Annotated in this window: 51 protein-coding genes and 1 pseudogene (2 of these 52 running past the window's edge); 18 read left to right on the forward strand and 34 right to left on the reverse strand. The window is 56.1% G+C overall.

Going from position 1 to position 57,129, the window contains the following annotated elements; translation table 11 throughout:
- A protein-coding gene (locus ACQG22_RS10110) for an oxidoreductase (protein ID WP_048971248.1) crosses the window boundary here: on the forward strand, positions 1 to 433 show its 3' end. It extends 608 nt beyond the left edge of the window; 433 of the gene's 1,041 nt are visible here — the last part of the coding sequence; the start codon falls outside the window, past its left edge; the stop codon is at positions 431 to 433.
- Positions 434 to 477: 44 nt separating this feature from the next.
- On the opposite strand, the gene add is transcribed toward ACQG22_RS10110, so the two are convergent.
- The 3 genes from add to malX all read right to left on the reverse strand — a co-directional run bounded on the left by add (position 478) and on the right by malX (position 4,389).
- The gene (gene add / locus ACQG22_RS10115; RefSeq protein WP_013096893.1) at positions 478 to 1,479 is read right to left on the reverse strand and encodes an adenosine deaminase; all 1,002 of its coding nucleotides are present in this window, start codon (positions 1,477 to 1,479) and stop codon (positions 478 to 480) included.
- Between the two features lie 96 nt (positions 1,480 to 1,575).
- On the reverse strand, positions 1,576 to 2,748 hold the full coding sequence (locus ACQG22_RS10120; protein WP_038980399.1) for a MalY/PatB family protein: 1,173 nt from the start codon (positions 2,746 to 2,748) through the stop codon (positions 1,576 to 1,578).
- A gap of 48 nt (positions 2,749 to 2,796) precedes the next feature.
- Positions 2,797 to 4,389, reverse strand: a complete 1,593-nt coding sequence (gene malX, locus ACQG22_RS10125; RefSeq protein ID WP_020688287.1) for a maltose/glucose-specific PTS transporter subunit IIBC — start codon at positions 4,387 to 4,389, stop codon at positions 2,797 to 2,799.
- A 178-nt stretch (positions 4,390 to 4,567) separates the two neighbouring features.
- Here malX and ACQG22_RS10130 point away from each other — a divergent pair, with 178 nt between their 5' ends.
- Positions 4,568 to 5,596, forward strand: a complete 1,029-nt coding sequence (locus ACQG22_RS10130; protein WP_029882782.1) for a Mal regulon transcriptional regulator MalI — start codon at positions 4,568 to 4,570, stop codon at positions 5,594 to 5,596.
- Positions 5,597 to 5,682: 86 nt separating this feature from the next.
- On the opposite strand, the gene ACQG22_RS10135 is transcribed toward ACQG22_RS10130, so the two are convergent.
- Positions 5,683 to 7,215 (reverse strand): YdgA family protein, encoded by a 1,533-nt coding sequence (locus ACQG22_RS10135; protein ID WP_058661242.1) that lies wholly within the window; start codon positions 7,213 to 7,215, stop codon positions 5,683 to 5,685.
- Between the two features lie 98 nt (positions 7,216 to 7,313).
- Positions 7,314 to 8,489 carry a mannose-6-phosphate isomerase gene (gene manA, locus ACQG22_RS10140; protein WP_058661244.1) on the reverse strand — a complete coding sequence of 392 codons (1,176 nt, stop codon included), beginning with the start codon at positions 8,487 to 8,489 and terminating at the stop codon, positions 7,314 to 7,316.
- Between the two features lie 199 nt (positions 8,490 to 8,688).
- Between manA and fumA the strand changes: the two genes are divergently transcribed.
- Positions 8,689 to 10,335 (forward strand): class I fumarate hydratase FumA, encoded by a 1,647-nt coding sequence (gene fumA / locus ACQG22_RS10145; RefSeq protein WP_013096879.1) that lies wholly within the window; start codon positions 8,689 to 8,691, stop codon positions 10,333 to 10,335.
- Positions 10,336 to 10,472: 137 nt separating this feature from the next.
- A complete protein-coding gene (fumC, locus tag ACQG22_RS10150) occupies positions 10,473 to 11,867 on the forward strand; it encodes a class II fumarate hydratase (protein ID WP_148791133.1) in 1,395 nt (464 codons plus the stop codon).
- Here fumC and tus read toward each other — a convergent pair whose 3' ends face one another.
- The 4 genes from tus to rstA all read right to left on the reverse strand — a co-directional run bounded on the left by tus (position 11,868) and on the right by rstA (position 15,503).
- Entirely contained in the window at positions 11,868 to 12,797 is a 930-nt protein-coding gene (gene tus / locus ACQG22_RS10155; RefSeq protein ID WP_029882784.1) for a DNA replication terminus site-binding protein, read from the reverse strand.
- 73 nt (positions 12,798 to 12,870) lie between these two features.
- Positions 12,871 to 14,169, reverse strand: a complete 1,299-nt coding sequence (gene rstB, locus ACQG22_RS10160; RefSeq protein WP_013096876.1) for a two-component system sensor histidine kinase RstB — start codon at positions 14,167 to 14,169, stop codon at positions 12,871 to 12,873.
- A 109-nt stretch (positions 14,170 to 14,278) separates the two neighbouring features.
- Positions 14,279 to 14,539: a hypothetical protein gene (locus ACQG22_RS10165; RefSeq protein WP_048971255.1), complete on the reverse strand. Its 261-nt coding sequence runs from the start codon at positions 14,537 to 14,539 to the stop codon at positions 14,279 to 14,281.
- Between the two features lie 247 nt (positions 14,540 to 14,786).
- Positions 14,787 to 15,503 carry a two-component system response regulator RstA gene (rstA, locus tag ACQG22_RS10170; RefSeq protein ID WP_013096874.1) on the reverse strand — a complete coding sequence of 239 codons (717 nt, stop codon included), beginning with the start codon at positions 15,501 to 15,503 and terminating at the stop codon, positions 14,787 to 14,789.
- Positions 15,504 to 15,631: 128 nt separating this feature from the next.
- Here rstA and ACQG22_RS10175 point away from each other — a divergent pair, with 128 nt between their 5' ends.
- Positions 15,632 to 15,967, forward strand: a complete 336-nt coding sequence (locus ACQG22_RS10175) for a GlpM family protein (protein ID WP_013096873.1) — start codon at positions 15,632 to 15,634, stop codon at positions 15,965 to 15,967.
- Here ACQG22_RS10175 and folM read toward each other — a convergent pair.
- From folM to ydgH, 3 genes are all read right to left on the reverse strand, one after another.
- Positions 15,964 to 16,686 (reverse strand): dihydromonapterin reductase, encoded by a 723-nt coding sequence (gene folM / locus ACQG22_RS10180; RefSeq protein WP_038980413.1) that lies wholly within the window; start codon positions 16,684 to 16,686, stop codon positions 15,964 to 15,966. The genes ACQG22_RS10175 and folM overlap by 4 nt on opposite strands.
- 39 nt (positions 16,687 to 16,725) lie before the next feature.
- The gene (locus tag ACQG22_RS10185; protein WP_095439364.1) at positions 16,726 to 18,108 is read right to left on the reverse strand and encodes an amino acid permease; all 1,383 of its coding nucleotides are present in this window, start codon (positions 18,106 to 18,108) and stop codon (positions 16,726 to 16,728) included.
- Positions 18,109 to 18,293: 185 nt separating this feature from the next.
- A complete protein-coding gene (ydgH, locus tag ACQG22_RS10190; RefSeq protein ID WP_013096870.1) occupies positions 18,294 to 19,238 on the reverse strand; it encodes a DUF1471 family protein YdgH in 945 nt (314 codons plus the stop codon).
- A gap of 534 nt (positions 19,239 to 19,772) precedes the next feature.
- Between ydgH and pntA the strand changes: the two genes are divergently transcribed.
- The 3 genes from pntA (at position 19,773) to ACQG22_RS10205 (ending at position 23,917) form a co-directional block, all read left to right on the forward strand.
- Positions 19,773 to 21,302 carry a Re/Si-specific NAD(P)(+) transhydrogenase subunit alpha gene (gene pntA, locus ACQG22_RS10195; RefSeq protein WP_020688274.1) on the forward strand — a complete coding sequence of 510 codons (1,530 nt, stop codon included), beginning with the start codon at positions 19,773 to 19,775 and terminating at the stop codon, positions 21,300 to 21,302.
- Positions 21,303 to 21,312: 10 nt separating this feature from the next.
- Positions 21,313 to 22,701 carry a Re/Si-specific NAD(P)(+) transhydrogenase subunit beta gene (gene pntB / locus ACQG22_RS10200; protein ID WP_013096868.1) on the forward strand — a complete coding sequence of 463 codons (1,389 nt, stop codon included), beginning with the start codon at positions 21,313 to 21,315 and terminating at the stop codon, positions 22,699 to 22,701.
- Between the two features lie 106 nt (positions 22,702 to 22,807).
- Entirely contained in the window at positions 22,808 to 23,917 is a 1,110-nt protein-coding gene (locus tag ACQG22_RS10205; RefSeq protein WP_013096867.1) for a mechanosensitive ion channel family protein, read from the forward strand.
- 40 nt (positions 23,918 to 23,957) lie between these two features.
- Here the strand turns inward: ACQG22_RS10205 and uspE are convergent, their stop codons facing one another.
- From uspE to ACQG22_RS10240, 7 genes are all read right to left on the reverse strand, one after another.
- Positions 23,958 to 24,908, reverse strand: a complete 951-nt coding sequence (gene uspE, locus ACQG22_RS10210) for a universal stress protein UspE (RefSeq protein WP_013096866.1) — start codon at positions 24,906 to 24,908, stop codon at positions 23,958 to 23,960.
- Between the two features lie 109 nt (positions 24,909 to 25,017).
- Complete coding sequence (locus ACQG22_RS10215) at positions 25,018 to 25,170, reverse strand: hypothetical protein (RefSeq protein WP_023620353.1); 153 nt, start codon at positions 25,168 to 25,170, stop codon at positions 25,018 to 25,020.
- Between the two features lie 168 nt (positions 25,171 to 25,338).
- Positions 25,339 to 26,091 (reverse strand): fumarate/nitrate reduction transcriptional regulator Fnr, encoded by a 753-nt coding sequence (gene fnr / locus ACQG22_RS10220; RefSeq protein ID WP_006174991.1) that lies wholly within the window; start codon positions 26,089 to 26,091, stop codon positions 25,339 to 25,341.
- 183 nt (positions 26,092 to 26,274) lie between these two features.
- The gene (ogt, locus tag ACQG22_RS10225) at positions 26,275 to 26,790 is read right to left on the reverse strand and encodes a methylated-DNA--[protein]-cysteine S-methyltransferase (protein WP_128310810.1); all 516 of its coding nucleotides are present in this window, start codon (positions 26,788 to 26,790) and stop codon (positions 26,275 to 26,277) included.
- 10 nt (positions 26,791 to 26,800) lie between these two features.
- Complete coding sequence (abgT, locus tag ACQG22_RS10230) at positions 26,801 to 28,327, reverse strand: p-aminobenzoyl-glutamate transporter (RefSeq protein ID WP_020688271.1); 1,527 nt, start codon at positions 28,325 to 28,327, stop codon at positions 26,801 to 26,803.
- Positions 28,328 to 28,365: 38 nt separating this feature from the next.
- Positions 28,366 to 29,811, reverse strand: coding sequence for a M20 family metallopeptidase (locus ACQG22_RS10235; RefSeq protein ID WP_284952670.1), 1,446 nt, complete (start codon positions 29,809 to 29,811; stop codon positions 28,366 to 28,368).
- Positions 29,811 to 31,121, reverse strand: a complete 1,311-nt coding sequence (locus ACQG22_RS10240; protein WP_013096861.1) for a M20 family metallo-hydrolase — start codon at positions 31,119 to 31,121, stop codon at positions 29,811 to 29,813. The genes ACQG22_RS10235 and ACQG22_RS10240 overlap by 1 nt, the downstream gene beginning before the upstream one ends.
- A 175-nt stretch (positions 31,122 to 31,296) precedes the next feature.
- Here ACQG22_RS10240 and ACQG22_RS10245 point away from each other — a divergent pair, with 175 nt between their 5' ends.
- Positions 31,297 to 32,208: a LysR family transcriptional regulator gene (locus tag ACQG22_RS10245; protein WP_149896434.1), complete on the forward strand. Its 912-nt coding sequence runs from the start codon at positions 31,297 to 31,299 to the stop codon at positions 32,206 to 32,208.
- Positions 32,209 to 32,561: 353 nt separating this feature from the next.
- On the forward strand, positions 32,562 to 33,125 hold the full coding sequence (gene smrA / locus ACQG22_RS10250) for a DNA endonuclease SmrA (protein WP_013096859.1): 564 nt from the start codon (positions 32,562 to 32,564) through the stop codon (positions 33,123 to 33,125).
- Between the two features lie 38 nt (positions 33,126 to 33,163).
- On the opposite strand, the gene tcp is transcribed toward smrA, so the two are convergent.
- Positions 33,164 to 34,825, reverse strand: coding sequence for a methyl-accepting chemotaxis citrate transducer (tcp, locus tag ACQG22_RS10255; protein ID WP_013096858.1), 1,662 nt, complete (start codon positions 34,823 to 34,825; stop codon positions 33,164 to 33,166).
- A gap of 142 nt (positions 34,826 to 34,967) precedes the next feature.
- Here tcp and ACQG22_RS10260 point away from each other — a divergent pair, with 142 nt between their 5' ends.
- Positions 34,968 to 35,831: an aldo/keto reductase family oxidoreductase gene (locus ACQG22_RS10260; protein ID WP_095907749.1), complete on the forward strand. Its 864-nt coding sequence runs from the start codon at positions 34,968 to 34,970 to the stop codon at positions 35,829 to 35,831.
- 37 nt (positions 35,832 to 35,868) lie between these two features.
- On the opposite strand, the gene umuC is transcribed toward ACQG22_RS10260, so the two are convergent.
- From umuC to ACQG22_RS10275, 3 genes are all read right to left on the reverse strand, one after another.
- Positions 35,869 to 37,131, reverse strand: a complete 1,263-nt coding sequence (umuC, locus tag ACQG22_RS10265; RefSeq protein ID WP_023620348.1) for a translesion error-prone DNA polymerase V subunit UmuC — start codon at positions 37,129 to 37,131, stop codon at positions 35,869 to 35,871.
- Positions 37,115 to 37,549, reverse strand: coding sequence for a translesion error-prone DNA polymerase V autoproteolytic subunit (gene umuD, locus ACQG22_RS10270; protein ID WP_029882790.1), 435 nt, complete (start codon positions 37,547 to 37,549; stop codon positions 37,115 to 37,117). Before umuD ends, umuC begins: the two co-directional genes overlap by 17 nt.
- 149 nt (positions 37,550 to 37,698) lie before the next feature.
- On the reverse strand, positions 37,699 to 38,586 hold the full coding sequence (locus ACQG22_RS10275; RefSeq protein WP_149896433.1) for a LysR family transcriptional regulator: 888 nt from the start codon (positions 38,584 to 38,586) through the stop codon (positions 37,699 to 37,701).
- A 97-nt stretch (positions 38,587 to 38,683) separates the two neighbouring features.
- Here ACQG22_RS10275 and ACQG22_RS10280 point away from each other — a divergent pair, with 97 nt between their 5' ends.
- Positions 38,684 to 39,742 (forward strand): SDR family oxidoreductase, encoded by a 1,059-nt coding sequence (locus ACQG22_RS10280; protein ID WP_369706624.1) that lies wholly within the window; start codon positions 38,684 to 38,686, stop codon positions 39,740 to 39,742.
- Between the two features lie 72 nt (positions 39,743 to 39,814).
- Positions 39,815 to 40,261 (forward strand): hypothetical protein, encoded by a 447-nt coding sequence (locus ACQG22_RS10285; RefSeq protein WP_045295893.1) that lies wholly within the window; start codon positions 39,815 to 39,817, stop codon positions 40,259 to 40,261.
- A gap of 317 nt (positions 40,262 to 40,578) precedes the next feature.
- Here the strand turns inward: ACQG22_RS10285 and ACQG22_RS10290 are convergent, their stop codons facing one another.
- The 4 genes from ACQG22_RS10290 to ACQG22_RS10305 form a co-directional block, all read right to left on the reverse strand.
- Entirely contained in the window at positions 40,579 to 43,653 is a 3,075-nt protein-coding gene (locus tag ACQG22_RS10290) for an efflux RND transporter permease subunit (protein ID WP_284155853.1), read from the reverse strand.
- Positions 43,650 to 44,798, reverse strand: a complete 1,149-nt coding sequence (locus ACQG22_RS10295) for an efflux RND transporter periplasmic adaptor subunit (protein WP_284155854.1) — start codon at positions 44,796 to 44,798, stop codon at positions 43,650 to 43,652. The genes ACQG22_RS10290 and ACQG22_RS10295 overlap by 4 nt, the downstream gene beginning before the upstream one ends.
- A gap of 78 nt (positions 44,799 to 44,876) precedes the next feature.
- Positions 44,877 to 46,073, reverse strand: a complete 1,197-nt coding sequence (locus ACQG22_RS10300; protein ID WP_369706625.1) for a sensor histidine kinase — start codon at positions 46,071 to 46,073, stop codon at positions 44,877 to 44,879.
- Positions 46,070 to 46,765 (reverse strand): response regulator, encoded by a 696-nt coding sequence (locus tag ACQG22_RS10305; protein ID WP_038419267.1) that lies wholly within the window; start codon positions 46,763 to 46,765, stop codon positions 46,070 to 46,072. Before ACQG22_RS10305 ends, ACQG22_RS10300 begins: the two co-directional genes overlap by 4 nt.
- A gap of 90 nt (positions 46,766 to 46,855) precedes the next feature.
- Between ACQG22_RS10305 and ACQG22_RS10310 the strand changes: the two genes are divergently transcribed.
- Positions 46,856 to 47,644: a MipA/OmpV family protein gene (locus ACQG22_RS10310; RefSeq protein ID WP_129251610.1), complete on the forward strand. Its 789-nt coding sequence runs from the start codon at positions 46,856 to 46,858 to the stop codon at positions 47,642 to 47,644.
- 129 nt (positions 47,645 to 47,773) lie between these two features.
- On the opposite strand, the gene yajD is transcribed toward ACQG22_RS10310, so the two are convergent.
- Positions 47,774 to 48,121, reverse strand: a complete 348-nt coding sequence (gene yajD, locus ACQG22_RS10315) for an HNH nuclease YajD (protein WP_006808895.1) — start codon at positions 48,119 to 48,121, stop codon at positions 47,774 to 47,776.
- Positions 48,122 to 48,299: 178 nt separating this feature from the next.
- Between yajD and ACQG22_RS10320 the strand changes: the two genes are divergently transcribed.
- Positions 48,300 to 49,325 carry an LLM class flavin-dependent oxidoreductase gene (locus ACQG22_RS10320; RefSeq protein ID WP_058661262.1) on the forward strand — a complete coding sequence of 342 codons (1,026 nt, stop codon included), beginning with the start codon at positions 48,300 to 48,302 and terminating at the stop codon, positions 49,323 to 49,325.
- 17 nt (positions 49,326 to 49,342) lie between these two features.
- Here the strand turns inward: ACQG22_RS10320 and ACQG22_RS10325 are convergent, their stop codons facing one another.
- Positions 49,343 to 50,380 (reverse strand): AI-2E family transporter, encoded by a 1,038-nt coding sequence (locus ACQG22_RS10325; protein ID WP_038419271.1) that lies wholly within the window; start codon positions 50,378 to 50,380, stop codon positions 49,343 to 49,345.
- A 131-nt stretch (positions 50,381 to 50,511) separates the two neighbouring features.
- On the opposite strand from ACQG22_RS10325, the pseudogene ACQG22_RS10330 reads away from it, so the two are divergent.
- The 3 genes and pseudogenes from ACQG22_RS10330 to mdtI all read left to right on the forward strand — a co-directional run bounded on the left by ACQG22_RS10330 (position 50,512) and on the right by mdtI (position 51,477).
- Positions 50,512 to 50,682, forward strand: a pseudogene (locus ACQG22_RS10330) (hypothetical protein).
- Between the two features lie 116 nt (positions 50,683 to 50,798).
- The gene (gene mdtJ / locus ACQG22_RS10335) at positions 50,799 to 51,161 is read left to right on the forward strand and encodes a multidrug/spermidine efflux SMR transporter subunit MdtJ (RefSeq protein WP_029882799.1); all 363 of its coding nucleotides are present in this window, start codon (positions 50,799 to 50,801) and stop codon (positions 51,159 to 51,161) included.
- The gene (gene mdtI, locus ACQG22_RS10340; protein WP_013096842.1) at positions 51,148 to 51,477 is read left to right on the forward strand and encodes a multidrug/spermidine efflux SMR transporter subunit MdtI; all 330 of its coding nucleotides are present in this window, start codon (positions 51,148 to 51,150) and stop codon (positions 51,475 to 51,477) included. Before mdtJ ends, mdtI begins: the two co-directional genes overlap by 14 nt.
- Before the next feature lie 28 nt (positions 51,478 to 51,505).
- On the opposite strand, the gene ACQG22_RS10345 is transcribed toward mdtI, so the two are convergent.
- From ACQG22_RS10345 to ACQG22_RS10365, 5 genes are all read right to left on the reverse strand, one after another.
- Positions 51,506 to 52,324, reverse strand: a complete 819-nt coding sequence (locus ACQG22_RS10345) for a trypsin-like serine peptidase (RefSeq protein ID WP_369706626.1) — start codon at positions 52,322 to 52,324, stop codon at positions 51,506 to 51,508.
- 276 nt (positions 52,325 to 52,600) lie between these two features.
- Complete coding sequence (gene asr / locus ACQG22_RS10350) at positions 52,601 to 52,990, reverse strand: acid resistance repetitive basic protein Asr (protein WP_369706627.1); 390 nt, start codon at positions 52,988 to 52,990, stop codon at positions 52,601 to 52,603.
- 148 nt (positions 52,991 to 53,138) lie between these two features.
- A complete protein-coding gene (locus tag ACQG22_RS10355) occupies positions 53,139 to 54,626 on the reverse strand; it encodes a carboxypeptidase M32 (RefSeq protein ID WP_369706628.1) in 1,488 nt (495 codons plus the stop codon).
- Between the two features lie 150 nt (positions 54,627 to 54,776).
- Complete coding sequence (puuE, locus tag ACQG22_RS10360; protein ID WP_369706629.1) at positions 54,777 to 56,048, reverse strand: 4-aminobutyrate transaminase; 1,272 nt, start codon at positions 56,046 to 56,048, stop codon at positions 54,777 to 54,779.
- Between the two features lie 25 nt (positions 56,049 to 56,073).
- A protein-coding gene (locus ACQG22_RS10365; protein WP_058679530.1) for an NAD(P)/FAD-dependent oxidoreductase crosses the window boundary here: on the reverse strand, positions 56,074 to 57,129 show its 3' portion. The gene runs 225 nt beyond the window's last position; 1,056 of the gene's 1,281 nt are visible here — the last part of the coding sequence; its start codon lies beyond the right edge, outside the window; the stop codon is at positions 56,074 to 56,076.

The following is a 57,129-nucleotide window of genomic DNA, read 5'->3' on the forward strand; positions in this document are numbered from 1 at the left end:
ACCCGGCGCGCAAACGACCGATTATTTTCATGCCATCCTGAGCTACCCGCAACGGCGGATAGTGCTGCACGGAACGATGGTTGCGGCTGCGGAATCTGCGCGTTATATCATTCACGGCACGCGGGGGAGCTATGTGAAGTTTGGTCTGGATCCGCAGGAAGACCGGCTGAAAAACGGCGAGCGTTTGCCTCAGGAAGACTGGGGATATGATATGCGAGACGGGGTAGTGACCAAAGTGGAGGGGGAGACGCTGGTAGAAGAAACCATGCTGACGAGCCCGGGGAACTACCCGGCATATTATGCGGCCGTGCGTGATGCGCTGAACGGCACGGGGGAAAACCCGGTACCAGCCAGTCAGGCGATTCAGATCATGGAGTTGATTGAACTGGGCATTGAATCTGCCAAACATCGCGCCACGCTCTGTCTGGCATAAGTGTTGTTGGCCGGGTAGGGCGTAGCCGCCACCCGGCAAAGGGGTTACGCGTTTGCCACCTTATCCCGAAGCGCCTGCTTCTCTTCCGGCGTGAGGAAGGCCATCTCCAGCCCATTAATCTGCGCCTGGCGGATCTGTTCGCGGCTCAGGCCCGCCTGCGGTGCGGCGACAGTGTACTCGTGGATAATGTCCACGCCCTGTACCGCCGGGTCATCGGTATTCAGCGAGGCCAGCACGCCGTGCTCAAGGAAGGTTTTCAGCGGGTGCTTATCCAGCGCGGGCACGGTGCTGGTCTGAATATTGGAGGTCAGGCAGGATTCAATCCCGATACGTTGCTCGGCCAGGAAGTCCATCAGGGCGCGATCTTCCACCGCTTTTACACCGTGACCGATACGCTCGGCACCCAGTTCACGGATGGCCTGCCAGATGCTCTCCGGCCCCGCCGCTTCACCGGCGTGAACGGTTACATGCCAGCCGGCATCACGTGCGCGGTTGAAATGTGACAGGAACAGGCTGCCCGGGAAGCCCAGTTCATCCCCGGCCAGGTCGACTGCGGTGATCGCGTCACGATGCGCCAGCAGCGCTTCCAGTTCCTGCAGACAGGCCGCTTCGCCGAAGGTACGGCTCATGATGCCAATCAAACGGGCCTGCACATCGAAGGCTTTGCACCCTTCACGGACACCTTCAATAACGGCTTCAACCACGCCTGCAACGGGCAGGCTGTGGGTCATCGCCATATAGCCTGGCGAAAAGCGCAGTTCGACATAGTGCAGGCCGTTACGGGCGGCATCTTCGATGTTCTCAAAAGCGACACGGCGACAGGCATCCAGTGAGGCCAGCATCTTTACGCCCCAGTCGAGTTTGCTCAAAAAACTGACCAGATCCGGTTCATTAGAGGTGACCTGAACGTGCGGGATCAGGGTTTCAAGCGATTGAGCAGGGAGCGTTAAATTGTACTGGCGGCCAAGATCGAGGATGGTTTGGGCACGAATGTTACCGTCAAGGTGACGATGAATATCTGTTAAAGGCAGGCGTGTATCAATCATGGTCGCACTCTTTTCTGGTTAAAGTGCGCCACATTATAAAAACAAAACGAGGTAAAAAGCTATTTGCGCAAGGGAATATTCCGTTGCGCAAACAAACTACAGGAGCGTGTTGATACCCGCAATCAGCCGCTGCACCCCTTGTTTCAGCTTGCTGCGCGGGCAGCCGGCATTCAGGCGGATAAAACCGATGCCTTCGTTTCCGTAGGTATATCCCGGCATGATGGCGACTTTTTGCTGCTCAATCAGTACGTTTTGCAGGGCGCGATCGTCAATATTTAACGGGCGCAGGTCAATCCAGGCGAGATAGGTCGCCTCGGGTGGCGTCCAGTTTAGTACCGGAAAAGCGCTGTTCATTTCACGTGCGATAAATTTCAGGTTCTCTTCCAGATAGTCGCGCAGCGCGGCAAGCCACGGCTCACCCTGCTGATAGGCGGCAATATGCGCCGTCAGTGCCAGCACGGAGGGAGAGGAGAGGCCGTCACGGCCTTTTAGCGCGCTCAGATACGCATTACGGCTCTCCTCATCGCCTATTAACCCATATGCGCCGGTCAGTGCCGGGATATTAAAGCTCTTGGAGCCTGAGGTCAGCAGTGCCCATTTACCGCGCGCGACCCTGTTCCATGGCGTGTGGCGATGTTCTCCCCATACCATGTCCATATGAATTTCATCGCTTATCACCGCCACGTCATAGCGCGCGCACAGTTCAGCCATCTGCGCCAGCTCCTCCTGCGTCCAGACCTTGCCGGTCGGGTTTTGCGGGCTGCACAGCAGCAATATTTTGTTTTCCGGTTTCGCCAGGGCGGCCTCAAGCGCGGCCATATTTCCCTGCCAGCCCGTCGCCTGTTTCTCCATCGCCACTGGCACCACGCGGCGCGCATTGCCTTCAATGGCTTTATAAAACGCGTCATAAGCCGGGGTATGCACCACCACACCATCTCCCGGCATCGACCACAGGCGAATCAGCTCAGAGACCATATAGATCACGGAAGGGCCATAAACAACGGTTTCAGTATCAATCCGGCTGTTAAAACGTTGCTGGAACCAGTGCGCCACCGCGGCCAGGAATTCTTCGTTTTTCCAGCGGCTGTAGCCAAACACGCGGTGATCAATACGTTGATGTAGCGCATCGATAATGCAGGGGGCGGTGGCGAAATCCATATCAGAGATCGTAAAGGGCAGCAGGTCGGCGGCACCAAAACGGTCGGCAACATAATCCCACTGTGTACACCAGGTGCCGTGGCGATCGACAACGGTCGAGAAATCAAACATGACGTATGTCCTTAAAGTAAAACCCCCTCAGCGTGAGGGGGTGAGGCATCAGGCTTCGACTGTGCGCATCAGGGTGGCCAGCTCATCTTTGACCGACTGCACCTGCGGGCCGATAACCACCTGCAAATTGTGTTGATTCAACTGTACCACGCCGATTGCCCGGTTGGCTTTCAGGGCATTGGTATCCACTTTCGACATATCCGCCACCGACAGACGCAGACGGGTAATGCAGTTATCCAGAGAGGTAATGTTATCCGCACCGCCCAGCGCCGCCAGAATTGCCGGCGTGTTATAACCCGATTTACCCACTGTACCGGCAACGGCCTGTTCCACGCTGGTGGCGGTTTCGGCATCGCGGCCTGGCGTTTTCAGGTTAAAGCGGGTAATGGCGAAGCGGAAGATACCGTAGTACACCACGAACCAGATCGCCGCCACGACCGGTACCAGATACCACTTGGTGGACAAACCATGCAGGATGCCGAACACCACGAAATCAATTACGTTGCCGTCGGTGTTACCGATGGTGACGCCCAGCACCGCCATCACGGTAAAGCCCAGACCGGTCAGCACCGCGTGGATGAGATACAGCACCGGCGCGACAAACAGGAACAGGAATTCGATAGGCTCAGTCGTACCGCCTACAACGCAGGCGATTACCCCGGAAATCAACAGCCCTTTAATTTTGTGACGATTTTCCGGTCGAGCGCAGTGGTACATCGCCAGCGCCGCGCCTGGCAGACCGCCGAGGAAGGCCGGCATTTTACCCTGTGACAGGAAGCGGGTCGCACTCTCAGAGAAGCCATGAGTGGTTGGGCAGCTCAGCTGCGCCTGGAAGATGGTCAGCGCACCGCTTACATCATGACCGCACACTTCCATGGTGCCGCCTGCTTCGGTGAAGCGAATCAGCGCCACCAGAATATGTTGCAGGCCAAACGGCAGCAGCAGACGTTCGCCGGTACCGAAGATCATCGGGCCGAAATCGCCCGCGCCGTTAATGATACGGCCAATACCGTTGATACCGAGCGCAAAGACCGGCCAGATCAGCGGGATGACCAGACCAAACAGCCCCATGACCACGAGAGTAATAATTGGCACGAAGCGGGTGCCGCCGAAGAAAGCCAGGGCATCGGGGAGGCGGATATTGTGGAAGCGCTCATGCAGCATCCAGATAATGACCCCCGCGATCACCGCGCCGAGGATCCCGGTGTCGATGGACTGAATACCAATCACGCTCTGAATGTTGTTGGCTTTCAGCACCGCAGCATCGGTAGTGGGCAGGATGCCTTTGGCGGTCAGCCAGAAGTTCACCGCAAGGTTCATCACCGCGTAGCCCACAAAACCGGCGAACGCCGCCACGCCTTTATTCTCACGCGCCAGGCCCAGCGGGATGGCGATACAGAACATCACGGGCAGGAAACTGAAGGCAAAGGAGCCGACCTTACTCATCCAGATAAAGATCGCCTGCAGCACAGGGGTACCGAGGAACGGGATCAGCGTAATGACGTCCTTACTGCTGAGCGAGCTGCCGATCCCGAGCATGATCCCGCAGAACGAGAGAAGCGCCACGGGCAGCATAAAGGTTTTACCCAGTTGCTGGAAAAATTCCCACAGCGATATTTTTTGTGCTGTTTTCGCCGTCATAAAACGACTCCTTTATTGTTAAAATCAGTTTGTCTGCTTCAATGCTGCGAGAAGATAAAACGTTTTATCAAAGTTTAGTGCGCGCTGAATCACATTCTCAGCCTTTCACTGGTAGTATAAAGATAACGTATTGATAAAACGTTTTACCGATCTCATTATCAGGGAGTCACGCCAACACATGGCTGTAGCGAAAAAGATCACCATCAACGATGTCGCGCTGGCGGCGGGGGTTTCCGTCAGCACCGTTTCACTGGTCCTGAGTGGAAAAGGGCGCATCTCTCCCGCGACCGGTCAGCGGGTTAACGACGCCGTTGAACAACTGGGTTTTGTGCGTAACCGTCAGGCGTCGGCCCTGCGCGGGGGACAAAGCGGCGTGATTGGCCTGATCGTGCGTGACCTGACTTCACCCTTTTACGCCGAACTGACCGCCGGGTTAACCGAAGCGCTGGAGGCGCAGGGACGAATGGTGTTTCTGCTCCACGGTGGACGCGAGCCGGACCAGCTTCTTTCCCGGCTCGACATGCTGCTCACCCAGGGCGTTGACGGTGTGATTGTTGCCGGAGCGTCGGGCGTGAGTAGTGAATTATGCGAGCGCGCGGCCGCTAAAGGGGTGCCGCTGGTCTTTGCGTCGCGCGCCAGTTATCTGGATGAAGCCGATACCCTGCGGCCAGACAACATGCAGGCGGCTCAAATGTTGACCGAGCATCTTATTCGTCGCGGGCATCAGCGGATTGCCTGGCTCGGCGGAAAAAGCTCGTCGCTGACCCGCGCCGAACGGGTGGGCGGTTATTGCGCGACGCTGATTAAATACGGTTTACCGTTCCACAGCGAGTGGGTGGTAGAGTGTGAATCCAGTCAGAAAAAAGCCGCAGAAGCGATCGGTGCACTGTTAAGCAGCAGTCCGACGATAAGCGCCGTGATTTGCTATAACGATGTGATTGCGATGGGGGCCTGGTTTGGTCTGATCCGCGCCGGGCGTCAGAGCGGTGAGGGGGGTGTTGAAACCTTCTTCGGCCATCAGGTGGCGTTAGGGGCATTTGCCGACGTTGGCGAAAATGCGCTGGACGATCTGCCCATCGTCTGGGCCACCACGCCCGCACGGGAGATGGGCTACACGCTGGCGGACAGGATCATGCAGCGCATCGAAAAAACAGACGTGCAGGCCGGGCACCAGATTGTGGCGGCGCGGTTAGTCACGGTGAAATAACCCAGAGCACGTTGCGGAGCGTAGGCCAGATAAGGCATCGCCGCCCCCCGGCAATAAAAAACCCCTCATGCGAGGGGTTTTGTCGTTTACTGCTGTGGCGCCGCAGGTTCGGCTGGCGCTGCTGGTTCAGCCGGTTCCGGCATGCCCAGGGCAGGCATACCAAACATGCCGACAAAGTCCTCCAGCGGCATTTTGTCACCGTTGAGCGTCACCTGGCCGTTGGCATATTGCAGGCTGGTGGAAATCGTGTTGTCGTCCACCTTCGTGATACGGAACATCTGGCCCATCGCCGCCAGGCCTTTCACCTGCTGGTTTGCCAGCTTACCGGCATCGTCATCGCCGTACCCTTCAAGCTTCGCAATCTGAGTCATAAACTCGGTTGCCATGTCCATTGGGATCGTCAGCTTGCTGTCCAGAGACTTCACGCTGCGATCCACTTCCTGGGCCAGCGTTTGCGGTTCGCCCGTTGCGGTTGCCGGATCTTTCAGGAACAGAGACAGGTTAAAGCTGGTTTCGCCTTTGCTGTTTTTCCAGCTCAGCGGAGCGACGGTGATCACCGGTTCACCTTTGAGCAGGATAGGCAGGTTGTTGAACAGCACGGCCATCGCCTGCTGCTGATACACTTCCGGGTTCTGCTGCAGCGCGGCATCGGTCAGCAGCGCCTGGCTCTCTTTGCTGTATTTCTGGCTGAATTCATGCCACGCCTGACCGTCAATATTGCCGATCTTCAGCGAAAGCTTGCCGGTACCCAGGTCCTGATTCTGCACTTTCAGGCTCTGCAGGGTGTAATCCAGCTGAGTATTGATGCTCTTACCGTCTTTGGAGACATCCGATTTACCATCAACGTCCATGCCTTCCAGCACGGCCATCTCTTTACCTTCAATCGCAATGGCAATCTTATCAATCGTGAGTTTCTGATCGCCGATACGCTCTTTGAAGTCGGTCATGCGGCTGTTGCCGTCTGCTTTCAAATTGTTGAAGGTAATCTGTACCTTCTGATCGTATTCGTTAACGGCGTTGACCAGACCGCTTTGCGCTTCCCCTGTCAGGGAGAGCACGTTCCCTTCGCGGTCAGCATCTACGGTGAAGTTGCCACCGCTGAAGGTGACTTTCTCGTTCTCTTTCTCGTAGTTCAGCGCCTTCAGCGCGATATTCGAGCGGGTGTCACCGGCATAGCTGATGCGGGTATCAACCGCGAAAGGTGATTCATTTTTTGCCAGTTCGAACAGCGGCTTAGTTAAGTCGTTATTCACCAGCACGGTGTGAACGGACGCCATTGATGGGATCAGATTAAAGGACTTCAGCTGCGCCAGCGGGAACGGACCGTGACTTACCACCTCATCCAGCACCACCGTCTGGCCCGGCTTCAGCCAGCCATTTTCATTTCCGGCAACGGGCTTCACCACAAGCTGCATATGGCTGGTGAATACCCCGCGCTCATAATTCTGATAGCTCAGCTCTACACCCGCTTCCGGTGCGCCACGCTTAATTTGGCTGTTAGCCTGTGCCACCATCTCAGCCAGACGGCTCTCCAGCTGCTTCCCGGTAAACCAGGATGCTCCCGTCCAGACTACGCCTAACGCTACAATCACGCCTACCGCTACGACCGATTTTTTCATTGCGACTATCCCTAAAATGAAACCAGGCGGTAGAAACCGCCCGGAGATATAAAGCCTGCCACTAGCTTAGCAAGAGTTGTTAAAAAATTCAGTATTGTCTAAAGCTTATTAAATACGCGCGCCAGGCGACCGGTACCGCTTACGCTGACCGGGGACTCATTAGCAGCAACGAATGCTGACTCACCCGGCTTAAGCACCAGACGCTGTTCGCCTTTATGCAGTGTCGCTTCACCCTCAACGCAGAACAGGATCGCCGCGCTCTCCTGCGCGATGGTCGTTTCGGTCTGGCTGAGGTCGTGCAGGGAGAAAGCAAAATCGTCAACCGGAATAGGGAAGTCCAGCTCTGCGCCATTTTTGACGGGCTGAGTAAGCAGCTCGGCAGCAGGTTTTGCCACAAACTTCACGTTAGCCACCAGTTCAGGGATGTCGATATATTTCGGCGTCAGACCCGCGCGCAGCACGTTGTCCGAGTTGGCCATTACCTCCAGCGCCACACCCTGCAGATAGGCATGCGGCGTTTCTGCGAACAGGAACATGGCTTCGCCCGGGTTTAGCTTCACCACGTTCAGCAGCAGCGGGGAGAACAGGCCGCTGTCGTCCGGGTAAAACGCAGAAATCAGACGGATGGTGTCCCATGGTTCGCCCTGCTGGCCGTCCAGCGCCGCTTTCAGCACCGCCAGGGCGTGGGATTGCTCGTCGCCCTGCATGTTGAGCAGGCTGGCGAACAGCTGGCTCAGGCTTTCCGCGTTCGGATTTGCCAGGAAATGTGCGATAGCGTTATGCGCTCCTGCGACCGGCTGCAGCAGAGAGATGATCTCGGAGAACTCGCGAAACGCGTTCATCGCCAGGAAAGGGGTCAGCGCAAAGACCAGCTCCGGCTTGTGGTTCGGATCTTTATAGTTACGCTCGGCGGCATCTAACGGGATACCGGCCGCATTCTCTTTTGCAAAGCCAATTTCAGAGGCTTTCTTGTTCGGGTGAACCTGGATGGAGAGAGGTTGATCGGCACACAGCACCTTAAACAGGAACGGCAGCTCGCCAAAACGGCTGGCCACGCTGTTGCCCAGCAGCGTGGCTTTATCGGCATCAATTACGTCGCGCAGCGCGCGCACCTGGCCGCTGGCATCTTCAACTTTTGAGCTGCTCTTCGGGTGGGCGCCCATCCACAGTTCTGCCATCGGCAGGTTGTCCGGGTTCGCGATACCGTAGAGTTCCGTTAACGCAGTTTTACTTCCCCAGGCGTAGTTTTGCACTGAGTTGATGAGTTTTTGCATTATCAAGCCCTGATTCAAATGTGGAATAAACTCCGGGTATTAAAGCAATAAACCACATGGAAGTAACCTGCGGATGTAAAAAGTCGTACTAGTCTCAGTTTTTGTTAAAAAATTGTGTAGGATAAGCTGACTCGCTTTTAAGCCGGGCAGCGGAACATCTGCCCTGAATAATCAGACCGACGCAGTAAGTGAGAGAACAATGTCGAACAAACCCTTTCATTACCAGGATCCTTTCCCGCTCGGTAAGGATCAGACCGAATATTACCTGTTAACCCGCGATCACGTCTCTGTCTCTGAGTTTGAAGGGCAGGAGATCCTCAAGGTCGATCCGCAGGCGCTGACCTTGCTGGCGCAGCACGCCTTCCACGACGCCTCGTTTATGCTCCGTCCTGCGCATCAGCAGCAGGTGGCTGATATTCTCAGCGACCCGGAGGCCAGCGAAAACGATAAGTATGTCGCGCTGCAGTTCCTGCGTAACTCCGATATCGCGGCAAAAGGCATTCTGCCGACCTGCCAGGACACCGGTACGGCCATCATCGTGGGTAAAAAAGGCCAGCGTGTCTGGACCGGAGGCGGCGATGAAGCCGCGCTGGCGCACGGTGTCTACAACACTTACACCGAAGACAACCTGCGCTACTCGCAAAACGCGGCGCTGGATATGTATAAAGAGGTCAACACCGGCACCAACCTGCCTGCGCAAATTGACCTCTATAGCGTGGACGGCGATGAGTACAAATTCCTTTGCATCGCGAAAGGCGGCGGTTCAGCCAACAAAACCTACCTCTACCAGGAAACGAAAGCGCTGCTCACACCGGGCAAGCTGAAGAACTACCTGGTGGAAAAAATGCGTACCCTCGGGACTGCAGCCTGCCCGCCATACCATATCGCCTTTGTCATTGGCGGCACGTCGGCGGAAGCGACGCTGAAAACCGTGAAGCTGGCATCGACTAAATACTACGACGGCCTGCCAACCGAAGGGAACGAACACGGCCAGGCGTTCCGCGATGTTCAGCTTGAGCAGGAGCTGCTGGAAGAAGCGCGTAATCTGGGGCTCGGCGCACAGTTCGGCGGTAAATACTTTGCTCACGACGTGCGTGTGATCCGTCTGCCGCGCCACGGCGCATCCTGCCCGGTGGGTATGGGCGTCTCATGTTCGGCGGATCGTAACATCAAAGCGAAGATCAACCGTGAAGGCGTGTGGATCGAAAAACTGGAGAACAATCCGGGTAAGTACATTCCGGAAGCGCTGCGTAAAGCCGGTGAAGGTGAAGCGGTTCGCGTTGATCTGAACCGTCCGATGAAAGAGATTCTGGCGCAGCTGTCTCAGTACCCGGTCTCGACGCGTCTCTCCCTGAACGGCACGATCATCGTCGGCCGCGACATCGCCCATGCGAAGCTGAAAGAGCGCCTGGACAACGGCGAAGGGTTGCCGCAGTACATCAAAGATCATCCGATCTACTACGCGGGCCCGGCGAAAACGCCAGAGGGTTATGCCTCCGGCTCATTAGGCCCAACCACCGCAGGCCGCATGGACTCCTATGTTGACCAGCTCCAGGCCAACGGCGGCAGCATGATCATGCTGGCGAAAGGCAACCGCAGCCAGCAGGTGACGGATGCGTGCCACAAGCACGGCGGGTTCTACCTGGGCAGTATCGGTGGTCCGGCGGCCGTACTGGCGCAGGGCAGCATCAAGAGCCTGGAGTGCGTGGAATACCCGGAACTGGGTATGGAAGCGATCTGGAAAATTGAAGTGGAAGATTTCCCGGCGTTTATCCTGGTGGATGACAAAGGCAATGACTTCTTCAAGCAGATCCAGTCCTCTCAGTGTTCGGCATGTGTGAAGTAAGCTAAAAAGCCGGGTGGCGGCTACGCCACCCGGCACCAAAAAGAGCGCACAAAGCGCCATAACGTTTCTCAGAAGTCATCAATACTTATCTCTTAAGCATGTGAGCAATCCCATCTTTAATTATCAAGGAGAAAGTAATGACAACGCATCGCCGTGAGAAAGATTCGATGGGCGCGATCGACGTTCCGGCCGACAAACTCTGGGGGGCGCAAACCCAGCGCTCGCTGGAACATTTCCGTATTTCGACAGAGAAAATGCCCGTTTCGCTGATTCAGGCGCTGGCGCTGACCAAACGTGCCGCCGCCAAAGTGAATCTGGATCTGGGCCTGCTGGCGGCTGACAAAGCCACCGCCATCATCAGTGCCGCCGACGAAGTGCTGGCGGGTAAGCATCCCGACGAATTCCCCCTGGCCATCTGGCAGACCGGCTCTGGCACGCAGAGCAACATGAACATGAATGAAGTGCTGGCCAACCGGGCAAGCGAGTTGCTGGGCGGCGTGCGCGGTATGGAGCGTAAGGTTCACCCGAACGATGACGTTAACAAGAGCCAGAGCTCCAACGATGTCTTCCCGACGGCAATGCACGTGGCGGCGGTGATTGCCATCCGTGAACAGCTTATCCCGCAGCTAAATGTGCTTAAAAGCACCCTTAACGAGAAAGCTCAGGCCTTCAGCGATATCGTCAAAATCGGACGTACCCACCTGCAGGATGCCACGCCGCTGACCCTTGGGCAGGAGATATCCGGCTGGGTGGCGATGCTGGAACACAATCTCAAACACATTGAGTACAGCCTGCCGCATCTCTCTGAACTGGCGCTGGGCGGCACGGCGGTGGGGACGGGGTTAAATACCCATCCGGAGTACGCGGTGCGCGTGGCGGAAGAGCTGGCCGCGATTACCGGGCAACCGTTTGTTACCGCGCCCAATAAGTTTGAGGCGCTGGCAACCTGCGACGCGCTGGTTCACACCCATGGTGCGCTGAAAGGGCTGGCGGCATCACTGATGAAAATCGCCAACGACGTGCGCTGGCTGGCCTCTGGCCCGCGCTGCGGCATTGGTGAAATCAGCATCCCGGAAAATGAACCGGGTAGCTCCATTATGCCGGGCAAAGTGAACCCGACGCAGTGTGAAGCCATGACTATGCTCTGCTGTCAGGTGCTGGGAAATGACGTGGCCGTCAACATGGGCGGTGCGTCAGGCAATTTCGAGCTGAACGTCTATCGTCCGATGGTTATCCACAATGTGCTTCAGTCTGTACGGCTGCTGGCGGACGGTATGGAGAGTTTCAACGCGCATTGCGCCTCCGGCATTGAGCCGAACCGCGAGCGAATCAGCCAGTTGCTCAATGAGTCGCTGATGCTGGTGACCGCCCTCAATACCCATATCGGCTATGACAAAGCCGCTGAGATCGCCAAAAAGGCGCATAAAGAGGGGCTGACGCTGAAAGCCTCTGCGCTGGCGCTCGGCTATCTCACGGAAGCCGAGTTTGATGCCTGGGTCCGCCCTGAAGCGATGGTCGGCAGCCTGAAATAGTCACGTCGCCACATACAGGTGCAGCCGGGGAATAATCAGCTGCAGCGGCTGCGCCTGAGGCTTATAGCGATGCTGAACGTTTTCCGCATCGTAATTCAGCAGTTCGCCAATGTCCGGTACCACGGCGCCCTGGTCGGCATCATAGAGCGCAATCAGCGGTGTTGGGCAGGCGTACTGGATCTGCTTTTGCTGGCCTGAATACCAGACGCGGGCGATAGGCTGCACCTTCACCGGGCGTTTAATCTTCAGGCGCGTTTCAGCGGGCAATGACGCGATGCTGTGATACTCCTGCTCCAGGCGCTCAATCCACTGCTCGCGCGACCACGGAGCCACGGTGCGCGGCGCTTTCAGGCTCTTTTCCAGCTGGGCCAGGATCTCATCCCGGGTAAAGTTTTTGATAATGTGCTTGTTGGCCCAGCCGAAGCGCAGCGTGGCGGGCTGACGCAGTACCGTCAGCGTACGGTAGGCATTCAGGGTGATTAAACCCGGAAGCTGGCGGTGCACCCACTCAAAGCGGGCGGCTGGCGCCAGGCCTGACTCTTCGGTAATGATCTTTTCAAATGCCGCTTTCAGGGTATTGATGTGCGTAATCTGGGTTTCCAGCGCCTCACGGGTTTCGGCGTCCGTTTGCAGACAGATCACCCCCGGCAGGCGAACGGCCGCCTTGCTGCTGCGGTTTTCTGACTGCTGCTGAATAAACAGGCGACGATAGTGCTGTAGCGCCAGATCCCGCGCGGATTGGCCGATATGCTGTTTGACGTCGATGGTTTGCAGCGGATCGTGCTCTGCGCCTTTTGCCACCTCCGGCAGGGTAAAGACCCGTGCAGCCAATAGGCGGCAGGCCTGCAGGCGCTCGGTTAGCGTTAACAGCTCATGCTCCATCTCCCGAAAGGTGCTGTTCAGCCTTTCGATAAGATCGTATGTCGCCATGTGAATCCCCATTAGTTACAACATACTCATGATATAGCACAGCACGCCGGGTCAGGCCAGCGTGCGGTTAAGGTCAGGCAGGAACGGGAAGGGCGATGTTATGGTACACCGGCCAGCTAAAGCAGAAGCATGCGCCGCCGAGTTCACTCTCCCCGCACTGCACCGTGCCGCCCATCGCCTGCGCGATAGAGTGGACAATCGCCAGCCCCAGACCACACCCTCCCGTCGCACGGTCGCGGCTCGGGTCGAGACGCACAAACGGCTCGAACACGGTTTCACGCGCATCCGGGGCGATGCCGGGGCCATCGTCTTCCACCGTCAGACGGGCCTGATTGTCCTGCAAGTCCAGGCCAATCCGCAGCGTGCTCTCACTGTAGCGCATGGCGTTGTTCATCAGATTATCCAGCACGCGTTCCATCAGGCGCATGTCCAGCGCGCCGTAATCACCCGGCGTGACGCGCGTTAACAGGGTGCGTTGCGGATTGACGCTCTGGACGTCATCAATATGGGTTTGGATCCACGTCGGCAGATCCGGGGTACTGAGGTGCAGTTCATTTTGTGGACGGTCAAGGCGAGCGTAGGTAAGCAGCTCCTCAATGAGCGCTTCAAGCTGGCCGATGTCGCGGTTTAACGCCTGAGACTCTGCCGCCGTAAGGTTTTCGCTCATCTCCAGCCGATAGCGCAGGCGCACCAGCGGCGTGCGCAGTTCATGAGCAATCCCGTCGATCAGCTGTTTTTTGCTGGCAATCAGGGCGTTGATGTTATCGGCCATCTGGTTAAATGCCACCCCCAGACGTTCAAAGCTGGACCCGCTGTCAAAGTGAATACGCTCGGTAAGATGCCCCTCGCCAAAGCGCTGTGCGGCGGATTCCAGTTTCAGCATGTCCTGCCAGTGTGGGCGCATCCAGATAAAGACCGGGAAGGCGAGTGAAATGGCGATAAAGGCCATCAGGGCCATATCCAGCAGGCGCATCTGGTGCAGATAATAGAGATAAGGCACCGGCCCTACAGCCAGCACATAATGACTGCGCGGAATGCGCTGGATAAAGGTGTATTTCTCATCCAGTGCCACGATATCCCCGTCACGCAGGCGCTGCATGGCAGGCGGATCTAAATCGAAATCCTTCAGCGGTTCAATGCGCAGATCGAACGACAGGTTCAAATCCAGCTCTTTTAAGGTTCTCGCCCAGTCATGTGGTGGAATTTCACGCAGTTCGCTGCGCATCAGATAAAGTGAGCTTTTCATCAGATCGTCCAGCGACTGCCTGCCCGCTCGTTCGGCAGTGAACTTATAGACCAGCCCGACCAGCATGGTCATCACCAGGAAGCAGACAAACAGCAAAAGATAAAACTGCACAAAAAGCTTTTTCATTAAATCTCACCGAAAAAACGATACATGCAGAATATACATGAAAAACCTTCCGGTGTTTTCACCACCATCATGCACGACAAACGTATTATCTGAGCCGTGCCGAGGTTTGTTACATGGCGTGAGTACTTCTTTTGATTTTGGCGATGAGTTTTTCTGTCACGCTCAGGCCTTCCGCGATCTCCGCATCAATCACGGCGCTTCCGAATTCGTTAATTAAATCCAACAATATTTCGTAAGACTGAATCAGTTCCAGAAGATCAAAGAGGGCTTTTTGGTCGGCACGCGCGGGGGAGGCTTGGTTAAGCGTTGCCTGATTAACAATCCATTCAAGATTGGTTTTGATGGCTTCTACGTCATGGTAGCTATACATATGTCATAGGCTTAAATCCTCATTTCAAGATTTTATGGGAGAGAAGTAGCGAAAGCGTCGCGATAAAAACGTTTATGTGGCGGGCCCGGTGCGAGCTCAAGAAGGAATGCAGGAAAAGTAATTATGGATTAGTTCGCTGGCTTAGCAAGTTAATTGTTGCGCCAACGGGCAAATTAACGCGCGAAAGCCAGGGCATTGTCGTGTAATGCCTTCATTTCGCGCAGGTTATGCTATTTTGCCAACGCGATCAGGTTTCCCAGGCGTGCGGGGCGAACAGATAACCCTTGTTACGCACGGTTTTGATGCGGTACGGCTCGGTGGCGTTGTCCTGCAGTTTCTTACGCAGTCGCGAAATAGCCACGTCAACACTGCGATCCATTCCATCGTAACTTACGCCGCGCAGGTTTTTCAGCAACGCGTCACGGTCCATAATCTGCCCTGCATGGGTGGCCAGCTCCCAGAGCAGGTCAAAATCGGCGGTAGAGAGCGCGATAAGCTCACCGGAAAGCAGGACCTGGCGGTTAACCGGATCGATGGATAACGTGCCAAACCGCATCGCTTTATGCGGCATGAGGGACTGCGCCGGCACCTCGCGTTCACTGCTGGCATGCTGGCGCAAATGCAGGCGCAGACGGGCGAGCAGAACGGCAGGCGGCGTGGTTTTAAGAATGTAGTCATTGGCCCCCATCTCCAGCGACAGAATATGGTTCATGTCGCTGTCCAGTGAGGTCAGCAGCACGATAGGGCCATCCCACTGAGCCCGCAGGTCGCGGCACAGCGTCATCCCGTCTTTGCCGGGCAACATGATATCCAGCAGCACCAGATCCGGGTTTTCACGCACCACGACCTCTTCGGCGCGATCGCCACGTGGCTCAACAATAACGTCCATATCATGTTTACCCAGATAAGCGGCGATCAATTGTCCCACTTCGGGCTCATCTTCTACATAAACAATCTTATTCATACAACGTCTGTTATCGCGAAAAATGCCAACATACACCGCGTAACCTTAACCTTCCATTAATCTTTCAAAATTAACGTCAGTTCCGTTATTCTGGCTCTTATTGTTACTTGATTGTTATAGGAAAAAGCATGGGGCTGGCGATAAAAGCCGCGCTGGGCGCGCTGGTGGTGTTATTGATTGGCGTACTGGCAAAAACCAAAAATTACTACATTGCCGGGCTGATTCCGCTCTTCCCGACGTTTGCGCTCATTGCACACTACATTGTCGCCTCGGAACGCGGCACTGAGGCGTTGCGCACCACCATTGTGTTTGGCATGTGGTCAATCATCCCTTACTTTCTCTACCTGTTGTCCTTGTGGTATTTCACGGGCTTTCTGCGGCTTCCCCTGGCGCTGGGCGGGGCGGTGGTCTGCTGGGGGCTCAGCGCCTGGGTGCTGATTTTCTTCTGGAGCCGCTATCACTAGCGCAGCGGTCGCCCGCCGTCCACGGCAAAGGTTCTGCCGGTGACGTAACAGCTGGTGAGCAGATAATCGATAAGGTCGATCACCTCTTTCTCGCCAGGGGCGATTTTCATCAGGGATTTATTCAGCGCCTGATGACGATACTCGGCATCATCGCCCTCGTTGAATAAAATCATCGCCGGGGCGATGGCGTTCACCTTGACCTCTGGTGCCAGCTTGCGGGCAAATGAACGCGTCATGTTATCCAGTGCAGCTTTACTCGCCGCATAAGCGATGTGTTTGTCGCTCCCGCGCTCCACCACATAATCGGTGAAATGAATAATGTCACCCGCGGCATGGCCGTGGCCGCGCAGCAGATCCTGCAGGGCATGGTTAAGCAAATAGGGGGCATTGACGTGGATCTGCAGCATACAGGCGAGCGTTTCGCTGAGCGACGTACCGGGTTTTTCTGCAAGCCATGCGCTGGCGTTATGGATAATCGCCCGCAGACCGTGGGTCGTTGATTTGACCTTATCCGCAAAGGCAAGAATGCCGTCGTCGGTGGAGAAATCAGCCTGAATACAGGTTGCACCTGCTTTTCGTAGCCCGTCTATCGAGGGGTATTCCGTGCGGTAACTGACAATGACCGGGTGGCGAAGGTTGAGAAAGTGATGGGCGAGGGCGAGGCCGATACGACGGCCTCCACCGGTGATCAGTATTGGGCGATGCTGCGCAGTTCCCATCGTATTCTCCTTTTCAGTTCAACAATGGGAAACGCAGGGTTATCCCATTAACATCCAGGTTGCCGGTACGGCAGCAACCAGTAACAGCCCGATGAGGGCCATTTCGCGGCGTTTAAGCGCGTTCTCCAGCTGATGAGTACGGCGGGCATAGATAAACACCAGCAGGCCCGGCGCATACAACACCACCGACAGCAGCAGGTGCATAGGCCCGGAAGCATACAACAACCACAAACCGTAAATACAGGCGCCGATCCCTACCGCATAATGCGCCGGGCGAGTGGCGATTTTTAACAGATATGCACCCACTAAGAAATAGGGTACCAGAATCATCTCCGAGGCGATGGTCAGCAGGGTGTTATAGTCCGAACCTGTGAGCCAGATCAGCACCAGGCAGACCTGAACGCTGATATTCGTCAGCCAGAGTGACGCTGACGGCGCACCGTTTTTATTCTGACGGGCAAACAGACGCGGAAACGCTTTGTGCGTGGCAGCCAGGAAAGGCACTTCTGCCGCCATGATGGTCCAGCTCAGATAAGCCCCGCAGACGGAGATAATCAGCCCCGCGGCAATGACCACATCGCCCCAGCTACCGAGCATTTTCACCATCAGACCGGCCATGGATGGGTTACGCATTTCGGCCAGTTCAGGACGAGCCACCACACCCAGCGACAGCAGCGTCACCAGCAGATAGACACCGAGGGCCGCCAGCACCGCCAGCAGCGTGGCGCGTCCGACGTCGCGCTTGTTGCGCGCGCGGGCAGAGACCACCACCGCACCTTCAACACCAATGAAAACCCACAGGGTGATCAGCATGGTGTTTTTCACCTGCTCCCAGACGGGGACGCCCAGCGCAAGGCCAGTGAAATCGAGTTTAAATACATCCAGACGGAATGCCATAAACGCCAGCACAATAAACAGCCCGAGCGGAACCAGTTTGGCCAGCGTCGCCACCAGGTTAATGCTTGCCGCTGTCTGGACGCCGCGCAAAATGAGCCAGTGTACGACCCACAGCAGCACCGACGCCCCGACAATCGACTGCCAGGTGTTGCCGTCACCAAAGAGACGCAGCTCGGGCGTATCGGTAAAGAAACTGAGCGCCGAGAAGACAATAACCAGATAGGAGACGTTAGCGATCACCGCACACAGCCAGTAACCCCACGCGGAACAGAAGCCAATCAGTTCCCCAAAACCGGCCCGCGCGTAGGTGAAAATACCACCATCGAGATCGGGACGAATACGGGTCAGCAGCAGCATAGCGAAGGCCAGCAGCAAAATGCCAACGCCGGTAATCCCCCAGCCAATCAGTAGCGCGGCAGGGCTTGCGACGGCCGCCATATTCTGCGGTAAACTGAATACCCCCGCACCCAGCATTGAGCTTAAAACGAGTGCAGTTAAAGCACTCAGGCCAAGTTTCTTTTCCATTGGCTTCCTGTTATGAAAGGTCCAAATCCAGAATAATTATTTCGCACAGGCGCATAAAAATGGTGGATCACACTAAGGCGCGGGATTTTACGGAGTGTCACGAACGCATGCAATGATGTGTAGCAGAAATTCAAAAAAAGTAACAAAAAAAGGCGGCACTGAGCCGCCTTTAATGAAGGGTTTTGTTACTTGTACAGATCGGCGCTGATGGTCATGTTGTTACCACGTTCCTGCCACTGGCGGGTGATGTGGTAGTACTTCGCCCCTTTCTTCGCCGCACGCTTCGCGACCTGATAAGAGACTTCCGTACCGTTGCCATAGTTGCCGGTAAACTTGATGCTGTCGAACGGCACCATCTGCGCAGCCGTGGCGTTGTTCAGCTCTTCAACTTTGGTGCCGTCTGGCAGGGTAACGGAGTAACGGCCACCTTTCGTGGATTGCGTCTCAAAGAAACGGCCCACTTCAGCGCTTGGCGCTGCGGAGGTTGCTACGCCTGGAATTTCGACTTTCTTCGCTTCTTCGCCGCCTTTCGCTAACGCTGCGCGACCGGCTTCTGAATCAGCAGGGATGGCATCCGGGCTTTGCAGAACGCGTTTTTTCGCATCTTCTTTATAGATGAACGCGGTAATACGCTGGTTGCCACCCTGGTTAGCATCTACCTGACGCACGATGTAGAACGAGTAAGCCCCTTTCTGTTTCGCGGCTTTGGTGATGGCATCGTTCACTTCTGGCTGGCTGCGGTAGAAGCCCTGAACGGTAACGGTGTCATACGGTTCCAGCTCAATCGCCTGATCTTTAGGCAGTTCAACGACGCCGTTGATCACGCGGTTTTTCGGCGCGTCAGCTTTTGGCGCATTCTCTTTGTACAGCGCAATGGTCACGCGCTGGTTGCCGCTATTGCCTTGATCGGACTGGTCAAGCACGTAAAACGACGCTGCGCCGTTTTTATCAGCGGCTTTTGATGCGGCGGTAACGGCATCGCCAATAGAGTTGTAACGACCCACAATGACCGTATGGTCAAAAGGTTTTAACGCTGCCGCTTGCTCCGGCGTTAACTCTGTCGCGGCATTCGCAGACAGGGCGGTCGCGGAAAGAAGTGCGGACGCCAGGAGTGTGTTCTTAAGCTTCATAAAAATAATCCTTCGCCTTGCGCAAACCATGTACTGGTATTGTTGTTAATTTGAGACGGTCCCGATTATGGCATTTAAAACCTGTTGCTGTCTGCGCCATTTTTCACAGCGTGTGCTCACCGAAGGATCTGATTCGATAACATTTAGTGATATGTTGAAAAAACAGGCGTTTGACAAGCAAAAGTGATAAAGCATATAACTTTTACAAGTTAATTTAATGTTAATAAGTTGATCTCATATGGCGCTATATCATGTTTTTACCGCTTCGCTTGCGCGATTTATCGGTTCTGAGGATGAATTTAAGGTAAATATCTCTGTCAGCGAGGCCGATCGCTTATTTTTCACAGATAATGTAAGAAATAGTGTTTTCAGGCGGTAGATCGCAGGCGCTATTTTCAGTAGGTTATAGAAAGTTTGTTACTGTTTTATTTTCCGGGGTTACTCATTTGCCGCCGCTCTAAGGATGGCGAAATTTGATGCAACTGCGGGCATTTATCGATAAACCATCATCAAAAACCGATGGAAGGGAAAACTATGCGTATTGGGGTACCAAAAGAACGGTTTGCCAATGAAACCCGCGTAGCGGCGACACCAAAAACGGTGGAGCAACTGCTTAAACTGGGTTTTACCGTCGCCATTGAAAGCGGCGCGGGCAAACTGGCGAGTTTCGATGACGAGGCCTTTATTCAGGCTGGTGCGGACGTGGTGGACGGTGCTGAAGTCTGGCAATCACCCGTTATTCTGAAGGTGAATGCGCCGCAAGAGAGCGAGATTGAGCTGCTGAACCCGGGCACCACGCTGGTGAGCTTTATCTGGCCTGCCCAAAACCCAGAGCTGATGGAGAAGCTGGCGGCACGTGGCGTGACGGTAATGGCGATGGACTCCGTGCCGCGTATTTCGCGCGCGCAGTCTCTGGATGCCCTGAGTTCAATGGCGAACATCGCCGGTTACCGTGCAATCGTCGAAGCCGCCCACGAATTCGGCCGTTTCTTTACCGGTCAGATCACGGCGGCAGGCAAAGTGCCGCCGGCAAAAGTGATGGTGATTGGTGCCGGTGTGGCAGGCCTGGCGGCTATCGGTGCGGCAAACAGCCTGGGCGCTATCGTCCGCGCGTTTGACACCCGCCCGGAAGTGAAGGAGCAGGTGCAGAGTATGGGCGCCGAGTTCCTTGAGCTGGACTTCAAGGAAGAAGCGGGCAGCGGTGATGGTTATGCGAAGGTGATGTCCGAAGCCTTTATCAAAGCGGAAATGGAACTCTTTGCCGCGCAGGCAAAAGAGGTGGACATTATTGTCACCACCGCGCTGATCCCGGGTAAACCAGCGCCGAAGCTGATCACCCGTGAGATGGTGGACACCATGAAGCCGGGCAGCGTGATTGTCGACCTGGCCGCGCAAAACGGCGGTAACTGTGAATATACCGTGCCGAACCAGGTATCCACGACCGCCAACGGGGTGAAAGTGATTGGTTATACGGATCTGCCGGGCCGTCTGCCCACGCAGTCGTCCCAGTTGTACGGTACTAACCTTGTTAACCTGCTGAAACTGCTCTGCAAAGAGAAAGATGGCAACATCACCGTTGATTTTGACGATGTGGTTGTACGCGGCGTGACCGTGGTGCGTGAAGGCGAAATCACCTGGCCTGCGCCACCGATTCAGGTTTCCGCCCAGCCTCAGGCAGCACCGAAAGCGGCGCCAGAACCCACAGAGCCTGCTAAACCGGCTTCTCCGTGGCGTAAATACGCGCTCATGGCGCTGGCGATTATTCTGTTTGGCTGGCTGGCCGATGTCGCGCCAAAAGAGTTCCTCGGCCACTTTACCGTCTTCGCGCTCTCCTGCGTGGTGGGTTACTACGTGGTCTGGAATGTCTCCCATGCACTACACACGCCATTGATGTCGGTCACTAACGCCATCTCCGGGATCATCGTGGTCGGGGCGTTACTGCAGATTGGTCACGGCGGCTGGATTAGCTTCCTGAGCTTTATCGCGGTGCTGATCGCCAGTATCAATATTTTCGGTGGTTTCACCGTGACTCAGCGCATGCTGAAAATGTTTCGTAAAGGCTAAGGGGTAGCATATGTCTGGAGGATTAGTGACAGCCGCATACATTGTTGCTGCAATCCTGTTTATTTTCAGTCTGGCGGGACTTTCCAAACACGAAACGTCTCAGCAGGGTAATAACTTTGGTATCGCCGGGATGGCGATTGCGCTGATTGCCACTATTTTCGGACCCGATACCGGCAACGTTGCCTGGATCCTGGTGGCGATGATCATCGGCGGGGCGATCGGTATTCGTCTGGCAAAACGCGTTGAAATGACCGAAATGCCGGAGCTGGTGGCGATCCTGCACAGCTTCGTCGGTCTGGCGGCGGTGCTGGTGGGCTTCAACAGCTATCTGTACCACGAACCGGGCATGGAGCCGATTCTGGTCAACATTCATCTGACCGAAGTATTCCTGGGCATCTTCATCGGTGCAGTAACCTTCACCGGCTCGATTGTGGCGTTCGGTAAGCTGCGCGGTAAGATCTCCTCCAAACCGCTGATGCTGCCAAATCGTCATAAGCTGAATCTGGCGGCGCTGGTGGTCTCCTTTGTGCTGCTGGTGGTCTTTGTGCGTACCGAAAGCGTAGGTCTGCAGGTGCTGGCGTTACTGGTGATGACCATCATTGCGCTGGCGTTCGGCTGGCACCTGGTGGCCTCCATCGGTGGGGCTGATATGCCGGTTGTGGTGTCGATGCTGAACTCCTACTCCGGTTGGGCGGCGGCAGCGGCTGGCTTTATGCTGAGCAACGACCTGTTGATTGTCACCGGTGCGCTGGTGGGCTCTTCCGGTGCGATTCTGTCCTACATCATGTGTAAGGCGATGAACCGCTCATTCATCAGCGTTATCGCCGGTGGTTTTGGCTCTGACGGCTCCTCGACCGGTTCTGACGAAGAAGTGGGCGAGCACCGTGAGATCAGCGCGGAAGATACGGCAGAGATGCTGAAAAATTCGCACTCGGTCATCATCACCCCAGGCTATGGCATGGCGGTGGCGCAGGCGCAGTATCCGGTCGCTGAAATCACCGAGAAGCTGCGCGCGCGCGGCATCAAGGTGCGCTTTGGCATCCACCCGGTAGCGGGGCGTCTGCCAGGCCACATGAACGTGCTGCTGGCAGAAGCGAAAGTGCCTTACGACATCGTGCTGGAGATGGACGAGATCAACGATGATTTCGCCGACACCGACACCGTGCTGGTCATTGGCGCCAACGACACCGTTAACCCGGCGGCGCAGGACGATCCACGCAGCCCAATCGCCGGGATGCCGGTTCTGGAAGTGTGGAAGGCGCAGAACGTGATTGTCTTCAAACGTTCCATGAACACCGGCTACGCTGGCGTTCAGAACCCGCTGTTCTTCAAAGAGAACACCCACATGCTGTTTGGCGATGCCAAAGCCAGCGTGGATGCGATCCTGAAAGCACTGTAATTCGCGTTCTCCTCAAAAACCGCTCTTCGGGGCGGTTTTCTTATTTCTGCGGTCAGCGTTTCTCCTCTGTCTATACTTTACCCTTTGTGTACTACGAGGAGGTGAAATGCAATTTTTGTCCCGCTTCGACATCCTGGAGCTGATGATGACGCCGACATTCTGGGTAAGCGTCGCCACGGTTATCGTCGTGACGCTGCTGGTCTACTGGCTTCTGACGCGCCTGATCGCATTCGTTAAGAGAGGGATCACAACCTGGGGAGATAAGCACCCAACCACAAACAGGATGCGTTTTATTCTGACCGATATGCTTAACCGCACCAGTCGCTTCCTGCTTTTTGTCGTGGCGCTGCTCATCAGCCTGCGTTTTGTTGACTTACCCGACCGGCTCTTTAGCACCGTAAGCCACGCCTGGTTCCTGGTCTTCGCGATACAGGTGGCGCTCTGGCTGGATCAGGGCGTGGTGTCGTGGCTGCGACACGTTATGCTGGCCCCCGGCAGTCATAAAAATCCGGTTACCCTGGTGATCACCGGTCTTATCCTTCGCGCTATCGTCTGGTCTGTGATGCTGCTGTCGATTCTCGCTAACGCGGGCGTCAACATCACCGCGCTGGTGGCAAGCCTGGGGGTAGGGGGTATTGCTATCGCCCTCGCCGTACAAACCATTCTGAGCGACGTCTTCGCTTCGCTTTCTATCGGCTTTGATAAACCGTTTGAAATTGGTGATTTCGTAGTGTTCAACGACGTGGCGGGAACGGTGGAACACATAGGCTTAAAAACGACCCGTATTCGTAGCCTGAGTGGGGAGCAGATCGTTTGCGGTAACGCCATTTTGCTTCAGCAGACGCTCCACAACTATAAACGTATGCAGACCCGTCGCATCGTCTTCACGTTTGGCGTCGCCAGCGACACGCCGCCTGAAAAGCTGCGCTATGTGGGGGATATGGTCAGGCAGATCATCACCGATGTGGGGGAGACAAAGTTCGATCGCGCCCATTTCCTCGGGTTTGACCGTGACCGCCTGACGTTTGAAGTGGTTCATATTGTCAATACGGCGGATTACAACAAATACATGGATATCCAGCAGGAGATCAATATCCGTATTCTCGAAGGGCTGAACGCCCAGGAGATTAAGCTGGCGCTGCCCAGCATGGTGTTGCACGCACCGTGGATGCAGGATCGATCAACTGAAGAGACACAGACAGCGATCGAGAGCTGATAAGAAAAGCCCGCCGGGGAGGCGGGCGAATAGACTGACGTTAATCGTCTTCCGGGTCATCCAGTTCAACCGGTGTCTGGTACTCATCCGGCTTAATGACCAGCAGGTCGCAGCGCAGATGGTCAATCACCTGTTCCGCGGTATTGCCCAGGAACGCGGCAGAAATACCGGTCCGTCCGATGGTGCCCAGCACCACAATCCCTGCCTGCAGATGTTCGGCTAAATCCGGGATCACCTCTTCAGGCAACCCTTTCTCGACATGCGTCATGTTCTCATCAATGCTGAACTTCTGGCGCAACGCTTTCATGGCCAGCAGGTGCTGTCCACGGATCGCGTCGTTATATACGCTCGGGTCAAATTCAGGCAGTTCGATGGCAATATTGATAGGGGTAACCGGGTAAGCGCCGACCAGATGCACTTCGGTGTGGTTAACCTGCTCGGCAAGCAGCAGCGTCTCTTTTACCAGCTTTTCGTTCAGCGAATTGTGATAATCCTCTTCGCTTGCCAGGTTTACTGCCACGACGGCTTTGCCGCCTTCAGGCCACGGCTGATCTTTCACCATCCAGACCGGGCACGGGCATTTACGCAGCAAGTGCCAGTCTGTCGGCGTGAAGATCACGGATTCCAGCTTGTCGTGCTGGTGCGCCATTTTCAGCAGCAGATCGTGCCCACCGGCGACCACCTCCTGGATAATCGCTTCAAAGGGGCGGTTATGCCAGACCACTTTAATATCGATAGGCACACCCGCTTCCAGGTAGTACTTCGCCTGTTCGCGGATCCACGCGGTACGTTGGCTGATCACTCCCTGACGCATAGCGGTACGCTCGTCAGGCGACAGAAGGGTGGTCATCTCATACGAGAAGTCATAGATCGGCAAAAACGCTTTGATTTTGCCACCAATCCGTTGATGTAAATACACAGCACGTCGTAATGCCGGCTGATCGTCCTGATTAGGATCGATAGCTACCAGCATGTTTTGATACTTTGCCATACAGGTCTCCTTACTACTGTCACCACAGTCTGTAATTAAAAGAGTAACCTATATATCCTGAATGAAACAGAGGTAAGGTTTTGCCAGATCAATAATTCATGAAAATATCTCAGAAGAATAGCACCGTCGTTGTCACCGCGATAAACGCGATCAACAGCAGCACCATCACCACGATGGCAAACGTGGTGGAGTCCTGAACGTAGGTTTTTTCCTCTCCCTTCATTGGGCCGACAAGCATGATCCAGATGAAAAGGAAGGTCACGGAGGCAATAACAACTGAAACGAAAAATAAACTTTCTCTCAATTTAACCTCAACGAGAACCTTTCAGGAGCGGGGGATGTCTGTCGCAGGGGCGGGAAGTGGTGTGCTTACCTGCCAGACCAATAAATCATAAAAATTTATCGGCCTGGCATCAATCATTCGTGGGGTTTATGCCACGTTGCGGGCGTGGCCGGCAAGAACAGCCAGCGCTTCACCGTTTTCGATGGTGATGTATTTACCTTTAACGGCCAGCATGCCGCTTTTCTGGAAACGGCCCAGCAGACGGCTGATGGTTTCCACGGTCAGGCCCAGGTAGTTACCAATATCGCCACGGGTCATGGTGAGACGGAACTCACGTGGAGAGAAACCACGTTCGGCGAAACGGCGGGAGAGGTTATAGATAAATGCAGCCAGGCGCTCTTCCGCATTCTTTTTGGACAGCAGCAGGATCATGTCCTGATCGCCTTTGATCTCACCGCTCATCAGACGCATCATCTGCTGACGCAGGTTTGGCATTTTGCCTGACAGATCGTCCAGCGTTTCAAACGGGATTTCGCAGACCATTGAGGTTTCCAGCGCCTGCGCAAAGCTCGGGTGATGGCCAGTACCGATGGCATCAAAGCCGACCAGATCGCCTGCCAGATGGAAGCCGGTGATCTGCTCATCACCCTGTTCGGTGATGGTATAGCTTTTGATGGTGCCAGAACGGATAGCATAGAGCGATTTCAGTTCGTCTCCCGCTTTAAACAGCGTCTGCCCTTTCTGAATAGGCTTTTTGCGCTCGATGATGTTATCAAGCTGGTCAAGCTCATGCTCATTCAGGGTAAACGGGATACAGAGCTGGCTGATGCTGCAATCCTGGCAATGGATAGCACAACCGCCAGACTGAATGCGTCGTATAATTCGCTTTTCTGGGATCATAGGTTTGCTCAAGCCTTAATTGATATTGGTCAATTTTAACATCTTTTTGGTAAGTACGTAAGCCTGGCAAACCATCAATAAGGACAAGAGACGGCAACGTGTTGCCATCTTCTTGAAATTCCACAGCTTGATTATGGATTTTTAGCCTAACCGGTAGAAAATTAAGCACAAAAAGCCTGGGAACTACAGCAAAAGATACCCTTCGTGACGCAGTAACCACTCCTTGCGCTGCACACCGCCGGCATAGCCGGTCATGGTGCCGTTGCGGCCGATCACACGATGGCAGGGCACCACGATACTGACGGGGTTAGAACCGTTCGCGGCACCCACCGCCCGCGCCGCGCCCGCGCGGCCTAACTGTTCTGCGAGCTGGCCGTAGTGCATAACCTGACCACACGGAATATCACGTAGCGCCTTCCAGACTTCACGCTGGAATGGCGTACCGGCCGTGGCGGTTGGCAGGTCATTGATGATGCTGAGATCGCCCTCGAAGTACGCCGCCAGCTTGTCGCTCAGCCCACCTGGATTGGTGGCACTGATACGCTCAAAACCCTGGGCGCGGTAATGGATGTTGAGCAGCTCTTCCATGCGATCGCTGTGCTCTTCCCATTCCACGGCACGCAGATGGAACTGCTCGTCGGCGATAACCCACAGCGGCCCAAGCGGCGTTGCAATTTTATCTTCGAGTAATCTCAGCATCCTCTTTCCTTTAATTCAGCCTCGGGTAGATCCCCGGTCCTATCGGCAGGCCGACAAGATACCATGCCACCAGCATCACCAGCCATACCCCTAAAAAGATAAGCGGATAGGGTAAAACCAGCGAATAGTAGGTACCCAGCTTCGCCTCCGGTTTATAGCGCTGCAGGAAGCCCAAAAACAGCGGTACGAATGGCGAAACCGGCGCCAGCGGGATCACCGAGGAGTCGGCGATACGGAACAGGATCTGCGCAAAGGCCGGATGGAAGCCCAGCATCATAAACATCGGCACGAAAATGGGGGCCAGAATCGACCAGATGGCGGATCCGCTGGCGATAAACATGCACAGCAGTGACGACAGCAGCGCCAGACCCACAAACGCCGGGACGCCGCTTAACCCGGCGGCTTCCAGCGCATCGGTCAGGCCAACGGCCATAAATTTGCCCATGTTGCTCCAGTTAAACATGGCGACAAACTGGGCCAGCGGGAAGACCATCACGATAAAGCCCGCCATCTCCTTCATCGGCTCAATCATCAGCTGCGGCAGATCGGCCTGGCGGCGGATTTTGCCGGTGGCGATGCCATACGCGAGCGACACGACAAAGAAAAACAGAATGATCAGCGGCACAATGCCCTGTATAAACGGCGAGGGCAGGACGGTATGTTTCACCGGGTCGCGCAGAATACCGTTCTCCGGCACTACCATCAGCGCCACCATCGCGATAAATACCAGCGAGACTATCCCGGCGACACGCAGGCCAAAGCGTTGCTCTTTGCTCAGCGTTTCCAGCTTTTCGTCACTACGGCCTTCCCATTTCCCTAACCGCGGCTCGATGATCTTATCGGTAATCAGCCCGCCAACAAGCGTCAGGACGATGACCGAACTGGCCATAAAGTACCAGTTGTCGATCACGCTGACGTGCATGGCCGCATCGATTGTTTTCGCCGCCTCGGTGCTAATCCCCGAAAGCAGGACATCGGTGGTGACGATCAGCAGATTGGCAGTGAAACCGCATCCCACACCGGCAATTGCCGACAACAGACCCGCCACGGGGTGACGCCCGACGGCAAGGAAGATCAGCGCCCCCATCGGCGGCATGATCACCAGCGCGGCATCAGAAGAGATGTGGCTGAAAAACGCGATAAACAGCACCATATAGCTGGCGTAGCGTGCGCTGACGTGAGAAGCCATTTTCACCATTAGCGCGGGGAGCAGGCCAACGCGCTCAGCCAGACCGGCCCCCAGCACCAGCGCCAGAATGGCGCCCAGCGGCGCAAAACCGCTGAAGTTTTTAATCACATTCGGTAAAAACCAGTGCAACCCTTCAATGCTCAGCAGGTTCTTTACGCTTACCATGCTGCCATCGGCCGGGCTGCGCACGCTCACCCCTAAGGCGGACAGCACGGCTGTCGCCACCATCAAAACCACGATTAACCAGATAAAAAGCAGGAAAGGGTGTGGCACTTTATTGCCGATCCTTTCAACCCAGCCATAGAGCTTACCGGATGGGGAATGCGAAGGTATGGATGACATACTCATGGGCGTTCCTCGGGACTGTTGTGTTGTGTTGTGTTTTTTTATTTTAAAGGTGACGGTGTCACGCCCGCAGGGATCGGACACACGTACGGTTTTTCTTGTGTTTGTTGTTCGAACTCTTCACGACATTTTTTCAGCAGGTCTGCGTCCTGCAGCAGATGTAGCGCGGTGGCACCCATCACTTTCCCGGCCAGCAGCATGCCTTTATGGGCAATGGACGTTCGCCCCTGAGCCACCAGTTGCCAGGTGTGCAGCGGCGTGCCGACGGTAAAGCAGGGGCTGAAACACTGGGCGACGGGCATTTTCCAGCTAACGTCACCCACGTCCGTGGAGCCTGCCAGCACGTTATCGGTGATGGCGTAAGGCGCGACCTCGTCCACCAGCAGGGTCTCCTGGTGGCGGCGGGCAAAGGCTTTACCTTCGTTCCCCCCGGTTGCAGCAATGTTTCTGAGGCTGTTTTGCAGATCGTTTGCCGTCAGGGTGGCGCGGATCTCCCGGGCAAAAGCGCGTTCTTCCTCCGTCCAGGCTGGCGTGCCGTAATGTTGCAGGGCGCGATACATCGCCGCTTCGAGCGTGCGGTTTGGCAGGTAGCTGGAGCAGGCTTTATCAAAGCGACACTCGACGGTGGTTTCGGTCATCAACGCCGCACCCTGCGCGATCTTCTCAATGCGCGCGTAGATTTGCTGCGCGTCGGCCATCTCCGGGGCGCGGATCAGGTACAGCACTTCGGCCTGCGCCTGCACCACGTTGGGGGAGATGCCGCCGGTATCGGTTATGGCGTAATGGACGCGTGCTTTCTCGATGATATGTTCGTTGAGGAAGTTGGTGCCGGTGGTCATCAGCGTCACCGCATCCAGCGCGCTGCGCCCCAGATGCGGCGAGTTTGCCGCATGCGCCGCCACGCCCTTAAAGCGCCAGGCGGCCTGGATATTGGCCAGCGTACTGACGTTAAACATGCCGGCAAACGCTTCCGGGTGCCAGGTGACCGCGGCGTCAACGTCGTCAAACAAGCCCTCACGGACCATAAACGTTTTACCGGAACCGCCTTCTTCGCCGGGACAACCGTAAAAACGCACGGTTCCACTCCCGCCGTGCTGCTCCAGCCAGCTTTTCACCGCAACGGCACCCGCAAACGCCGCGGTGCCGAGCAGGTTATGCCCGCAGCCGTGGCCGTTAGCACCGGGCGTGGTGGCGTGTGCCGTCGCGCAGTGTGCCTGCTGGCTTAATCCGGCCAGCGCGTCATATTCGCCGAGCAGGGAAATCACCGGTTTACCGCTACCGAAGCTGGCGATAAAGGCATTCGGAATGCCGCCAGCCTCACGGATCAGGGTGAAGCCTTCCGCTTCCAGCGCGCTGGCCAGCCGCTCTGCGGACCAGAACTCTTCAAAGCGGGTTTCCGGGTGATTCCAGATTTCGTCGGCAATGTCGGTGAACGTCTGACATCGCGTGTCGATTGCATCGGCAATAAAAGCGTAGTTCTCCTGCATTACACACCTCGCGTCCAGGGGAAATTCAGCGCAGTGCGCGCCAGCGTTTCGATAGCGACGGTCATGACGCGCTCATCAAAGTCGAATTTTTCATTGTGATGTCCGGCGCTCAAATCGGTGCCAAACACCATGTAGGAGGCCATGCCGCCGTTTTCTTGCACCCGGGCCATCATCAGCGTGGCGTCTTCGGAACCGGCCGGGGCTTTAACCTTATCAATGGCCTGTTCCACACCGGGCACCTGGCTTGCCTGCTGGCGCAGATAATCCACCCAGGCAGGTGTCGGAGCGCTGGCGGTGGCAGCCCCCATCAGGCGCATCTCAGCCGTCACGCCGTACAGCGCGGCGGCACCGGTAATGACGGATTGCGCGCGTTCGAACACATACTGATTGATCGCCTCGCTCTCGCCGCGGGTTTCGACCTTAAGCAGGGCATGGGCGGGTACCACGTTGCGTCCGCTGCCGGCCTGCATCACTCCCACATTCACCCGGGAAGCCCCTTCGCTGTGTGGCGCAATGCTGTGCAGCGCGAGCGCGGCCTGGGCGGCGGCGAGCAGGGCGTTACGGCCTTCTTCCGGTTTACCGCCTGCGTGTGCGGCAACGCCGGTAAACGTCGCGTCAAACTTGGTTGTCGCCATAAAGTTATCGCTGCCGCAGATCACCGTCCCGGCAGGCACCCCGGTACCAATGTGAATGGCGGTGAAATAGTCCACCCCGTCCAGTGCCCCGGCGGCCACCATGGCGCGTGCGCCGCGAGTGCCTTCTTCGGCAGGCTGGAAGATCAGCCTGATGGTGCCGTTCAGCTGCGCTTTGTTGTGCATGAGCACGTGCGCCAGCCCAAGGCCAATCGTGGTGTGGCCGTCGTGCGCGCAGGCGTGCATCATGCCCGGATTGCAGGAGGCAAAGCCGTCGCGGAACGGGCGGTGGCTGTCGTCGAGCGCTTCGCTCAGGTCGAGAGCGTCCATGTCCACGCGAAACGCCAGCGTCGGGCCGGGACGGCCGGTGTTAAGCGTGGCAACCAGGCCGGTGAAGCCGCCTTCAAACGGCGCGAGCCATTTTTCGGGCGCGCCCTGCGCACGGGCGCGGGCAAATTCTCGCGTCAGGGTGGCGTTATCCGGCAACCCCATACGGCTTTCGGCATCCACCACGTCGCGGCCCATCGCCAGGTCATAACCCAGGCTATCCAGGATCTCCGCGACCTTCGCGGCAGTCCGAAATTCCACCCAGCCGGATTCGGCAAAATGGTGAAAATCGCGACGCCATGCGCTCAGTTGCGGGGCTAAGGTTTGGATGTACTGTGCCAGTGAGTCCATATCTGTTCCTGTCATCATTAAAATATGTGAACTGCTTCACGCTGTGATAGTTTTTACTTATCACTAACCGATTTTTCACAGTTTTAACCGTTCAGGAATTACCCTCGCACATCCCTTTCCATTAAAGTAGATGACAGTTTCTTTACTCTGATAAACAACGGTTATCGGTCGGGCTATGTCATTTCAGATTAAATTTCATCAAATTCGGGCGTTCGTTGAAGTGGCGCGTCAGGGCAGCATTCGCGGCGCCAGCAGGACGCTGAATCTTTCGCAACCGGCGTTGACCAAATCGATCAAAGAGCTGGAAGAGGGCATGGCGGCGCAGCTCTTTGTGCGCCGAAGCAAAGGCGTGGCGTTAACCGAGTGTGGTGAGGGCTTCTATCAGCGCGCCAGGCTGATTCTGGAAGAGCTGCGCGCGGCGCAGGATGACATTCGCCAGCGGCAGGGCGAGCTGGCCGGGCAGATCAATATCGGGATGGGGGCGAGTATTTCGCGAAGCCTTATGCCTGCGGTTATCACCCGCTTTCATGTGCAGCATCCGCAGGTTAAGGTGCGAATTATGGAAGGGCAGCTGGTATCGATGATCAATGAATTACGCCAGGGCGAACTGGACTTCACCATCAATACCTATTATCAGGGTCCTTACGATCATGAATTTACGTTTGAAAAGCTATTAGAAAAACCGTTTGCCGTATTTTGCCGGGAGGGGCATCCGGCGACGGGAGCAACCTCCATTAACGATCTGCTGCATTATAACTGGACCATGCCAACGCCCCGGGGAAGTTATTATAAGCAGTTAGAGGATGTATTTAGCCATCGCTCGCAAATACCCCGCATTGGCGTGGTCTGCGAAACATTTTCGTCGTGTATCAGCCTTGTCGCACAAAGCGACTTTTTAAGCATATTGCCGCAGGAGCTGGGTTGTGACCCCCTGTTGGCAGGGCGTCTGGTTATGCTGCCGGTTGTCGAATCACTTCCAAAAGCGACGTATTATTTAATTCAGCGTCGGGATTCACGCCAGACCCCGCTTACGGAGTCGTTAATTACGCAGTTCAGACGCGAGGCGCGGGCAATCGTCTCTGCGTGAAACATCATCCATAAAAAACAGGGCCTGTCCGACATCAGACAGACCCTTCAGTACACACAGCAGTGCATCCCTTCGCATATCCTGGATGTTATATCCATGAGGCAGGTTAATTAAGTTATAACAGCTTTCTCTCAAAATGAAAGGCGGTTGAGTGTTTGATTTTATGGATGTTTAAGCCAAATTGCGTGTTTTATTTACGCTGAAGTTTGAGTTAAGTGATGTTTAATTTTTCCCCGGCTGTCGATTGATATTCATCAGCTTGCTTTCAGCGCCACCCTACCCGGGGGAACGGCTGTTGAGGCACACCCCCCGCGAAGGTATAGTACAGGCTCAGATGTAGCCGGAGGATTTCCATGAACCCTGACGACAAATCACTGTTTCTTGACGCCATGGAGGATGTCCAGCCCCTGAAGCGCTGCGCAGATATTCACTGGCAGCCGAGCCGCAACACGCGGGCGCGCCAGGAGATTGATACCGAGCAACTGGATAACTTCCTCACCCTGGGCTTTCTGGAACTTCTGCCCCTGGATGAGCCGCTGGCATTTCAGCGTGAAGGGATACAACAGGGCGTAATGGATAAGCTGCGCTCGGGGAAATACTCCCGCGAGGCCAGCCTGAACCTGTTACGTCAGCCCGCCGAGCGTTGCCGCCAGATGCTGTACGCCTTTATTCGCCAGGCCGGACGCGACGGATTACGCAATCTGATTATCATTCATGGAAAAGGGCGTGAACAGAATGCTCATCCTAACGTGATACGTAGCTATCTGGCGCGCTGGTTAACAGAGTTTGAGGAAGTGCAGGCCTTCTGCGTGGCGCTGCCGCATCACGGCGGCAGCGGGGCCTGTTATGTTTCACTGCGAAAATCCAACGACGCGAAACAGGAGAACTGGGAACGGCACGCCAAGCGCAGCCGTTAACGGGATTAGCGCGGGCGAGGTGCTCGCCCGCGCTGAACTCAGAAGGTTTCCCAGTTGCTGTCGGTGGCGGTGCCTGCCGTGGCCGGGCGCAACAGCTGTGGTGTTTTCACATGCGTTGTACGGGGCGCGGTGGCCTGTTGTTTACCGTTCAGACGAAATGCCGCTACCGCCTGGCGCAGCTGTTCGGACTGATCTTCCAGCGCCGCTGCCGCCGTGGCGGACTGCTGCACCAGCGCGGCGTTTTGCTGGGTGACGCTGTCCATCTGCGAAACGGCCAGGCTCACCTGTTCAATACCGCGACTCTGCTCATCGGACGCAGATGAAATCTCGCCCATGATATCGGTCACGCGGGTGACCGCCGCCACAATTTCCTTCATCGTTGCACCGGCTTCGCTGACCTGTTCAGAGCCGGTATTCACGCGGCTGACAGAGTTCTCGATAAGGCCCTTGATCTCTTTTGCCGCCTGCGCGCTGCGGCTCGCCAGGGTACGTACTTCCCCGGCGACCACCGCAAAGCCACGGCCCTGTTCCCCGGCGCGTGCGGCTTCTACCGCGGCATTCAGTGCCAGAATGTTGGTCTGGAAGGCAATGCTGTCAATCACGCCGGTGATGTGGGCAATTTGCTGCGAACTGTCGGCAATTTCCGTCATCGTGCGGACAACGTTATCCACCACATGACCGCCGCGCGCCGCTGTTTCAGACGCGTTCTTCGCCAGCAGGGTCGCCTGACGGGCGTTGTCGGAGTTCTGTTTCACCGTGGCGGTCAGCTCTTCCATGCTGGCCGCGGTCTCTTCCAGCGAGGCGGCCTGTTCTTCCGTACGGGCGGAAAGATCGTTGCTCCCGGCGGCAATTTCGCCTGCGCCGGTGTAGATGGAGTCGGTGCTGCCGCGTACGGCGCTGACCGTGGTGACCAGAGATTGCTGCATCTCATGCAGACCGGCCGCCAGCTGGCCCATCTCATTGCGGCCAGAGAGGGTAATATCCTGCGTCAGGTCGCCCGCCGCAATGGTGCGAATATGGTTCATAATGGTTTGCAGCGGTTTTAACAGCAGGTGCTGTAACCCCTGCCAGATCACCACCAGCACGGCGATAACGGCCAGGAATATAGCCGCCAGCGTCCATTGCATCTGGGTAAAGCTGCTCTGGTTCTCTTCGGCCGCTGCTTTCAGCAGCGTGTTGTTTTCGGCGCGCCAGCGGTTATAGACCGCTTCCATATCGTCCTGTGCCTGCTGCGCATCCAGATCGCCATAGGCCTGATAGTTGTCGGCACGCAGATACTCAATCGACAGACGCATCACTTCGTGCATCTGGTTCCAGGATTTCAGCATCTCGTCGGTTAGCGCCGCACTCTGGCCGTTAACCTGCGGCAGGGCCTGCCACTGTTTGTTATAGGCTTCTGCTTTAGCCAGAGAGTTACCCGCGGTGCCAAGCAGTTTGTTGATCGCCTCAAGGGACGCCGGATCGCGCTGATTTTTCAGATAGCGGATGGCCACGCGCGTCACGGTAACGCGCGTTTTGATGAGGGTGTTAACGCTGTCACTCAGGCTCTCCTGTTGGGCATTAAGCACCCCGGAGTTCTGGAAGTTATGGCGATCGTTGCTGACGGCAGAGTAGAACAACCCTCCCGTGACAACTTGTAGCAGGCAGAATATGGTGAGAGCAAAGATAATACCGGTAATCACGTGCAGATTTTTCAGCATAGCGGTCGTCCGTAAGAAAGTGCAGGGGTACACAAATACTATCGTCGTCTAAAATTTAAACTTTAATTTAACTCGCGCTTAACTATGGGTTCTGGTCGGGAACCTGTTGTAAATCCGGATCTTTTTTATGAGGAAGGTGAACATGAGCAGCATCGATAAAAGCGGGACATACGCGCTGGGCACACGCACGGTTAAACGGCTGGGTTACGGCGCAATGCAGCTGGCCGGGCCGGGCGTTTTTGGGCCACCGAAGGACAAAAATGCCGCGCTGGAGGTGCTCCGGGAAGCCGTGGCGGCGGGCGTGAATCATATCGATACCAGCGATTTTTATGGTCCGCATGTGACTAACCAGCTGATCCGCGAGGCGCTGCATCCGTACCGGGACGATCTTACCCTCGTCACCAAAATCGGTGCGCGACGCGATGATAAAGGCGCCTGGCTGCCGGCCTTTTCCGCCCAGGAGCTGACCCAGGCGGTACACGACAACCTGCGCAATCTGCAGCTGGATGTGCTGGACGTGGTGAACCTGCGGATTATGTTTAGCGCACACGGACCGGCGGAAGGCTCGATCGCTGAACCGCTGTCCACCCTGGCAGAGCTACAGCAGCAAGGGCTGGTGCGACATATTGGTCTGAGCAATGTCACCGCCATGCAGGTTGCCGAGGCGCAGAAGATGGTGCCCGTGGTGTGTGTGCAAAACATGTACAACATCGTGAACCGTAGTGACGATGCGCTGGTGGATTCGCTTGCGCAGCAGGGGATTGCTTATGTGCCGTTCTTCCCGCTGGGCGGTTTTACGCCGCTGCAATCTTCCGGGCTGCAGGCGGTGGCGGACGACCTGGGGGCGACACCGATGCAGGTTGCGCTGGCCTGGCTGCTGCAGCGTTCTCCGAACATTCTGCTGATCCCGGGAACCTCTTCCGTGGCGCATCTGCGGCAAAACCTCGCGGCAGGGGAGCTGGTGTTACCGCCTGACGCGCTGGCTACGCTGAATGCGCTGGTGTAATCACGTATAAACAGAGCCCGGAGGGATCCGGGCTTTGTTATTTAACGATCGGCAGATCGGAATAGCGCGTGGTGTAGCAGGGCGACAGCATATCCCGCTTCATCGCCCAGGATTTCACCGCCCCCTGGCCCGCAAACCACACAGACCCCCGGCCTGAACGGTTAAGGCGGTCGATAACCTGCATCAGGGCTGTACTGTCTGGCCGCGGTGGGTGTTCATCGAACAGGCTAAGCTGCGCCACGCCCTGACTGAAAAAGTCACTGAGCATGACGCCCGCTTTCATATAGCGATGTCCCTCTTTCCAGATTCGGTTTAATGACTCGATAGCTACCCTGATAATATCCCGCGTATCGTTGGTGGGGATCGTCAGCTTGCCGGAGGCCTGGTTACCATAAAAAACCTCGTCCTCTGCATGCGGGCTGGTGCGAATAAAGACGCTGATATAGCAGCAAAACTGTTTCTCTTCGCGCAGCTTCTCGGCGGCGCGTTCGGCATAGGCGCAGATCGCCTGGTGCATATCGTCATACCGGGTGATACGGCTGCCGAAGGAGCGGCTGCAGATGATTTGTTGCTTTGTTGGCGAAAACTCTTCCAGCGCCAGACACGGTTCACCGCGTAACTCGCGGGCGGTTCTTTCCAGCACGACATTAAAGTGTTTACGGATCACCCAGCTTGAACATTCCGCCAGATGCAGGGCAGTCTCAATCCCCATCAGATTCAGTTTTTTGCTGATCCTGCGCCCGACGCCCCACACTTCGCTGACCGGTACCAGTGACAGCAGTTTACGCTGACGATCGATATTCGATAAATCCACCACACCGTTGGTTTTCTTCCAGGTTTTGGCGGCATGGTTAGCCAGCTTGGCTAAGGTTTTGGTGGGCGCGATACCGACCCCGACCAGCAGGCCGGTCTCTTTGTACAGGCGCTGGCGGATAGCCTGACCGAACGCCTCCAGAGACATACACTGGCTGACGCCCGTCAGATCCAGAAAGGCTTCATCAATCGAGTAGATCTCCACTCTCGGGGCCATCTCTTCGAGAATGGTCATCACCCGGCGGCTCATATCCGCATACAGCGCATAATTGGAGCTAAAGACGTGTACCTTCTGGCGTCTCAGCTCATCCTTCAGCTTGAAGTAGGGACCGGCCATGCCGATCCCCAATGCTTTTGCTTCTGCTGAACGTGAAATAATACAGCCGTCGTTGTTTGAAACGACCACCACGGGTTTCCCCTTAAGGTCGGGCCGAAACGCCGTCTCGCAGGAGGTGTAAAAACTGTTTACGTCAACGAGCGCGAACATGGCGGTTAGCTTTCAGGGTAAACGTCACAACGCCGAAGATCTCCAGCTCGTCTTCTGCGGCAAAAACGACCGGTGCGTAGTCAGGATTATGGGGGATGAGCTGAAGACGCGGATGCGTTTGCAGCTCCTTCACGGTAAATTCGCCCGCGACCGCCGCAATCACAATATCGCCATGAACGGCGTTTAACGAACGGTCAACCACCAGCAGGTCACCATGGCTGATGCCTGCGCCGATCATCGAATCACCGCTCACCCTGACAAAATAGGTCGCGCTGGGGTGTTTGATCACCAGCTTGTTCAGATCAAGGCTATCCTCGACATAATCCTGAGCAGGGCTGGGGAAGCCACAGGGCACCCGCTCCATAAACAACGGAAGCAATAACGTGGCATCAGGCCCCAAAGGAGAGATCAACTGCATAATGGTTAACTCATATTACTGTGTTTATATACAGTATTCATGATTAACCAGAACGATCAAGAGACGGGAGGGGAATTTTCCGGAACTCGTTGAAAGTCGAAAATTTTTAGTTCAACAAGGCGCGCTGGCGAGTATGCATTCTGGAATGTTTAATTTTTCTTAATTATTTCAGGCAGTAGCTGTTCTATAACCCCCACAACGCTTCTGACCCTGTGTGGAATAAAGCGAGCGTCCGGATAAACCGCATAGAGAAAGCGGTCGGGTAACCGCCACGCGGGGAGTACCTGCACCAGCGTGCCGGTTTGCAACGCCCGTGCCGCGAGCGGTAGTTGCATACCGCCAATACCCATGCCTGCCTCCAGCGCCTGTAACAGGGCGTCGCTGGTATTGGCGCGGAAAACGGTATTCACTGCAATATCAATCGTTTCGTCATCAGAAACCAGACGCAAAGGGGCGTCCGGCGGGATGCCGCTGAATCGCACGTGGGGAAGCGCCGCCAGCGCGTACACGGACTCGACCGGCGGGTATGACGGGGCGGCAAAGAGCGGCGTTTCAATGCGTGCCAGTACGCGTGCGGCATGGGTTTGCGGAGGCTCCGCGCTCAGCCGAAGCGCCACATCCACCCCTTCGGTGACCAGATCGGCGATGCGGTCATCAAGCGAAACCTGCAGATGTAATTCAGGATTCATGCGCTGTAGCGTCAGCAGGCGCGGCAACACGATCTGGCCCAGGCCGCTCGGCAACTGCACATGTACGGCCCCCTGATATTGATGCTCAACCGGGTTCAGGCGTCGCTCTGCTTCCTGCATGGCCTCCAGCACAAGCTGCATATCCCGCCGGTAACACTCACCCTGCGCGGTGAGCTTCATCCTGCGCGTTGTACGATGCAGCAACACCACACCGAGCTCTTCCTCAAGGGCGGCGATCTGCTGGCTGACGGCGGACTGCTTGATCCCGGCCAGGCGGGCGGCAGCGGAAAAGGAGCCGGCTTCGGCGACGCGCAGAAAGGTGGAAATGGCGTTGAGCTTATTATTCATTTCGTGATTCTGCTTATAAATGCCATCGGATTTGGGGGATATATCAGAAAAAAATAATAGATCACACTGTGTCTGTCACCCCTTTCGGAGAAACACCATGAATAAGACGCAGCAACACAGGGTCGCGCTGGTCGCTGGCGCCAGCGGGATTGTTGGCAACCAGCTGGTCAAAACGCTTTTGCGCCATCAGTGGGAGGTCATTGGCCTGAGCCGCCAGGCGGTATCTCACCCTGAAGGCATTGCGATGGTTAATGTTGATTTACTGGATGCGCAGGACAGCGCGCGGACACTGTCATCGCTCAGCGGGATCACTCATGTGTTTTACAGCGCCTGGGTCAATGCCGCGAACTGGACAGAGATGGTTGAACCGAACGTCACCATGCTGCGCCATCTGGTCAGTAACCTCGAAAACACGGCGCCCCTTGAGACGGTCAGCCTGATGCAGGGCTACAAAGTCTACGGCGCGCATCTTGGCCCGTTCAAAACCCCGGCACGTGAAAGCGATCCCGGTGTACCGGGCGCGGAGTTTAATGCGGCCCAGCTCAGGTGGCTTAGCGATTTTCAACGGGGAAAAGCGTGGCACTGGAACGCCATCCGGCCGGGCGTGGTGGGCAGCACGGTGCCGGGTAACGCCATGAATCTTGCCCTGAGCATCGCGCTGTACGCATCGCTGTGTAAGGCGCTGAATTTACCGCTGCGTTTTCCCGGCGCCGAACAGACCTGGCACAGCATTGTTGATCATACAGACGGCGAATTGCTGGCAGAGGCGACCGTGTGGGCCGCCACGTCGCCGGTAGCAGAGAACCAGGCATTCAATGTGAATAACGGTGACATCTGGCGCTGGAGCGAGCTGTGGCCACGCATTGCACACTGGTTTGGACTGGAGTTTGCACCCCCGGTCCGGCTCTCATTTCAGCAGTTGTTTACGGACTACCGCACGGTATGGCATGAACTCGCCGCAGCTCGCGGGCTGGTGGAAAGCGATATTTTGCAGCTGAACGACGGACAGTTTGCCGACTTCGTGTTTAGCTGGGATTACGATATGTTTGGCGATGGCAGCAAGCTGCGTCGGGCCGGATTCACCGCCATGCGGGCCACCGACGAGATGTTTTTCAGCCTGTTCGCACAGCTCAGGGCGGCACGCATTATTCCCTGACAGGGGGGATGTTGTTCTCAGGAACGAACCCGTTATACTCGCTCATGACTGTGATCAACGGGATTGGTGAATATGCGGGAAGCAATCAGCGTTTTATTAATGGCTCTGCCGGTTATTGGGTTATATCTGGTGATAAGGAATGGAGTGAGGTCATTTCGCCAGCCAAAACGCATCGTTTCAGATGCCCAGGGCAAGAAGAAAATATCCACTAACCCGTGGTTTTTTGATTGTTTTTCCCGCAAGGTTTATTTTTATGATGAGCGATATTTTTATGAAATTCAGAAGGATAGAACCACTCAGGTTGAACTGGCCAGGATAGTAAATATTAAGCCGGGATCGACGATGGTCAATAATCGTCGGATCTGGTCAGTAAGCTATGTTGAAAACGGAAGGGAAAAACAGGTGCAGTTTTACCCGAACGTAACGATGTTTAATCATAATTTCTCTGCTTTTTTGATAGCGGTAAAAAACGCCAATCCACACGCCGATATTAAAGATCTTTCCGTTTTCAATTTCTGAATGCCACCATGCGGCATTCAGAGACGATCCAGCCAGTCACTAACCATTAACGCATCGACGCTCTGAACGCGGTACCCGCCAGCCCGTGACAAATCGCGCCGATGCACCTCCAGCGCATTGATCAGACCTTCGGCCTCCTGGCAACGAAGGAGGACACCAGATCCTGCTGGGCAATATGCTGAAGACCATTACCGCAAATGGCACAAAGACACAGCAACTGGCGGAAGAGGATATTGCTGAGGTCCTGAGAACCCGTTTTGCGCTGACGGCCGCGTAACGGATCGGGGGACAATTTCGCTTTCAGCACAGACCGGGTTTTATACGCTGTGCCGGTTGCGTAAACCGTCCCCCCACTGTAATAACAGACTGAACGACGCGGGCAGTACCGTGAGTGTGACCAGCGTCGCGACCAGCAACCCCCCGATAATGGCATACGCCATAGGTCCCCAGAATACCTGGTGCGAGATGGGGATCATGCCCAGAATGGCGGCACAGGCGGTCAGACAGATAGGTCTGGCCCGGTGCTCTGCGGCTGCGATAATGGCGGCATCGTTCGTCATCCCCTGAGCCAGATTGCTGTCAGCTTCGCCGATCAGGATCACCGCGTTACGAATGATCATGCCCGCCAGCGCGATCACGCCCAGCAGGGCGACGAACCCCATCGGTGTTCCACCCGGCAGCATCGCCAGAACGATGCCCGGTAAGCCAAACGGGGCCATGAACAGGGCCAGAAACATCCGGGAATAGCGTCGTAGCTGAAGCATCAGCAATAACAACATAATGACCAGCGTCACCGGAAGAACGGTAAAGACAGAGCGGTTTCCTTTATCAGACTCCGCAACCGCGCCGCCTTCCTCAATACTGTAGCCCGCAGGCAAACGGGCACGCAGTTTATCCACTGCCGGGCGCAGCGCGGCGGAGACGACCTCGGCTCTGAGTCCCGGCGCAAGGTCAGTTTGCACGGTGATAAACGGCAGGCGCTGACGACGCCAGACAACCGGATCGTCCACACCCCAGACCGGCGTTGCGACAGCACTGAGCGGAATTTTTTTGCCATCGTTCCCCTCAACGGTCAGTGACGACAGTGTGGCCAGATTAAGACGTTCACTGTCTCTGGCGCGGAGCACCACATCCACCAGCCGGTCATTATCCCGTATTGAGGTCACGACGCTGCCGGACCAGACCGTATTCAGCGTCCGGGCCAGACTTTCTGACGACACGCCCGCAGCCCGGGCCGCCGTCTGATTCACCTCAAGAGTAATCACTCTCTCCGGTTCACCAGCGGTCTGGTTGACTTCACGTGAGAGCGGTGATCGGCCAATCACCTCCGTCAGGTGATTCGCCAGCGCCCGAACCTTCACATAGTCCGGCCCGCTAACCCGGTATTTGATTGGCCAGCCGACCGGGGGGCCGAGCTCCAGGGGCGATACGCGTGTGATGATGTCGCTAAATTGCGTCGCCAGTATCTTGTTCAGCTGTGCGTGCAGACGGTCGCGGGCGGCGAGGTTTTTCGCGACCACCACCAACTGGGCACTGTTTTCATTCTCCAGCAGCACATCCATTGGCAGATAAAAACGGATAGCGCCCGATCCTACGTATGTTGAGTAATGATCGATATTGCTATTGTCTGCCAGCGCCTTCTCCAGCTTTTCAGCCTCTCTTTGCGTTTCCGGCTGTGAGGCGTTGGCCGGAAGCGTCAGGCTCACCAGCAGCTCTGGTCTGTCGGAAGCGGGAAAAAACTCACCCTGCATAAATGTCGTCCCGTATATGGACAAAACCAGTGCGGCAAGGGCGCAAAGCACGGTGGTGAGTCGGTGGCGCAATACCTTACGCAGCAGCCAGTGATACCCGCGTGCGAGCCGCCCCGGGCCGGAGGCATGATGCCTGACGTTCTCCGGCAGCAGCCATGTTCCGGTCAGCGGTGAAAACAGGATCGCGACCACCCATGAACACAGCAGGGCAATCAGCACGACCGCAAACAGAGAAAAGCAGTATTCACCCGCGCTGGATGCCGCAAAGCCGACCGGAATAAATCCGGCGATCATCACCAGTGTGCCGGTGAGCATCGGGAATGCCGTCGTGGTGAACGCCCGGGTTGCCGCTTGCCGACGGGAATCGCCAGCCTCCAGACGAGAAACCATGGTTTCCACGGTGATCATGGCGTCATCCACCAGCAGACCCAGCGCAATAATCAGTGCCCCGAGCGAGATGCGCTGCAGGCCAATCCCGGCCAGCATCATTCCGGCGAAGGTCATGGCCAGAACCAGCGGGATTGCCGCAGCCACAACCAGCCCCGCCCGTAGCCCCAGAGAGACAAATGAAACGGCCAGGACGATAACCACCGCTTCAATAAGAACCCTGATAAAACCACTCACCGCGTCGCTGACTACCGCGGATTGATCGGCGACCTTCACCATCTCGATACCGTGCGGCAGCCCGGCGTTGAGGGCGGCCACTCTTTGATTCAACGCGGCGCCAAAGCGCAGCATATTGCCTGTCGGCGCCATTGAAATCGCCAGCCCGATAGCCGGTTTTCCGTTAACCCGGAACGCCGGTGAGGGCGGTTCGGCGCTTTTCCGGGTGAGGGTGGCAATGTCAGTCAGGGGGATATAACGATTGTTAATATGCAGCGTGACCGCGCGTAAACTCTCCTCTGAGGTGAGCGCACCGCTGACGTGGAGTGCGATGTTCTCCTGCCCCGTGCGTATGATGCCCGCCGGGACGACTGCATTCTGCGCCCTGAGCGCCTCCGCCACCTGCTGAATATCCAGACCCATCCCCGCCAGACGGGCCGGGGAAAAGGCCAGAACCATCTGTTCCTGCTGTTCACCCAGCAGGGTGGTTTTGCCGATATCCGGCAGGGACATCAGCTCCCGACGCAGTGTCTCCACCCGATCCCGAACCTCCCGCAGGGTATAGCCTTCGGGGATGAAGCCATAAATTGTGCCGAACGTGTCGTCAAATTCGTCGTTGACATCAGGGCCCTGAACGCCTTCTGGCAGAGACGGGGCGATATCCTGCATTTTCTTCCGCACCTGGTACCAGATATCCGGCACCGTTTGCGGCGGCGTATCATCGCGCAGGTTGACATGAATAACGGAGCGTCCTGCCCGGGTTTCGCTTTCGATATAATCAAGCCAGGGGATCTCCTGTAACTTTTTCTCAAGCGTATCCGTCAGCAGGCGAGTCGTGTCCGCTACCGATGCCCCCGGCCATTGCGCGGAGACCACGGCCGTTTTGATGGTAAACGCCGGATCTTCGTTGCGCGGCAGGCGCTCGTAACAGAACACGCCCATCGCCATCACCAGCAGCATAAAGAAACTGACCATCTGCTGATTTTTAAGCGCCCAGGCGGAGAGGTTAAATGTCTCTTTTGTGCTTCTCATGTTCATGGCTGCTCCTCCCCGGCAATCACCTGTTCTCCTGAGCGTAATTTGCTCACGCCAGCCGTAATCACCCTGTCACCGGGCGCAAGACCGGAGGCGATGATGACGGAGGAGGCCGTGTAACGTGCAGGCACAACCACGCGCAGTTGCGCCTGAGATTGCCGGTTGATTACAAACACAGCGGGCTTGTCTGCGTAACGACTCAGTGCCGACGCAGGAAGGACGTAACCGCACGCGGCACTGGAGGGCAGGGTTACGGTGACGCTGGCACCCAGTGCCATGGCGGCGGGCGGGTTGTTCAGGGTGGCTCTGACCCGCCAGGTACGGGTCAGGGGATCGGCCTGAGGCGTGATATCGCGTAACACCGCTGAAGCATAGACCGTCGGGTCGCTGAGCAAGGCGACGCGGAAATCAGCCTTATCTGGTGAGGGGATCTCATCAGGCGCGGCAACATCAAACACCACATCGCGGGCTTCACCGGTCGCCAGCGTCAGCACCGACTGGCCTGCGCTGACAATCTGGCCCGCAGAGGCGCTAACCGCGGTAATGATGCCTTCCTTCGGCGAGAGAAGGCGGGTCCAGCCCAGACTTTCCCGGGCGTTGCGCAGTGCCGCCTCGCTACTTTTCAGACGCGCGCTGGCGACAAGCCAGTCTGCACGGGCTGTGTCGAGTTGTGTGCGGGCTATAGCGCCGGTGGGCATCAGCGTTTGCATTCTGTTGACGTTGAGCGCGGCAATCTGCGCTGAGGCTTTGGCACCCTCATAGTCAGCGGTGGCCGCGTCGAGCTGATTTTGTCCGGTGGTATTGTCGAGGGTCGCCAGCAGTTGCCCGGCGGTAACCCGATCGCCAATATCGACGACGCGCGTGAGGATCCTGCCCCCGGTACGGAAACTCAGCGTCGTCTCATCATGGGCATGGATCTCACCGGTTCTTTCCAGTGCTGGCAGCGTTTTCGCTGAACCCACCACACTGTAGCGTACCGCCCGCACGGGGGGCGGCGTGTTTTCGTGTTTATCGCCGCAACCGGTTAGCGGGAAGATAGCCAGGGCAAGTATCACCAGGGGAATAAAGTGTAGCCAGGAAAGGGTGCGCGCCACGCTGTATACATGATGCAGGCTGTGGCGGAGGGAGAGAATGAATTCGTCTGACATAACGCCGCTCCAGAAAAGGGATGGCGTTATTTAATCGGCTGTTCATCGAGAAAGATTCGATGTTGTGTCAAGGGTTTATCAAGAGCGGGAATTTTCCTCGTCACAAGCGCGCCAGGGCAGTTGGATGCGCACCAGAAGCCCTCCGGTTTCTGGTAATGACGCGCTAATACTTCCCCCATGCGCCTGACAAATCGCCTGCGCAATTGATAAACCGAGGCCGCTGCCACCGGAGTGCCGGGCGCGTGATTGTTCCTCGCGGCTAAATCGCTTAAACATGTCCGGTAAAAAGTGCTTTGATACACCCGGACCGTCATCGGCGAATTCGAGGGTGTACTGCCCCCGGGCATAATGCAGGGTCACCTCCAGATGGCCTCCCTCGCGTCCGTAGCGGAGTGAATTCTCCATGAGGATCGTAAATACCTGTCCCATACGGAACGCATCGCCTCTGAAGGGGCATGCGCGCGGGTTACGCAACGTTATCGTAAAATTTTGCGCATCGGCCTGCGGGGTTATCCAGTCTGCCCGCTCCTGAATCAGCTCATCCAGACGGAATGGCCTGTCTTCAAGCACAAGATTTCCCGCATCAGCCAAAGAGAGAAGGTGCAATTCATCGGTCAGCCGGTTGAGGTGCTGGAGCTGTTTCATCACCATCCCCAACTGCTCCGGGGTGGCGTCAAACACGCCGTCCATCATACCCTGCAGACGTCCAATGGCTGCCGTCAGGGGAGAGCGCAGCTCATGTGCCATGGCAACGTGCGAGGCGCGAAGCTCCTTTTCATAGCGAGCCAGTTGTCCGGTCATGGTATTAAAGTCAGCCGCAAAACTGATCATTTCTGCGGGCGCATCTCTCACCAGCTCTGCCTGTCGGCCAAACTGTCCATCGGCCACATCTTTGGCCGCATCACGAAGACAGCTGAACTGCAGCGCCAGAGGACGAGCGTGCTTAAGTCCCATCACCACAATGAAGGGGATCATCACCAGCACCAGCAGAGCCACGGTGACCCAGTCAGCCGAGGCGATAGATGGGGTGGAATAACTGAGCCCCCACCAGCTGTCTACAATATCGTGAAAGCGGGCCGGGTTTGACTGCGGATTCTGGCTGAGCGTGAGAAACTCCTGCCGGACCGCTGCGGGCATTTTGCCCATTATCCAGTAGTTCTGCACGGCGTAACGCAGCCACATACAGGCTGCTATAACAATCACGCTGCCAATCGCCAGCGCCAGGATGCGCGCGCAAATCCAGCGCCAGAGGGAGGAATGACGGGTCTTTATCATGGCTGTCTGAACCTGTAACCCACGCCGCGAACGTTAACCAGCACGCCGGAAAGACCCGCGGCTTCGAGTTTTTTACGCAGGTTATAAATATGGGTATCCACCACCCGCTCCAGGGCCTCGCTTTCCGGCAAACAGTGCTCCAGTAAATATTGACGGGAAAAAGGACGCGAAGGTGAACGCATCAGCGTGGTCAGTAGCGAAAATTCCGTTGGGGTCAGATCCAGAACCCGCGGCGTATTGTCATCATTGATGATGCTCGCCACAATGGCCGTGACATCCACCTCCAGCGTCTGCCAGCGAAGGATCTCTTCTTCGCGCGTGTTTTTATTGCTCCGGCGCAGCACCGCCTGCACCCGTGCCACGACTTCACCCGGATGATAGGGTTTAACGACATAGTCATCAGCCCCGTATCTCAACGCGCCGATGCGATCGGGCGTATCGCCCATAGCCGTCACCATGATAACGGGCACATCGCTTTTGCGACGCAGGCTGGCCAGCACCTCAGTTCCGTTGAGTCCGGGAAGCATGACATCCAGCAAGACAAGATCGGGTTTCCAGCGTTGCGCCATCTCCAGCCCGGCCAGCCCGTCCCCCGTGACGGTCACATCGTAATTTTCACGGCGTAAATAAGCTTCAAGTACGCCAGCCGCATCGGCATCATCTTCAATAATCAGCACTCTTCTGGACAACATCTGTTCACCTTGACCGTTTCTTAACACTATCCCGACTATTCATTGATTTAGCCAAATCATACTGCGCACAACGTAGAAGTGGAGACCAGTATGATAGCGAGAAAAAAAGCCCTGTATATGACCGTTCCGTTTCTGATGACGGCAGCATCCGGCGTACACGCCGATGAGGCACAAACGTCTTCCGACTATTTGACCATTGGGGCAGGAGGACGCTATGCGCCTCGTTATTCAGGCTCTGACAAGCAGGTATGGCAAGGGGTTCCTGTTTTACAGGGGCGCAAAGGTGCATTCTTTATTGATGCGCAGAAAGGCATTGGATATGACCTGCAAAATGACAGCGGCGTGTACCTTGAACATACGCTGGGTTACGACCTGGGGAGGGCGGACGAAAACGACAGCTGGCGCGAGGGAGCAAATAATCTGAAAGGGATGGGAGAGATCGATACCAGCCTGAATACCGGGCTGGCGGTCGGCTGGCAAATCACTTCCTGGCTGAGTGTGGAAGGCAAAGCGACCCTGCCTGTAACGGACAGTCAGGGGGTAAACTACCAGGCCTCTGTTACGCTGCTTCCTCTACAAACCAGTCAGGACACGATTGCTTTTCAGTCTGCATCCCTGTTTGGCGACAGCCGTTACCTCAATACCTGGTATGGCGTCAGTCAGCAGCAGAGTCAGCGCTCCGGTTATAGCCGTTATTCAGCGCCCGGTGGATTCTACGGTATAGACAGCAGCCTGACATGGAGTCATCAGTTCGATACCCATTGGGGCACGGTACTGAGTGCCGACTACACCTGGCTTGGGGAGCATGCAAATAACAGCCCGATCGTATCGCGACGTAACGAAGGCGCTGTCACCGCCGCCATCACCTGGACATTCTAGTGTGGAGGTGAGAGATGCGATCTTCCTCGGCGTAGCCGGGGTAATCATTACGGCCATCTATGTCATTACCTGGTACGTCTATGTATACGGGTGAACAGAGCTGGCCGGAGCGAGAAAATTCCTGGAAGATTATTTCTTCTTGTTCATCATCGCTTTCAAATCAGCAAACGGATTAAAAGTGGCCACACCCACATCTTTTTGCGCGTCTTCTCCCGCGACAACGGTGGTGCCGTACTGATCCGCTTCGGTGTACTTCGAGTGTTCATGATCGTGGCAAAACAGGCACAACAGCTCCCAGTTACTGCCATCTTCCGGGTTATTGGTATGGTCGTGATCGATATGGTGAACCGTCAGTTCCCGAAGGTTGGAATAGACAAATTCCCGTGAGCAGCGCCCACAGACCCATGGATAAATTTTTAATGCTTTTTCACGGTAGCCGCTTTCCAGCCGCGCGTAGTTTTTAGGGATCAGAGCCATTGCCGGTTTTACCTGCCAGGAAAAGAGTGAGCGAAATTATATCCGATTATGGAACGCAATAGCGATCTGCTCAGGTCAGTCAATTTATTTGACGCTTTCCGTTAAATAAACGGCATTTATTGTTGCCCGGTAATGCGTAGAGTAGAAGAAACGCAACACATTCTCAGGATTACCCCTTATGAAAAAGATCGGATTTTTATCATTTGGTCACTGGACGCCGTCGCCACAGTCCGGTACCCGAACCGCAGCGGACACGCTGCTGCAGTCCATCGACCTGGCCGTGGCCGCTGAAGAGCTGGGTGCCGATGGCGCTTATTTCCGTGTGCACCACTTTGCCCGCCAGCTCAGCTCGCCGTTCCCCTTGCTTGCGGCGATAGGCGCAAAAACCAAAAACATCGAAATCGGTACCGGCGTGATCGACATGCGGTATGAAAACCCAATGTACATGGCGGAGGATGCCGGGGCGGCGGATCTGATCTCTGGCGGGCGTTTACAGCTGGGAATTAGCCGCGGCTCGCCGGAGCAGGTGATTGATGGCTGGCGTCACTTTGGCTATGTCCCGCAGGAAGGGGAAAACGAATCGGATATGGCGCGTCGTCATACCGAGGTGCTGCTTGAGGTGCTGCGCGGAGAAGGGTTTGCGAAACCAAACCCGCAACCGATGTTCCCGAACCCGCCGGGCCTGCTGCGCCTGGAGCCTCATTCCGAAGGTTTACGCGACCGCATCTGGTGGGGCGCCGGTTCAAATGCAACGGCGGTCTGGGCCGCAAAACTGGGCATGAACCTGCAAAGCTCAACGCTGAAAGACGATGAAACCGGCGAGCCGTTCCATATTCAGCAGGCAAAACAGATCCGCGCGTATCGTCAGGCCTGGGCTGAGGCGGGCCATACCCGTCAGCCGCGTGTGTCGGTGAGCCGCAGTATCTTTGCCCTGATGGACGATCGTGACCGGATGTATTTCGGGGCCAGCCGCAACGACAGCGATAGCGTGGGCTATCTGGATGAAAAAACGCGGGCGATTTTCGGGCGGAGCTATGCGGCAGAGCCCGACAAGCTGGTTGAACAATTGAAGCAGGACGACGCGATAGCCGAAGCGGATACCCTGTTACTGACCGTACCGAATCAGCTTGGCGTGGACTACAACGCGCATGTGATTGAGTCGATCCTCAAACATGTGGCGCCAGCAATGGGCTGGCGCGAGTAGGTAAACTGACGGGTTGCTCAGCCTCTGTGGCTCATATCGCTCAGCAGTATGGCGATACTTTGCCCGCCCGCCGTCTGCTCAAGCGCAATCTTGACGATGATGGTCAGCGGAACGGAGAGCAGCATGCCAACGGGGCCGAGCAGCCAACCCCAGAATATCAGGGACAAAAACACCACCAGGGTCGAAAGCCCAAGCCCGCGTCCCATCATGCGCGGTTCAAGAATGTTTCCGAAGACCAGGTTAATCACCAGATAACCGGCCAGCAGAATCAGGGCATCATACAAACCGCTGAAAACCAGCACCTGCAGAATAGGCGGGATGGCCGCCAGCACGGAACCGATGTTGGGAATATAATTAAGCGCAAAGGCGAGCAGTCCCCAGACGAACGCAAACCGCACATCCAGCGCAACCAGCATGCCCCAGACAACACACCCGGTGACGAGACTGATCGCCGTTTTCAGCACCAGATAGCGGGAAACACTGTCCAGTGCACGCTGAATCGCGCCCATGCCTTCCACCGGCCGAACCATTATATGCTGCAATTTGGCAGGCAGTTGCGGCACCTCCAGCAGCATAAACACCACGGTTAAAAACAGCAGGAAAATAGAGGTCATGGCGTTGGAGAGCTGCGCCAGCAGGCTGGTGACGAGGGTCATGGCCGCGTTGGGATCGATATACTTCAGCAGTTCCTCCACGGAGACTTCAATGCCCGCGCGCTGCAGCCAGGGTTCAATCTGCAACAGGGGGATCACCAGCGACGAGCGGTATTTCGGCAGCGTGCGCGCCAGTTCATTCAGGGACGTGCCCAGATAAGCGACCAGCAGCACCATCGCGATAATAATGATGCTGATGAGCAGGGTGATCGCCAGCACGCGCGGTATGCGTATCCGTACCATGCGCTGAACCAGCGGGTTAAGGATCACTGCAATAAACAGCGCCAGAATAAAAGGCACGATAATATCGGCGGCAAAACGAACGCCCGTCAGGATGATCACCAGCATACCGAGCATGATCACAATCTTAAGGCCGTTCAGGGTAATGATGGGTTTAGCCATGGCAATTCCTGCGTATTTTTTTATTTATAATAAAGGCGAAAGGCGTTTAATAAACTAACCGAAGTCAAACGGCCTCGGTAAAGAATTGAAAAGACTTTGAGTAAAATCCTGGCTTATGGTACAAATTTAGCGTGTTTAACTACCGAGGACAATTTTGATCCGCAAAGACGAGAAGCAACACCGCGGATAATTGTAATTTTATGGACAATTTGTTCAGGACGTATTCTTCAAACCATACTGCTGTATTCTCCACCTCTTTCTTCCTTCTGTCCGGTGAGCAACACTGGCGCAACGCGCTATAGTCACGTCTTCTGCCTGAGCTGGCGCCATGCGCTTAGCTATCTGATTTAATTTCCTTTTTTGGGTTTGCTGTTCGCAGCGAGCCGCGATGGATTATATTCTCAAGCAGGAGAAAAACATGTTTTACTGGATTTTATTAGCCCTGGCTATTCTCGCTGAAATTACCGGCACGCTGTCTATGAAATGGGCAAGCGTCAGCGATGGCAACACCGGTTTTATTTTAATGCTGGTGATGATTTCGCTTTCCTATATTTTCCTCTCGTTTGCGGTGAAGAAAATCGCGCTGGGGGTGGCTTATGCCCTCTGGGAAGGTATCGGTATTTTGTTGATTACGCTGTTCAGCGTTTTGTTATTTGACGAAACCCTATCAACAATGAAGATCGCCGGATTGACGACGCTGGTAGTCGGGATTGTGCTGATTAAATCGGGTACACGTAAACCGACAAAACCGCAGAAGGAGCAGACCCATGCAGCAGTTTGAATGGATCCACGCGGCCTGGCTGGGGTTCGCCATTGTTCTGGAAATTCTGGCGAACGTGTTTCTGAAATTCTCTGATGGTTTTCGCCGTAAAGTTTACGGTCTGATGTCGATTGCCGCTGTGCTGGGGGCGTTTAGCGCCCTGTCTCAGGCGGTCAAAGGTATCGATCTGTCTGTGGCCTATGCCCTGTGGGGCGGGTTTGGTATTGCCGCGACCCTGGCAGCAGGGTGGGTGCTCTTCGGCCAACGGTTAAATAATAAAGGCTGGATCGGCCTGGTATTGCTGCTGGCCGGTATGATTATGATAAAACTCGCCTGATGACGTCAGGCGAGGCGGCGCTGGCCTGTTATTGTGCCAGCGCTTCCAGCTTGTCGCGAAAACCGGTCACCGAGAGAGCACGGTTATCCGCGCGCCATCGGTCTTTGGCCGCCGGGGCTGAACTCTGCACACCAATCAACTGCCAGCCGTTATCCGTTTTCAGCATCAGCGGTGAGCCGCTGTCGCCCGGTAACGTATCGCACTGGTGAGAGAGCACGCTGTTTTGCGCCCAGCCGGTCACAATGCAGTCGGTGTGGGTGTACAGCGTATCCAGATGATCGACCGGATAACCGGATTGCGTCACCTTGCGATCGACGGCTTTCAGCGCGGCGGTCAGCGCGGCTTTATCGCCATCAAACAGGGGCAGAGGAGTGATACCAGAAGGCGGGTAGCGCAAAATGATGAGACCGAAATCCCAGGAGGCCGCAGCGGGCGGGACTATCCAGCCGTCGCCGTCCGGTTTCAGGCGCTTACCCAGCGAAGGGTCAACCCGGCCTTCAATCCCGTGAATTTCATAGCGCCACATCCCTTTCTGAGACACAAATCGCAGTACCACGGCTTTGTCGGGTTTGCCGTCCGGCGGCGTCAACAGGCAATGGCCTGCGGTCAGGGCAAGCTGAGGGGTAATCAGCGTGGCGGTGCATAAGTTACCGCTGGCGGTTTCCAGTTGCCCGATGGCATCCCACGGGGCCTGGGTAGGATCGGCGACACGCGTACGATCATCATGGCCGAAAAACAGCGTTTTAAGCTCTTTCGCGCTAATGGTGTCATCATCGTCATCATCCGCATGCGCGAATCCAGAAAAAAGAGCAAACGTTCCCAGTAATAACACAACAGATTTACGCATATCACACTCTGGTGGGGGTAATTATGATTATTAAAAGTGAACCCTATGAAAATACTATAGACGGGACAGCGCTAAAGTGGGAGTAAAATCAGCGTGCTACGATCAGGAAAGATAAAACTGGCTTGCGATGAGCGCGCATAAAATAAGCAGGATAAGGATCAACTCAAACCGATAGCGTCGCAGCATACGCCCTCCGGATAAAAAAACGGCGCTGTATTGAAAGGTTCAGCGCCGGTTTACCAACGTGCCCCGAAGGGCACGGTTTAGCTTGTACTCTTACGCAGCTGGCTGAGCAGCTGGTTTAGCAGCTTCGTGTTTTACTGCTTTTTTGTGATGCTTTTTAGCGGCCTGAGCTTTCTGCTCTACAGCGGGTTTAGTCGCTTTTTTGTGGTGCTTTTTGGCGGCCTGTGCTTTCTGCTCAACAGCAGGTTTAGCGGCGTCTTGTTTTACGACTTTTTTGTGGTGCTTTTTAGCCGCCTGCGCTTTTTGCTCAGAAGCAGGTTTAGCGGCTTTGTGATGTTTCTTGTGGTGTACCGTTTTTGCCGGTGCAGCGGTGGTTGCAGCAGGTGCAGCGGCAGCAGGAGCAGTTGCAGTAGTCTCAGCAGCGAACGCAGCAGAAGACAGACCCATAGCAGCGGCAACAACCAGAGCTAATACTTTATTCATGTTCATACCCTCGAATTTGGTTTTTCATTTAACCCCACTGCGGGGCCGTTGAAATAACTATATCCCTGTAAATTCGGGGTTTCCGTGAGTGATTGGTATCGGCGTGTAACCGTTTGTACAACGCCGGGGCTTTCCCCGGCGTGGGTCATTACAGGTAACGCGAGGTCAGGTGTTCACGGAAGTAGCGGATATTCAGATCTTCTCCCGTCGCCTGGGTGATCAGCTGTGATGTGGTAAACCGGCTGCCGTGTTGCCAGACGTTCTGGCGCAGCCAGTCAAACAGGGCCGACAGATCCCCGTCAGCGATAGAGGCCTGCAGACCTGGCAGTGCCGTTTTCGCGGCATGGAACAGCTGCGCGGCGTACATCGCCCCCAGCGTATAAGACGGGAAGTAACCGAATCCGCCGTCGGTCCAGTGGATATCCTGCATACAGCCGTTGCGGTAGTTGTCTTTGGTGGATAACCCGAGCCACGCCTGCATTTTCTCATCCCACAGGGCCGGGATGTCCTCCACCTCGATATCGCCATTGATCAGCGCCCGCTCAATCTCATAGCGCAGCACCACGTGTGCCGGGTAGCTCACCTCGTCGGCATCGACGCGGATATAGCCCGGCTTCACGCGCTGGTTCCAGGCGATAAAGTTCTCTTCGCTAAACGCCGCCTGGCTGCCAAAACGGGCATGAACGGCAGGGAGGAGATGTTTCAGGAACGCCTCGCTGCGGCCAAGCTGCATCTCAAAGAACAGACTCTGGGATTCGTGGATTGCCGTTGAACGCGCCAGGGCAACGGGCTGACCGGCCCACGCGCGCGGCAGGTTCTGTTCGTAGCGCGCGTGTCCGGTTTCGTGGATCACGCCAAACAGAGCGCTGAGGAGTTCATCTTCGTCATACCGCGTGGTAATGCGCACATCTTCCGGCACGCCGCCGCAGAACGGGTGCGCGCTCACGTCCAGACGACCGCCGTTGAAATCGAAGCCGAGCATCTTCATGGCTTCCAGCCCCAGCTCACGCTGCGTTGCCGTCGGGAAGGGGCCCTGAGGCGGAACGAAGGTCTGCCTGGCCTGCTTGTCGACCACGTTTGCCAGCAGATCCGGCAGCCACGACTTCATGTCGGCAAAGAGCACGTCCAGACGCGCGCTGGTCATGTCTGGCTCAAAAATATCCAGCAGCGCATCGTAAGGTGAGCAACCTTTTGCGTCCGCGCGCAGACGCGCCTCTTCACGGCTGAGTTTTACCACCTCTTTCAGATTGGCGGAAAAGCCTTGCCAGTCATTGGCCGGACGCTGGGTACGCCAGGCGTGCTCACATTTGCTGCCCGCCAGCGATTTGGCTTCCACCAGCGATTCCGGCAGCAGCGAGGCCTGCTGATATTGACGCGTCATTTCACGCAGGTTGGCCTGTTCGACGTCATTCAAATCTTCACCTGCCGCTGCAGCCAGCCATTCACCCACTTTTTTGTCGGTCAGGATCTGATGTTGCAGGACGCTCATCTCGGCCAGCGCTTCACCGCGCGCGGCGCTGCCGCCGGGCGGCATCATGGTGAACATGTCCCAACTGGCGATGGAGGAGAGGTGCGAGAAGCGGGAGAGACGCTGGAAGGTTTTCACAAGTGACTGATAGGCGGATGTTTTTTGCAATTCTTATTTCCTCTTGCCAGGGATGTGTTTCAGGGAGCATACAATGAAACAGACCAAATTCCCCAGCATTTCCCACACGGAGGAAATCTAAGCCGATCTCCTCCGTTGAAACCGTCTCCGGAATGCCGGGAGACGGTTTTCGGTGGTTACTTAGGTCTTATCACGCATAACCTGTTGCAAGATCGCCAGCGCCTGGGTGAACTGGGCATCCGGAATGGTCAGCGGATAAAGGAAGCGGATCACGTTGCCGTACTGGCCGCAGATCAATAACAGCAGGCCCTGGGCGAGAGCTTTTTGCTGGATCGCCTGCGCGATGGCGGCCGAAGGTGCACGGCTCTCGGGATCAAAAAACTCCGCCGCAATCATCGATCCTCTTCCCCTTATCGCCACGAGCGCAGGGAAGGTGCCCTGAATCTCTTCCAGGATGGCTTTCAGTCGATCGCCCAGATGCCGGGCGCGGGCGCACAGTGACTCGTTGTCGATAATATTCAGCACCGCGTGCGCGGCGGCCACCGCCAGTGGGTTGCCTGCATAGGTCCCCCCCAGACCGCCGGGCGCCGGCGCGTCCATGATTTCGGCGCGGCCCACCACGCCGGACAGCGGCATTCCGCCTGCCAGGCTTTTCGCCATCGTCATCAGGTCGGGCTTGTCGGCGTAGTGTTCCATGGCAAACAGTTTCCCCGTACGGGCGAAGCCGCTCTGTACTTCGTCGGCAATCATCACGATCCCGTGTTCATCACAGATACGGCGGATGGCGGCCACCAGCTCTGGCGGGGCGACGTTGAAGCCGCCTTCACCCTGAATGGGTTCAAAAATAATCGCCGCTACCTGTTTCGCCTCAATGTCTGCTTTGAACAGACGTTCTATCGCCGTGATGGCATCCTGCGTCGTGATGCCGTGCAGCTCCGAGGGATAGGGCACGTGATAAACCGACCCCGGGAAGGGGCCAAATCCCAGCTTATAAGGCGCGACCTTGCCAGTTAATGCCATGGTCATATAGGTTCGACCGTGAAAGCCTCCTCCGAAGGCAATCACGCCCGGTCTGCCGGTGTGGGCCCGGGCGATTTTAATGGCATTTTCCACCGCTTCCGCGCCCGTTGTGAAGAATGCCGTTTTGGCCGGGCTCTGCACCGGGGCCAGCTCATTAAGTTTTTCGGCTAATGAAACGTAGCTTTCATACGGCACAATCTGGTAGGCCGTGTGGGTGAACTGGTGAAGCTGTTTTTCCACTGCGGCCACCAGTTCAGGATGACGATGGCCGGTATTCAGTACCGCGATCCCGGCGGCGAAATCAATATAGTCGTTGCCTTCCACGTCGGTAAGCGTGGCATTCTCCGCCGTGCGGGCAAAGAAATCACACATTACGCCTACGCCGCGCGGGGTGGCAGAAAGTCTACGCTGATGAAATTCCTGGTTACTCATGTCAGATACCCTTTTGTCGAAACGCTCATACGCCAAGACGATCGCGCAGGCTGTAATACGCCGCGCCCATCGCCGTGAATGGAATCCGCAGGCTGCGACCGCCCGGGAAGGGGTAGTGCGGAAGGTTGGCAAACGCATCAAAGCGCTCAGCGTCACCGCGCAACAGTTCCGAAATCAGCCGTCCGGCCAGGTGGGTGCAGGTCACGCCGTGGCCGCTGTAGCCCTGCATGTAATAGATGTTTTTATCCAGACGACCAAACTGCGGCATGCGCGACAGGGTCAGCAGGAAGTTGCCCGTCCAGCGGTAGTCGATTTTGACACCGGCCAGCTGTGGGAAGGTTTTCAGTAGCTTTGGCATCACCAGACGCTCGACATCGTCCGGATCGCGCGCGCCATAGACGACGCCACCGCCGTACAGCAGGCGGTTGTCGGCGGTAAGACGGTAGTAATCCAGCAGGTAGTTACAATCTTCCACGCAGTAGTTATTGGGGATCAGCGTGCGGACGAGCGCTTCCGGCAGCGGGGCGGTGGTCACAACCTGAGTGCCGCAAGGCATGCTGCGTTTTGCCAGTTCCGGTTCTATCTTATCGCCCAGATAGGCATTCCCGGCGACGATCACATAGCGGGCCGTCACCTGGCCATGCTGCGTGCTTACCACCGCCGGGCTGGTGTGCTGAATGGCGGTCACCGGGGACTGTTCATACACCCGCCCGCCGTTCAGGCGAATGGCGTCTGCTTCGCCGATCGCCAGGTTCAGTGGATGAATATGCCCCCCGCTGCGGTCCAGCAGCGCGCCGGTATAGCGTTCGCTGTCGACTTCCCGGCGGATGGCACTGGCGTCCAGCAACTCCAGCTGCGTATTGCCGTAGCGTTCCCAGTTGGCTTTTTGCTCCTCCAGCGTCTCGAGCTGCTTATGGTTTAGCGCCACAAACAGCCCGCCGGGACGATAGTCGCACTGGATTTGATAGCGCTGGATACGCTCCCGGATGATCTCCCCGCCTTCAAACATCATGCTCCCAAGGACTCTGGCGGCATCGGGTCCGTAGTTTTTCTCAATCACGTCGATATCGCGGCTGTAAGA

The organism is Enterobacter cloacae complex sp. 309I3 (assembly GCF_050031595.1).
GTDB classification, from domain to species: Bacteria; Pseudomonadota; Gammaproteobacteria; order Enterobacterales; family Enterobacteriaceae; genus Enterobacter; species Enterobacter cloacae.

Excerpts from the sequence above, each read along its gene's own strand:
- ACQG22_RS10345 (WP_369706626.1), bottom strand. The coding sequence starts at position 52,324 with ATGCGTAAATCTGTTGTGTTATTACTGGGAACGTTTGCTCTTTTTTCT.
- pntA (WP_020688274.1), top strand. The coding sequence starts at position 19,773 with ATGCGTATTGGGGTACCAAAAGAACGGTTTGCCAATGAAACCCGCGTA.
- rstB (WP_013096876.1), bottom strand. The coding sequence starts at position 14,169 with ATGAAAAAGCTTTTTGTGCAGTTTTATCTTTTGCTGTTTGTCTGCTTC.
- ACQG22_RS10240 (WP_013096861.1), bottom strand. The coding sequence starts at position 31,121 with ATGGACTCACTGGCACAGTACATCCAAACCTTAGCCCCGCAACTGAGC.
- fnr (WP_006174991.1), bottom strand. The coding sequence starts at position 26,091 with ATGATCCCAGAAAAGCGAATTATACGACGCATTCAGTCTGGCGGTTGT.
- smrA (WP_013096859.1), top strand. The coding sequence starts at position 32,562 with ATGAACCCTGACGACAAATCACTGTTTCTTGACGCCATGGAGGATGTC.
- asr (WP_369706627.1), bottom strand. The coding sequence starts at position 52,990 with ATGAATAAAGTATTAGCTCTGGTTGTTGCCGCTGCTATGGGTCTGTCT.
- fumA (WP_013096879.1), top strand. The coding sequence starts at position 8,689 with ATGTCGAACAAACCCTTTCATTACCAGGATCCTTTCCCGCTCGGTAAG.
- ACQG22_RS10325 (WP_038419271.1), bottom strand. The coding sequence starts at position 50,380 with ATGGCTAAACCCATCATTACCCTGAACGGCCTTAAGATTGTGATCATG.
- malX (WP_020688287.1), bottom strand. The coding sequence starts at position 4,389 with ATGACGGCGAAAACAGCACAAAAAATATCGCTGTGGGAATTTTTCCAG.
- add (WP_013096893.1), bottom strand. The coding sequence starts at position 1,479 with ATGATTGATACACGCCTGCCTTTAACAGATATTCATCGTCACCTTGAC.
- uspE (WP_013096866.1), bottom strand. The coding sequence starts at position 24,908 with ATGGCAAAGTATCAAAACATGCTGGTAGCTATCGATCCTAATCAGGAC.
- umuD (WP_029882790.1), bottom strand. The coding sequence starts at position 37,549 with ATGCAGTTGATCTCTCCTTTGGGGCCTGATGCCACGTTATTGCTTCCG.
- yajD (WP_006808895.1), bottom strand. The coding sequence starts at position 48,121 with ATGGCTCTGATCCCTAAAAACTACGCGCGGCTGGAAAGCGGCTACCGT.
- rstA (WP_013096874.1), bottom strand. The coding sequence starts at position 15,503 with ATGAATAAGATTGTTTATGTAGAAGATGAGCCCGAAGTGGGACAATTG.
- mdtJ (WP_029882799.1), top strand. The coding sequence starts at position 50,799 with ATGTTTTACTGGATTTTATTAGCCCTGGCTATTCTCGCTGAAATTACC.
- ACQG22_RS10135 (WP_058661242.1), bottom strand. The coding sequence starts at position 7,215 with ATGAAAAAATCGGTCGTAGCGGTAGGCGTGATTGTAGCGTTAGGCGTA.
- tcp (WP_013096858.1), bottom strand. The coding sequence starts at position 34,825 with ATGCTGAAAAATCTGCACGTGATTACCGGTATTATCTTTGCTCTCACC.
- ACQG22_RS10295 (WP_284155854.1), bottom strand. The coding sequence starts at position 44,798 with ATGTCAGACGAATTCATTCTCTCCCTCCGCCACAGCCTGCATCATGTA.
- ACQG22_RS10290 (WP_284155853.1), bottom strand. The coding sequence starts at position 43,653 with ATGAACATGAGAAGCACAAAAGAGACATTTAACCTCTCCGCCTGGGCG.
- ACQG22_RS10275 (WP_149896433.1), bottom strand. The coding sequence starts at position 38,586 with ATGAATAATAAGCTCAACGCCATTTCCACCTTTCTGCGCGTCGCCGAA.
- ACQG22_RS10320 (WP_058661262.1), top strand. The coding sequence starts at position 48,300 with ATGAAAAAGATCGGATTTTTATCATTTGGTCACTGGACGCCGTCGCCA.
- ACQG22_RS10235 (WP_284952670.1), bottom strand. The coding sequence starts at position 29,811 with ATGCAGGAGAACTACGCTTTTATTGCCGATGCAATCGACACGCGATGT.
- ACQG22_RS10245 (WP_149896434.1), top strand. The coding sequence starts at position 31,297 with ATGTCATTTCAGATTAAATTTCATCAAATTCGGGCGTTCGTTGAAGTG.
- pntB (WP_013096868.1), top strand. The coding sequence starts at position 21,313 with ATGTCTGGAGGATTAGTGACAGCCGCATACATTGTTGCTGCAATCCTG.
- ACQG22_RS10130 (WP_029882782.1), top strand. The coding sequence starts at position 4,568 with ATGGCTGTAGCGAAAAAGATCACCATCAACGATGTCGCGCTGGCGGCG.
- ACQG22_RS10305 (WP_038419267.1), bottom strand. The coding sequence starts at position 46,765 with ATGTTGTCCAGAAGAGTGCTGATTATTGAAGATGATGCCGATGCGGCT.
- manA (WP_058661244.1), bottom strand. The coding sequence starts at position 8,489 with ATGCAAAAACTCATCAACTCAGTGCAAAACTACGCCTGGGGAAGTAAA.
- abgT (WP_020688271.1), bottom strand. The coding sequence starts at position 28,327 with ATGAGTATGTCATCCATACCTTCGCATTCCCCATCCGGTAAGCTCTAT.
- ogt (WP_128310810.1), bottom strand. The coding sequence starts at position 26,790 with ATGCTGAGATTACTCGAAGATAAAATTGCAACGCCGCTTGGGCCGCTG.
- ACQG22_RS10185 (WP_095439364.1), bottom strand. The coding sequence starts at position 18,108 with ATGGAAAAGAAACTTGGCCTGAGTGCTTTAACTGCACTCGTTTTAAGC.
- ACQG22_RS10175 (WP_013096873.1), top strand. The coding sequence starts at position 15,632 with ATGGGGCTGGCGATAAAAGCCGCGCTGGGCGCGCTGGTGGTGTTATTG.
- ACQG22_RS10260 (WP_095907749.1), top strand. The coding sequence starts at position 34,968 with ATGAGCAGCATCGATAAAAGCGGGACATACGCGCTGGGCACACGCACG.
- ydgH (WP_013096870.1), bottom strand. The coding sequence starts at position 19,238 with ATGAAGCTTAAGAACACACTCCTGGCGTCCGCACTTCTTTCCGCGACC.
- folM (WP_038980413.1), bottom strand. The coding sequence starts at position 16,686 with ATGGGAACTGCGCAGCATCGCCCAATACTGATCACCGGTGGAGGCCGT.
- ACQG22_RS10280 (WP_369706624.1), top strand. The coding sequence starts at position 38,684 with ATGAATAAGACGCAGCAACACAGGGTCGCGCTGGTCGCTGGCGCCAGC.
- ACQG22_RS10300 (WP_369706625.1), bottom strand. The coding sequence starts at position 46,073 with ATGATAAAGACCCGTCATTCCTCCCTCTGGCGCTGGATTTGCGCGCGC.
- tus (WP_029882784.1), bottom strand. The coding sequence starts at position 12,797 with ATGGCGACATACGATCTTATCGAAAGGCTGAACAGCACCTTTCGGGAG.
- mdtI (WP_013096842.1), top strand. The coding sequence starts at position 51,148 with ATGCAGCAGTTTGAATGGATCCACGCGGCCTGGCTGGGGTTCGCCATT.
- ACQG22_RS10120 (WP_038980399.1), bottom strand. The coding sequence starts at position 2,748 with ATGTTTGATTTCTCGACCGTTGTCGATCGCCACGGCACCTGGTGTACA.
- ACQG22_RS10285 (WP_045295893.1), top strand. The coding sequence starts at position 39,815 with ATGCGGGAAGCAATCAGCGTTTTATTAATGGCTCTGCCGGTTATTGGG.
- fumC (WP_148791133.1), top strand. The coding sequence starts at position 10,473 with ATGACAACGCATCGCCGTGAGAAAGATTCGATGGGCGCGATCGACGTT.
- ACQG22_RS10205 (WP_013096867.1), top strand. The coding sequence starts at position 22,808 with ATGCAATTTTTGTCCCGCTTCGACATCCTGGAGCTGATGATGACGCCG.
- puuE (WP_369706629.1), bottom strand. The coding sequence starts at position 56,048 with ATGAGTAACCAGGAATTTCATCAGCGTAGACTTTCTGCCACCCCGCGC.
- ACQG22_RS10165 (WP_048971255.1), bottom strand. The coding sequence starts at position 14,539 with ATGTATAGCTACCATGACGTAGAAGCCATCAAAACCAATCTTGAATGG.
- ACQG22_RS10310 (WP_129251610.1), top strand. The coding sequence starts at position 46,856 with ATGATAGCGAGAAAAAAAGCCCTGTATATGACCGTTCCGTTTCTGATG.
- umuC (WP_023620348.1), bottom strand. The coding sequence starts at position 37,131 with ATGTTCGCGCTCGTTGACGTAAACAGTTTTTACACCTCCTGCGAGACG.